At 43.6% G+C, this 57,671-nt stretch carries 55 protein-coding genes and 2 pseudogenes (1 of these 57 running past the window's edge); 36 read left to right on the top strand and 21 right to left on the bottom strand.

All coding sequences use genetic code 11. The annotated features are described in order from the left end of the window. The 7 genes and pseudogenes from L5M29_RS06050 to tnpA form a co-directional block, all read left to right on the top strand. Positions 1–1,404: the 3' portion of a xanthine dehydrogenase family protein molybdopterin-binding subunit gene (locus tag L5M29_RS06050; protein ID WP_263166748.1), read on the top strand. The gene continues 843 nt to the left of window position 1, outside the view; 1,404 of the gene's 2,247 nt are visible here — the last part of the coding sequence; its start codon lies beyond the left edge, outside the window; its stop codon occupies positions 1,402–1,404. A 260-nt stretch (positions 1,405–1,664) separates the two neighbouring features. Next, on the top strand, positions 1,665–2,156 hold the full coding sequence (locus L5M29_RS06055) for a DUF1097 domain-containing protein (RefSeq protein WP_028761013.1): 492 nt from the start codon (positions 1,665–1,667) through the stop codon (positions 2,154–2,156). 104 nt (positions 2,157–2,260) lie between these two features. Continuing rightward, positions 2,261–3,712, top strand: a complete 1,452-nt coding sequence (locus tag L5M29_RS06060) for a methyl-accepting chemotaxis protein (protein WP_105252107.1) — start codon at positions 2,261–2,263, stop codon at positions 3,710–3,712. A gap of 241 nt (positions 3,713–3,953) precedes the next feature. Continuing rightward, a pseudogene (locus tag L5M29_RS23785) lies at positions 3,954–4,086 on the top strand (IS982 family transposase); the annotation flags it as partial. A 162-nt stretch (positions 4,087–4,248) separates the two neighbouring features. Continuing rightward, a complete protein-coding gene (locus tag L5M29_RS06065; protein WP_263166754.1) occupies positions 4,249–6,978 on the top strand; it encodes a TonB-dependent receptor plug domain-containing protein in 2,730 nt (909 codons plus the stop codon). A 74-nt stretch (positions 6,979–7,052) separates the two neighbouring features. Then, entirely contained in the window at positions 7,053–8,837 is a 1,785-nt protein-coding gene (locus L5M29_RS06070) for a 2OG-Fe(II) oxygenase family protein (protein WP_263166759.1), read from the top strand. Positions 8,838–9,694: 857 nt separating this feature from the next. Further along, positions 9,695–10,132 (top strand): IS200/IS605 family transposase, encoded by a 438-nt coding sequence (gene tnpA, locus L5M29_RS06075; protein WP_263166761.1) that lies wholly within the window; start codon positions 9,695–9,697, stop codon positions 10,130–10,132. A 126-nt stretch (positions 10,133–10,258) separates the two neighbouring features. Here the strand turns inward: tnpA and L5M29_RS06080 are convergent. Then, positions 10,259–10,442 (bottom strand): annotated as a pseudogene (locus L5M29_RS06080) (IS66 family transposase); the annotation flags it as partial. A 233-nt stretch (positions 10,443–10,675) separates the two neighbouring features. Then, positions 10,676–10,810: an IS66 family insertion sequence element accessory protein TnpB gene (gene tnpB / locus L5M29_RS23790; RefSeq protein WP_411569036.1), complete on the bottom strand. Its 135-nt coding sequence runs from the start codon at positions 10,808–10,810 to the stop codon at positions 10,676–10,678. Between the two features lie 649 nt (positions 10,811–11,459). Between tnpB and L5M29_RS06085 the strand changes: the two genes are divergently transcribed. From L5M29_RS06085 to L5M29_RS06110, 6 genes are read left to right on the top strand one after another with little or no spacing between them, the layout of a single operon-like run. Beyond that, the gene (locus L5M29_RS06085; RefSeq protein WP_113938838.1) at positions 11,460–12,242 is read left to right on the top strand and encodes a DUF3450 domain-containing protein; all 783 of its coding nucleotides are present in this window, start codon (positions 11,460–11,462) and stop codon (positions 12,240–12,242) included. Then, positions 12,242–13,597, top strand: coding sequence for a MotA/TolQ/ExbB proton channel family protein (locus tag L5M29_RS06090; protein ID WP_263166763.1), 1,356 nt, complete (start codon positions 12,242–12,244; stop codon positions 13,595–13,597). The genes L5M29_RS06085 and L5M29_RS06090 overlap by 1 nt, the downstream gene beginning before the upstream one ends. Next, entirely contained in the window at positions 13,597–14,124 is a 528-nt protein-coding gene (locus L5M29_RS06095; RefSeq protein WP_113938836.1) for a MotA/TolQ/ExbB proton channel family protein, read from the top strand. Before L5M29_RS06090 ends, L5M29_RS06095 begins: the two co-directional genes overlap by 1 nt. A 13-nt stretch (positions 14,125–14,137) precedes the next feature. Next, a complete protein-coding gene (locus L5M29_RS06100) occupies positions 14,138–14,542 on the top strand; it encodes an ExbD/TolR family protein (protein ID WP_037428129.1) in 405 nt (134 codons plus the stop codon). A 1-nt stretch (position 14,543) separates the two neighbouring features. Then, positions 14,544–15,167 carry an energy transducer TonB gene (locus L5M29_RS06105; RefSeq protein WP_131524316.1) on the top strand — a complete coding sequence of 208 codons (624 nt, stop codon included), beginning with the start codon at positions 14,544–14,546 and terminating at the stop codon, positions 15,165–15,167. Further along, positions 15,167–16,414, top strand: coding sequence for a tetratricopeptide repeat protein (locus L5M29_RS06110; RefSeq protein ID WP_131524317.1), 1,248 nt, complete (start codon positions 15,167–15,169; stop codon positions 16,412–16,414). The genes L5M29_RS06105 and L5M29_RS06110 overlap by 1 nt, the downstream gene beginning before the upstream one ends. Before the next feature lie 71 nt (positions 16,415–16,485). Here the strand turns inward: L5M29_RS06110 and L5M29_RS06115 are convergent, their stop codons facing one another. Next, positions 16,486–16,995, bottom strand: coding sequence for a diguanylate cyclase domain-containing protein (locus L5M29_RS06115; RefSeq protein WP_263166765.1), 510 nt, complete (start codon positions 16,993–16,995; stop codon positions 16,486–16,488). Between the two features lie 79 nt (positions 16,996–17,074). Here L5M29_RS06115 and L5M29_RS06120 point away from each other — a divergent pair, with 79 nt between their 5' ends. The 5 genes from L5M29_RS06120 to L5M29_RS06140 all read left to right on the top strand — a co-directional run bounded on the left by L5M29_RS06120 (position 17,075) and on the right by L5M29_RS06140 (position 20,691). Next, positions 17,075–18,904 carry a DUF885 domain-containing protein gene (locus tag L5M29_RS06120; protein ID WP_263166767.1) on the top strand — a complete coding sequence of 610 codons (1,830 nt, stop codon included), beginning with the start codon at positions 17,075–17,077 and terminating at the stop codon, positions 18,902–18,904. Between the two features lie 171 nt (positions 18,905–19,075). Beyond that, positions 19,076–19,354, top strand: coding sequence for a peptidylprolyl isomerase (locus tag L5M29_RS06125; protein ID WP_028760433.1), 279 nt, complete (start codon positions 19,076–19,078; stop codon positions 19,352–19,354). An 83-nt stretch (positions 19,355–19,437) separates the two neighbouring features. After that, entirely contained in the window at positions 19,438–19,974 is a 537-nt protein-coding gene (locus tag L5M29_RS06130; protein WP_028760432.1) for a GNAT family N-acetyltransferase, read from the top strand. Between the two features lie 74 nt (positions 19,975–20,048). Then, the gene (locus L5M29_RS06135) at positions 20,049–20,279 is read left to right on the top strand and encodes an RNA-binding S4 domain-containing protein (RefSeq protein WP_028760431.1); all 231 of its coding nucleotides are present in this window, start codon (positions 20,049–20,051) and stop codon (positions 20,277–20,279) included. Positions 20,280–20,301: 22 nt separating this feature from the next. Then, on the top strand, positions 20,302–20,691 hold the full coding sequence (locus L5M29_RS06140; protein WP_113938831.1) for a ribonuclease E inhibitor RraB: 390 nt from the start codon (positions 20,302–20,304) through the stop codon (positions 20,689–20,691). Between the two features lie 153 nt (positions 20,692–20,844). Here L5M29_RS06140 and L5M29_RS06145 read toward each other — a convergent pair whose 3' ends face one another. Continuing rightward, positions 20,845–21,732 (bottom strand): LysR family transcriptional regulator, encoded by an 888-nt coding sequence (locus L5M29_RS06145; RefSeq protein WP_263166768.1) that lies wholly within the window; start codon positions 21,730–21,732, stop codon positions 20,845–20,847. 156 nt (positions 21,733–21,888) lie between these two features. On the opposite strand from L5M29_RS06145, the gene L5M29_RS06150 reads away from it, so the two are divergent. The 4 genes from L5M29_RS06150 (at position 21,889) to L5M29_RS06165 (ending at position 28,809) form a co-directional block, all read left to right on the top strand. Next, positions 21,889–22,662, top strand: coding sequence for a TSUP family transporter (locus L5M29_RS06150; RefSeq protein ID WP_028760428.1), 774 nt, complete (start codon positions 21,889–21,891; stop codon positions 22,660–22,662). A gap of 382 nt (positions 22,663–23,044) precedes the next feature. Next, positions 23,045–24,190 carry an exonuclease SbcCD subunit D gene (locus tag L5M29_RS06155; protein ID WP_263166769.1) on the top strand — a complete coding sequence of 382 codons (1,146 nt, stop codon included), beginning with the start codon at positions 23,045–23,047 and terminating at the stop codon, positions 24,188–24,190. Then, entirely contained in the window at positions 24,187–27,243 is a 3,057-nt protein-coding gene (locus L5M29_RS06160; RefSeq protein ID WP_263166770.1) for an AAA family ATPase, read from the top strand. Before L5M29_RS06155 ends, L5M29_RS06160 begins: the two co-directional genes overlap by 4 nt. 264 nt (positions 27,244–27,507) lie before the next feature. Beyond that, positions 27,508–28,809 (top strand): peptidoglycan DD-metalloendopeptidase family protein, encoded by a 1,302-nt coding sequence (locus L5M29_RS06165; protein WP_263166771.1) that lies wholly within the window; start codon positions 27,508–27,510, stop codon positions 28,807–28,809. A 371-nt stretch (positions 28,810–29,180) separates the two neighbouring features. Here L5M29_RS06165 and L5M29_RS06170 read toward each other — a convergent pair whose 3' ends face one another. From L5M29_RS06170 to L5M29_RS06185, 4 genes are all read right to left on the bottom strand, one after another. Continuing rightward, a complete protein-coding gene (locus L5M29_RS06170) occupies positions 29,181–29,636 on the bottom strand; it encodes a hypothetical protein (protein ID WP_168824106.1) in 456 nt (151 codons plus the stop codon). Between the two features lie 90 nt (positions 29,637–29,726). Beyond that, a complete protein-coding gene (locus L5M29_RS06175) occupies positions 29,727–30,251 on the bottom strand; it encodes a M48 family metallopeptidase (RefSeq protein WP_263166774.1) in 525 nt (174 codons plus the stop codon). Between the two features lie 48 nt (positions 30,252–30,299). Continuing rightward, positions 30,300–30,737, bottom strand: coding sequence for a DUF3010 family protein (locus tag L5M29_RS06180; protein ID WP_028760422.1), 438 nt, complete (start codon positions 30,735–30,737; stop codon positions 30,300–30,302). Between the two features lie 203 nt (positions 30,738–30,940). Then, positions 30,941–32,296, bottom strand: coding sequence for a DEAD/DEAH box helicase (locus tag L5M29_RS06185; protein ID WP_263166775.1), 1,356 nt, complete (start codon positions 32,294–32,296; stop codon positions 30,941–30,943). 250 nt (positions 32,297–32,546) lie between these two features. Here L5M29_RS06185 and rssA point away from each other — a divergent pair, with 250 nt between their 5' ends. Beyond that, positions 32,547–33,494, top strand: coding sequence for a patatin-like phospholipase RssA (gene rssA, locus L5M29_RS06190; protein ID WP_105252908.1), 948 nt, complete (start codon positions 32,547–32,549; stop codon positions 33,492–33,494). 134 nt (positions 33,495–33,628) lie between these two features. Here rssA and L5M29_RS06195 read toward each other — a convergent pair whose 3' ends face one another. After that, positions 33,629–34,639, bottom strand: coding sequence for an NADP-dependent oxidoreductase (locus L5M29_RS06195; protein ID WP_263166777.1), 1,011 nt, complete (start codon positions 34,637–34,639; stop codon positions 33,629–33,631). Positions 34,640–34,785: 146 nt separating this feature from the next. Here L5M29_RS06195 and L5M29_RS06200 point away from each other — a divergent pair, with 146 nt between their 5' ends. The 7 genes from L5M29_RS06200 to L5M29_RS06230 all read left to right on the top strand — a co-directional run bounded on the left by L5M29_RS06200 (position 34,786) and on the right by L5M29_RS06230 (position 41,403). Beyond that, positions 34,786–35,274, top strand: a complete 489-nt coding sequence (locus L5M29_RS06200; RefSeq protein ID WP_105252906.1) for a MarR family winged helix-turn-helix transcriptional regulator — start codon at positions 34,786–34,788, stop codon at positions 35,272–35,274. Positions 35,275–35,393: 119 nt separating this feature from the next. Further along, positions 35,394–36,083: a hypothetical protein gene (locus L5M29_RS06205; RefSeq protein WP_263166780.1), complete on the top strand. Its 690-nt coding sequence runs from the start codon at positions 35,394–35,396 to the stop codon at positions 36,081–36,083. A 261-nt stretch (positions 36,084–36,344) separates the two neighbouring features. Continuing rightward, positions 36,345–38,462 carry an anaerobic ribonucleoside-triphosphate reductase gene (gene nrdD, locus L5M29_RS06210; RefSeq protein WP_263166782.1) on the top strand — a complete coding sequence of 706 codons (2,118 nt, stop codon included), beginning with the start codon at positions 36,345–36,347 and terminating at the stop codon, positions 38,460–38,462. Positions 38,463–38,580: 118 nt separating this feature from the next. Continuing rightward, complete coding sequence (nrdG, locus tag L5M29_RS06215; protein WP_263166784.1) at positions 38,581–39,042, top strand: anaerobic ribonucleoside-triphosphate reductase-activating protein; 462 nt, start codon at positions 38,581–38,583, stop codon at positions 39,040–39,042. Positions 39,043–39,156: 114 nt separating this feature from the next. Then, positions 39,157–39,513 (top strand): YibL family ribosome-associated protein, encoded by a 357-nt coding sequence (locus L5M29_RS06220; protein ID WP_028760414.1) that lies wholly within the window; start codon positions 39,157–39,159, stop codon positions 39,511–39,513. A gap of 273 nt (positions 39,514–39,786) precedes the next feature. After that, positions 39,787–40,401 (top strand): GTP cyclohydrolase II, encoded by a 615-nt coding sequence (gene ribA / locus L5M29_RS06225; protein ID WP_006087423.1) that lies wholly within the window; start codon positions 39,787–39,789, stop codon positions 40,399–40,401. Positions 40,402–40,458: 57 nt separating this feature from the next. Continuing rightward, positions 40,459–41,403: a hypothetical protein gene (locus L5M29_RS06230; RefSeq protein ID WP_263166786.1), complete on the top strand. Its 945-nt coding sequence runs from the start codon at positions 40,459–40,461 to the stop codon at positions 41,401–41,403. Between the two features lie 51 nt (positions 41,404–41,454). Here the strand turns inward: L5M29_RS06230 and L5M29_RS06235 are convergent, their stop codons facing one another. From L5M29_RS06235 to L5M29_RS06255, 5 genes are all read right to left on the bottom strand, one after another. Then, positions 41,455–41,910 (bottom strand): FlxA-like family protein, encoded by a 456-nt coding sequence (locus tag L5M29_RS06235; protein ID WP_263166788.1) that lies wholly within the window; start codon positions 41,908–41,910, stop codon positions 41,455–41,457. Positions 41,911–42,079: 169 nt separating this feature from the next. Then, a complete protein-coding gene (locus L5M29_RS06240) occupies positions 42,080–42,463 on the bottom strand; it encodes a VF530 family DNA-binding protein (RefSeq protein WP_219252843.1) in 384 nt (127 codons plus the stop codon). A 182-nt stretch (positions 42,464–42,645) separates the two neighbouring features. Next, positions 42,646–44,106, bottom strand: a complete 1,461-nt coding sequence (locus L5M29_RS06245; protein WP_219252841.1) for a carbon starvation protein A — start codon at positions 44,104–44,106, stop codon at positions 42,646–42,648. A 199-nt stretch (positions 44,107–44,305) separates the two neighbouring features. Continuing rightward, a complete protein-coding gene (gene btsR, locus L5M29_RS06250; RefSeq protein WP_263166789.1) occupies positions 44,306–45,016 on the bottom strand; it encodes a two-component system response regulator BtsR in 711 nt (236 codons plus the stop codon). After that, the gene (locus L5M29_RS06255; RefSeq protein WP_263166790.1) at positions 45,013–46,710 is read right to left on the bottom strand and encodes a sensor histidine kinase; all 1,698 of its coding nucleotides are present in this window, start codon (positions 46,708–46,710) and stop codon (positions 45,013–45,015) included. The genes btsR and L5M29_RS06255 overlap by 4 nt, the downstream gene beginning before the upstream one ends. Positions 46,711–46,838: 128 nt before the next feature. Here L5M29_RS06255 and L5M29_RS06260 point away from each other — a divergent pair, with 128 nt between their 5' ends. After that, positions 46,839–47,081 carry a YecH family metal-binding protein gene (locus L5M29_RS06260; protein ID WP_131524333.1) on the top strand — a complete coding sequence of 81 codons (243 nt, stop codon included), beginning with the start codon at positions 46,839–46,841 and terminating at the stop codon, positions 47,079–47,081. A gap of 342 nt (positions 47,082–47,423) precedes the next feature. Here the strand turns inward: L5M29_RS06260 and L5M29_RS06265 are convergent, their stop codons facing one another. The 5 genes from L5M29_RS06265 to L5M29_RS06285 all read right to left on the bottom strand — a co-directional run bounded on the left by L5M29_RS06265 (position 47,424) and on the right by L5M29_RS06285 (position 50,132). Further along, on the bottom strand, positions 47,424–47,768 hold the full coding sequence (locus tag L5M29_RS06265) for a replication protein RepA (RefSeq protein WP_263166791.1): 345 nt from the start codon (positions 47,766–47,768) through the stop codon (positions 47,424–47,426). Next, positions 47,755–48,423 carry an AAA family ATPase gene (locus L5M29_RS06270; RefSeq protein WP_028760405.1) on the bottom strand — a complete coding sequence of 223 codons (669 nt, stop codon included), beginning with the start codon at positions 48,421–48,423 and terminating at the stop codon, positions 47,755–47,757. The genes L5M29_RS06265 and L5M29_RS06270 overlap by 14 nt, the downstream gene beginning before the upstream one ends. A 76-nt stretch (positions 48,424–48,499) precedes the next feature. Continuing rightward, the gene (locus L5M29_RS06275) at positions 48,500–48,802 is read right to left on the bottom strand and encodes a PilZ domain-containing protein (protein ID WP_212599906.1); all 303 of its coding nucleotides are present in this window, start codon (positions 48,800–48,802) and stop codon (positions 48,500–48,502) included. A gap of 158 nt (positions 48,803–48,960) precedes the next feature. Then, the gene (locus tag L5M29_RS06280) at positions 48,961–49,365 is read right to left on the bottom strand and encodes a phosphate-starvation-inducible protein PsiE (RefSeq protein WP_263166792.1); all 405 of its coding nucleotides are present in this window, start codon (positions 49,363–49,365) and stop codon (positions 48,961–48,963) included. A 257-nt stretch (positions 49,366–49,622) separates the two neighbouring features. After that, positions 49,623–50,132 carry a DUF2062 domain-containing protein gene (locus L5M29_RS06285; RefSeq protein WP_028760402.1) on the bottom strand — a complete coding sequence of 170 codons (510 nt, stop codon included), beginning with the start codon at positions 50,130–50,132 and terminating at the stop codon, positions 49,623–49,625. 32 nt (positions 50,133–50,164) lie between these two features. Here L5M29_RS06285 and L5M29_RS06290 point away from each other — a divergent pair, with 32 nt between their 5' ends. Genes L5M29_RS06290 through L5M29_RS06305 form a run of 4 tightly spaced genes read left to right on the top strand, consistent with a single transcriptional unit; the run spans position 50,165 to position 55,510 of the window. Further along, positions 50,165–52,483, top strand: coding sequence for a DNA internalization-related competence protein ComEC/Rec2 (locus tag L5M29_RS06290; RefSeq protein WP_263166793.1), 2,319 nt, complete (start codon positions 50,165–50,167; stop codon positions 52,481–52,483). A gap of 32 nt (positions 52,484–52,515) precedes the next feature. After that, positions 52,516–54,324 (top strand): lipid A export permease/ATP-binding protein MsbA, encoded by a 1,809-nt coding sequence (gene msbA / locus L5M29_RS06295; protein WP_105252892.1) that lies wholly within the window; start codon positions 52,516–52,518, stop codon positions 54,322–54,324. Next, positions 54,325–55,320 carry a tetraacyldisaccharide 4'-kinase gene (gene lpxK, locus L5M29_RS06300; protein ID WP_263166794.1) on the top strand — a complete coding sequence of 332 codons (996 nt, stop codon included), beginning with the start codon at positions 54,325–54,327 and terminating at the stop codon, positions 55,318–55,320. A gap of 10 nt (positions 55,321–55,330) precedes the next feature. Next, on the top strand, positions 55,331–55,510 hold the full coding sequence (locus tag L5M29_RS06305; RefSeq protein WP_006081200.1) for a Trm112 family protein: 180 nt from the start codon (positions 55,331–55,333) through the stop codon (positions 55,508–55,510). A gap of 137 nt (positions 55,511–55,647) precedes the next feature. Here the strand turns inward: L5M29_RS06305 and L5M29_RS06310 are convergent, their stop codons facing one another. Next, entirely contained in the window at positions 55,648–56,109 is a 462-nt protein-coding gene (locus L5M29_RS06310) for a hypothetical protein (RefSeq protein WP_028760398.1), read from the bottom strand. A gap of 131 nt (positions 56,110–56,240) precedes the next feature. Here L5M29_RS06310 and L5M29_RS06315 point away from each other — a divergent pair, with 131 nt between their 5' ends. Continuing rightward, complete coding sequence (locus tag L5M29_RS06315) at positions 56,241–56,930, top strand: energy-coupling factor ABC transporter permease (protein ID WP_263166796.1); 690 nt, start codon at positions 56,241–56,243, stop codon at positions 56,928–56,930. A gap of 148 nt (positions 56,931–57,078) precedes the next feature. Here the strand turns inward: L5M29_RS06315 and L5M29_RS06320 are convergent, their stop codons facing one another. Then, positions 57,079–57,435 carry a glutathione S-transferase N-terminal domain-containing protein gene (locus L5M29_RS06320; protein WP_263166798.1) on the bottom strand — a complete coding sequence of 119 codons (357 nt, stop codon included), beginning with the start codon at positions 57,433–57,435 and terminating at the stop codon, positions 57,079–57,081. Positions 57,436–57,671 lie beyond the last annotated feature (236 nt).

Below are 57,671 nucleotides of genomic sequence, written 5' to 3' on the forward strand. Positions count from 1 at the left end.
GCCCTTGAAGGGCGCAAAGCATTAAAAGTCACTTGGACTCAAGCCGACAACAGTCAGCATGATTCAAGCCTTTATTTGAAAGAGTTGGTCGAGCGGGTACAGCAAAGCGGTAATGTTGTGCGCCAAGTTGGTGATGAAATCAAAAACTGGCCCGAAGCGAATACGTTAAAGGCGGTTTATACCGTGCCTTATTTAATCCATTCCTCTATTGAGCCGCCCGTTGCTACTGCCCATGTGACTGAAAAGGGCTGTGAAATCTGGGCATCGACCCAAACGCCGCAAAGTACACAGCAAAATGTGGCCGCTGCGCTGGGTATGGAAGAAGATGCGATTAAAGTGAATGTCACCCTATTGGGTGGTGGTTTTGGGCGTAAATCTAAACCTGATTTTAGCGTTGAAGCCGCGCTGTTATCGAAGCAATTCAAGCGTCCAATTAAGGTGAGTTGGAGCCGCGAAGATGAAATTCAAAACGGTTATTACCATGCTATCAGCGCCCAGTCCTATCAGGCACTGTTTGATGCCAGCAACAAACCGACCGCGCTTTTAGCCCGTACGGGATTCCCATCGATCAGTTCAACCTTTGCCGAAGGGGTGGAATATCCCTCTGGCGGTGAGTTGGATTTAGGCTTTGTGGATGTGCCCTTTGCTTTGCCGAATTTAAGATACGAAGCGGTAAAAGCGCAGGCGCATAGCCGTATTGGTTGGATGCGTTCTGTGTGTAACATTCAGCACGGTTTTAGTGTCGGCAGTTTTGTCGATGAAATGGCTCATCGTTCTCAGGTTTCTTGCCCTGCAATGTGGCGTAGCCTGTTAGGTGAAGCAAGGCGTGAGACCTTTACCGACCAACAGTTTAAATATGGCAACTATGGCGAAGATCTTGATCGTCATCCCGTGGACGTCAGTCGCTATTTTGGGGTAATCGACGCGGTCGAAAAAGCCCAAGCTAAAGCGCCCAAGGCGGGTAAAAATCAGGGCTGGGGTTTTGCTGTACACCGCAGTTTTGTGAGTTATGTCGCTGTGGCTATGTTGGTGGAAGTGAGTGAGGATAAACAGCTTAAAGTGCTTAATGCCATCGCAGCCATAGATGCGGGCACGATAGTTAACCCTGATAGGGTAAAAGCACAGACAGAAGGTGCGATTGTATTTGGCCTGAGTTTAGCCTTGATGGGTGAAATCACTTACAAAGAGGGTAAAGTGCAGCAATCGAATTTCCACGATTATCCTTTGCTGCGACTTCCCCAAACCCCTGATATGGAGATCATCATTATTGCATCCGATGCGCCGCCCGCAGGCGTGGGTGAGCCGGGTGTGCCGCCCGTTGCCCCGAGTTTAACCAATGCGATTTTTGCGGCGACGGGGCAGAGGATCCGCGATCTTCCCGTGAATAAACTATTGCGAGTGTAGGGCACTGCAGAAGGGTTAACTGAAAGCTGTTTGAACAAAAAAGCGCCTAATAAGCGCTTTTTTCGTTTTTTTACCACAAAAAATTTGCTTGTTAGCGATTTTACGGGCATTAATGCCGAAAATTAGCAATAGATCAGGTTTTTGTTACCAAAATAGAGGTAATTTAACCAATATGTTTACCCAAGCTACCTCAAAATACACATTTTAGAGCGCCCAAGGGTATTAAACTTCCGTGAATAGAATTACTAAAGGGGTCATCCATGGAAAATCGTTGGCAAGTCGCTATTTCTGCCGGCCTATTGGCGGCTATTTGGTGTGGCGTCGCAGATGCTTTTCATCTGGTCACTTGGATCGGCTTTTTAGGTTGTAGCACTTTTTTTGCTCAACCTAAGGCTGGCTTTCAGGGCGTGATGATGGCGTGGTGCACAAACCTGTCCGGTGTATTTTGGGCTTGGCTCATTATCTCGGGTAGCAGCTTTTTTATTTCGCCCGTATTTGGGTATATTTTTACCGGCATAGCCACTTCGGCCATGTGTTTACAGGCAAGTTATCAAAAGCTTAGCTTTATTCCCGGCGCATTTATTGGCTGTTGCACTACCTTTGCTATGGCGGGTGATGTGGCCAATGTCGTGCCGTCGTTGATCATTGGTGGCTTATTAGGTTTTAGCATGAGCTTGTTAACGGGGCAGTTGGTTACTCTGACACAAAAGTGGTCTGCCGCCACACGTAACCAAGTTGCTAGCGCGGATTAGCATAATACCTGCTCAGATCTTATGACTGACATAGTTGTCGTGGCGATCTGAGCTATACTGCTGATTTAGTGCCAAATAGCATTTTGTTCTTAGGAATTATCAAGATGAAACAAATCCAGTTTCGTACCATTGATGCCATATTGATCAAGTTCAGTCTCAACGGAAAGTTTTGGGTAGTGTGTTCTATGGTGGCGCTGATCACGGCCGCCGTGGCGCTTGTCAACTATCAACATGCGCACCGTAACCTTGAGCAGGCCTCTATCGCTCGGGTTCAAGCTAGCGTCGATACCCTAGCGCAAGTTGCAACGGCGCAAAAGCTAGAAGCTGACGCCTTATCTCAATTTGCTAGTCAATACGGGTTAACTGTAACTTCAAGGCAAAGTGATGCGCAGCGTCAAGGGGATAAAGTGACGGCCAGCGCCAGTGTGTCAGGCCAAGCCTTACAACTGACGCAGAATGTCCATGAGTGGGAAGCCGATGCGCGTAGCGATGCTAACTTTATGTTCTGGTTAGCATTAGTGGGCTTGTTGCCTTTATTCCAACTGAGTTACTGGATTTCGACTTCACTCGGTGGTGGATTATGGGACATGTACTTAGCCATCAAACGCTTAGCCGATGGTGATTTGAGCTTTAGATTAAACTTCTTTGGTACTGACGATTTCAGTTTGATTGCCCGCGAAATCGATCGCTGCGCCGACAATATGAGTGAAATGGTGTCAGCCATTGGCAAAAATGCACAGACCTTATCATTGGCATCCGATGAATTTAATCAACAGGCGGCCACCAGTGATAAACTGATTGGGTTCCAACATCAATTCCTCGATTCCGTTGCCGTGGCGATGGCGCAGATGACCTCCGCGATTGAAGAAGTCTCTGTTAATGCGAGTAATACTTCGTTGCAAACCAAGGAAAATTCAACCCAAATGTTGGCCAGTCGTGGGCGTATTAGCCATACAGTGGAAAGCATTGGTTTACTCTCAACTAAGATTGGCGCGGCGTTTTCATCGGTGGAACAATTGTCTAAGGATGCGGCGAGTATCGATGCTGTAGTCACAACCATTAACAGTATTTCCCAGCAAACTAATTTATTAGCCTTAAATGCGGCCATTGAAGCGGCCCGTGCCGGTGAGCAAGGTCGTGGCTTTGCTGTGGTAGCCGATGAAGTGCGTACCTTAGCGGGTCGAACTCAACAGGCCACGGTAGAAATTCAGGCCATGATTGAAGGCTTACAATCTGGCACGAGTCGTTTATCTAGCATTACCATGGAGATAGTCGATCAGGCCGATGAAGGTCGCAGTGCGATTATCGCCGTCGGTGATGATGTTCAAGGCATGGCGCAATCGGTCAATGCGGTATTTGATATGAGCAGCCAAATTGCCGCCTCGGCGGAAGAGCAGAGTGTCGCCGCTCGCGACATTGCCGGACAATTGAATGAAATCCGCCATCAGTCGGAAACTATCAAACAAACGGCCCAGCGCAGTGTGACCTTAGCCAATGATCTGCACCATGCATCGGTCGAGTTAGATGGTATTTTAAAGCAGTACCGCACGAGCTAATGTGTTACCTTCAAAGTGGAACGTTCGTATTGGTCGCAGAGGCATAAAGTCCGATACTGAGTCTCACATTGAGTATTAACCTATCATCTGAAAATGGCGGAAATCTTAGATTTCCGCCATTTCATTCTCGATATACCTCAAAAGCTAGATATATATTGCCAGTTGCGCAGCATTAATTGCCATTTTTCTCAGTGACTCACTATCAATTTTTTAAAGAAGTATTCTTGAGCTCATTAGGTGTAGTGTACATGGTTTTATGCTCAATACGATTGCGGGACTCATCGCCTATCAATTGAAAGATAATAAGCCACAATTGAACATCACTAACACGAAGTTTAACGGAGTTTAATGCTATTGCAGTTATGGCTTGTTAAACCGATCTCAGGTTAATTAGGATTTTCGATGTTACATTGTAATCATTGTTGTTAATATTTGTTGATATTTAACGAATCATGTGCTTTCATTGTTATCGAGTTGTTTGCTTTTGGTGAGGGCAACTCGAAAATAAGAATAACTAGCACATCGGGAGATTGACAATGCATAAAAACAGCTTTCTAGCTAACTCTATACGCTTAGCTTTTTTGGGTAGTGCCGCATCTATTGCGGCATTTTCCGTTCCAGTCGTTAATGCAGCAGACCAACAGGTTGCTGAAAAAGTTGAAAGAATTGAGGTAACAGGTTCACGTATTAAGCGCACTGACTTGGAAACAGCTAGCCCTATTTCAGTCTTTTCTTCTGAAGATATTGCTGCTTCAGGGGCCGTGACATTAGAAGATTTTGTACAAAATATTCCAGCTATAAACGGAGGTGCTGAAGGTTCTTCTGTTAACAACGGTAGTCGTGGTTATGCTACGGCTTCATTACGTGGTCTGGGTTCTGGTCGTACATTAGTATTGATCAACGGACGCAGATTCGCATCTGGTGACTTGAACTCAATTCCAACCGCGTATGTTGAACGAATCGAAGTTCTCAGAGATGGTGCTTCAACCGTTTATGGTTCTGATGCCATTGCTGGCGTAATTAACTTTATTACAAAGAAAAGTTTTGAAGGCGTTGAGTTTAATGCCCAGTATGATGTTACTGGTGAAGGCGATGGTGATAAGACATTATTTTCAGTAACAACTGGTACCTCTTCTGAACGTGGTAACGTCGTGCTATCACTTCAGTATACAGATCGTCAAGCTATTGGGCAGGGCGACCGCGATTTTTCAGCATGTCCAATTTCAGAAAATGCTAATGGTAAATATTGTGGTGGCTCAGGAACGATTCCGCAAGGTCAGTTTTATTATGCCGATGGCACGCCAAGTAGTAGCGGATATGTGAAAGATAAAACTACTGGTCAGGTTCGTTTGTTTGATCCTACAAAAGATGCGTATAACTTTGCACCTGCAAGTTATATGGTTACCCCTCAAGAAGTATTTAGCATTAACAGCGCTGGTCGTTACGATATTACAGATACTTTATCGACGTTTATTGAAGGAGGCTTTACTAATCGCCAATCTGACCAGTTAATGGCTCCTGAAGGTACATTCTGGGGGCCATTAATGCCCGCATCGAACCCTTATAACGTAGCTGGTGAAGATATTTATGTAGTACGCCGCTTATCTGAAACAGGTGGTCGTGGTTTCTCTCAAGATTTTTCAGACTACCGTATGGTATTTGGATTTGAAGGTTCATTAGGTAATTATGACTGGGATTTATCTTACAACTTCGCACGTTATATCGATACACGTTTAGATACTGGACGTGTAAACCCTACTCGTGTCGATACTATGCTTGATCCTGCATTGTGTGCCGCTGATTCTGATTGTCCAGGTGTTTGGAATATTTTAGAAGAAAATACCCTAACAAGTGAAATGTTGTCCTATATGTTAGTTCCTAATTCGCCTGTAGTTCGAGGTGAGACACGTCAGTTACAAGGTAACGTGTCCGGTGGTTTAGGATTTGACTTACCAGGCGGTGAAGTAATGTTTGCTGCTGGCTTTGAAAGACGTTGGGAAGAATACTCAAATACTCCAGACGGTGCTGCGTCTATTGGACAAATCTACTCCGTTACAGGGGAACCTACTTCGGGTCAATACTCTGTTGATGAGTTATACACAGAACTTGATTTACCTTTATTAGAAGGCCTTCCATTTGTAGAGTCTTTACGGGCAACAGCTGCAGTACGTTACTCCGATTTTGATTTCTTAAATGATAGTTCAACTAATACCAAATTTGGACTAGAGTGGGTTCCTATTGATGGGCTGTTACTTCGTACCACAGTCGCTTCAGGTTTCCGAGCTCCTGGGATAGGCGAGCTTTTTGCTCCTCAGAGCGAGACTAATCTGGCATATACAGAGCCTTGTAAGCAATATGCAACTGGTGCTCAATCGGCTACAGTGAAAGCTAACTGTGCTGCTGAGGGGTTACCTGGTAACTTTACTCTTTCTTCAAATCAGTCTAGTACAGTTGTTGGTGGTAATCCTGATTTAAAACCTGAAGAGTCTGATAGCTTTACCGCAGGTTTTGTATATAGTCATGATATCGGTATAACGATGAGCCTTGATTATTTCGATATTGAGATCACCAATGGTATCGGAACAGCAGGTACTGATAACGTTATTAACGCATGTTGGAATTCAGAGAACTTTTCCAGCCCTTTATGTCAATTTGTTGAAGGTCCCAGTTTAACTGGTGATGCACCACACGCAACTTCACCATATCGCTCTGCGCTAGGAACAGTTGCTGGTGTCTTATTAACTAATGCAAACTTATCGGCATTTGAAACTGCTGGTTATGATTTCGATTTAACATATAAGACAGATATAATGGGAGGAGATTTTGCAGCAACTTTAAATGGTACATACCTTGAAAAGTATGATTATACTCCATTTGATGGTGCTGATAAAATTGAAGCAGCAGGTAAAGTTGCTGCAGACCAGTGGGAAACTACACTAGCTGTATTTTCTAAATTACGTACAAACTTAAACTTAACTTACTCAATGGATAATTGGTCTGTTGGTTGGCAAACTCGCTATCAATCAGAGGGTGAAGATTTGTATGCGAGTGCTAGTAACTTAGATAACATTGCTGATGCTGTATGGTATCATGATCTTCAAGGTACTTATTTTGTCTTTGAAAATACCGCACTAACAATTGGTGTTCGTAATCTGTTTGATGAAAAGGTGCCTTATATCACTAATAACCAAGATATGAACACTATTCCAGTTTCATATGATACAGCTGGTCAGTACTTGTATGCTAAAGTAAACGTAAAATTCTAATTTCTAGTCTGTTTTATGTAAAAATAAAGCCAGCCGTAAGGTTGGCTTTATTTTCGATATAAGGAGAGTTGCTAGTGAATGTTGTGCTACATAAAAAAAAATTAGAACAAGGGATTACTTATTATAGAGAAAAGCGATATGACCAAGCTATTCAGTTGTTATTTCCTTATGTTAATTTCAGTTCGAATGCGAACCTACTTTATGTCGTTGCTCAATCATTTCGTCAGATAAAAAAATTCCCCCAAAGTCTAGAAGTTTATGGTCGACTAATTTCATTGCATAGGCATCCTGCTTTTTATTGCGGTTATGCAGGCTTGTTGGTTGATATTGGGGAAGTAGAAAAGTCATTTTTTTTCTTTGATTTAGCAATTAAAATTGATAGGCGTTACTTCGATGCGCACTACAATAAGGCAATTGCACTTTATAAAAATAATCGAATAGAGGATGCTCTTGTTAATTACTTGCAATCACATCGAATAATTAAGGAGCACGAGGGGGCAATTTTAGGTGTAGGTCAATGTTATGCTGAGCTAGGGCAACTAGATAAAACGATAGCAACTTTTGAAGACTTTATAAAGAATAATAATCAATGTATAAAAATAAAGTATCAGTTGGGTAAATTTTACTTAGATATTCATTCTTTTGAAAAGGCAGAGTTGCTTTTGAAAGAATGTTCAATACTAAATCCTGACAATCGTATTTATACACTTACTTATGTGTCGGTTCTTGAATCACTGTCTTTGCAAGAGGAAGCGTTGAAACAAACTTTAAAGCTATTGAAGTATTATCCTTTTGATTGTGAAATTCATAATAGAGTATTTGAATTTTTGTGGAATAGTAACTCAGTTGACTATTTTGTCGAATATAGAAAAGCATATCAAGCTAACTCCAGTGATCCACTTATGATTGATTATGCCCGAAAGCTTATTAAGCTAAATGATTTGGTAATGGCAAAAAAAGTGTTAAAGGATTATATTGGCCATGCCAATGACGATGAGATACCTTTTATAATGTTAGCGCATGTTCTGCGAGAAAGTGGGGAGTTTAAACAGGCGTTGTTGGTTCTTGATAAAGTTCCTATTGGCTGCAATATTAATGAATATACTGTATTTGAGCGTGTGGTTACATTACTGTGTCTTGGCGAATATCAAAAAGCGTTACTTTATGCAGAAATGATATATTTTAAATCTAATCCGACACAAGGGACTATTGCGCTATACTCTAGTGTTTTACGTATATGCAATCGCCAGTCTGAATATAGTAAAATTTTTAACTTTAATGAGTTAATTAGAGTTTACGATTTTTTGGATGAAGTAGGTGAGGGTTTACATAATGAATTAATCAGAGATGTATTAGCCATGCATGGTTCTGACAGACATCCAGTAGAACAATCTTTACGCTCAGGGTCTCAAACCAAAGGGGAATTGTTTAATCAGAATATTCCTAGTATTTCAAAGCTGAAAGGAAAAATAACTTCCATTATTGAAGCGCATATAAAATCAAGTTCTTCTGAATTAAGAGAGTTTTTTTGCTTATCTAATACAGATTTTTTTAAATTTAGTGGTTCTTGGTCTATAAACTTAAGGGATAATGGATTTCATGTTAATCATTATCACAATGCTGGAATTTTTAGTGGTTGTTATTACCTTGTCACCTCAGGTGTCTCTAACGGAGGAGAGGGGTGGTTGAAATTTGGCCAGCCAGAATTAAGTCGTTGGTTGGAATTTGATGCTGAATACTTAGTAAGGCCAGAAGTTGGTCGGTTAGTAATTTTTCCATCATACATGTGGCATGGTACTACACCTATGTCCGTTTCTGGTCAGAGACTGACTATTGCATTTGATATAGTGCCAATTTGATTATTAGAAGTAATCTTGGATGTTTTTTAAAATTTTACTCTTTAATTTAGTTGTTGTAAAGTGGTTTTATAAAATAATTCTATGCAGCCTCGTTTGAACTTAGGTTTTTATATGTGCTCTATTATTTTATCAGGTAATTATTTGGGTTTTACATACTGTCGAATTGTTTTGGTGTTTATTTTTTATGCTGGTTTTTAATTAAAGTTGTTAATTGTCACTGTTATCAGCAGATAAATGGGTATTTTATTAACTATATGCGTACTACTTAGCTTATATCTTGGTTTCTACAAGGACTTCATGAAGTTTACTAAGTATTTGTAAGGTTTTTCAGACAGTGCGGTAAGAAGTTTTTAATCGTATCCAATAAAAATAATAGCAACAATATCTAACCATGAATTTTTTGTTAACCATGCTCGCATTGAAAGAGTATTTCCTTTAATAAAGCTATGAGTCGTATTTACAAAAAACTTCAGGTCTAATTCTGTCATACAAGCCGCAAAGGTGATGATCGTGGGGAAATCAATCATGGATAAATGGGTGGGCAACTAAAGCTTGAACGCCAGAGTGGCTCTCCCAAAGTCTCGCCCACTACCCTGAAAAAATTGAAATCCGTGTGAAATTTAAATGCAAATTGCCTATTTTTAGGAGCACTACTTGTCCTAAAAAAGGCAATAGCTCTTTGATGTAAGACTCTATGGGCAATGTACGCTAATCAGCGAACTAAAGCAGGGTTATTTTATTGTCATCCCAAAACCACCGCCTCTGGCGGTGGTGATTGTTCCTTGAGGCTATAGCCTGAATTACGCCCATGCTAAAAGAGACTTCTTATTCACCACAAGTAAGAGGAAACGAAAAGCATGGGCGATTATAGAAGTTCATCACATGTTTATTGGCGTTGCAAATATCATATTGTTTGGACTCCGAAGTACCGTTTTAAAATATTAAAAGGAAACCTTGGTAAGGAGTTATACAGGTCAATTTATATCCTTTGCAATATGAAGGGTTGTGAGGTTTTAGAATTAAACGTTCAGATAGACCACGTTCACTTGGTAGTCATAATCCCGCCGAAGCTGTCAGTATCAACGCTGATGGGAGTATTGAAAGGAAGAAGTGCGATAAGGCTATTCAATAAATTCCCTCATGTACGTAAAAAGCTATGGGGCAATAGCTTTTGGACCAGAGGTTATTTTGTAGATACAGTAGGTGTTAATGAAGAAATCATTAGACGATATGTGCGCCATCAAGATAAACAAGATCAGGAAGATGAGGCTCAATTGTCGTTGCAGATGATGTAGGTTCTTGGAATAGCCCCTTCCAGGGGCAAGTCAAAGTCGCCTTCTAAGAAGGCGGATTCTTTACTATCTAATCGGCCATGGTTTTGCGACTCAACTTGATACACTATTGCGGAACATGTACTTTTATCGATACAGCGGCAAGCCATATTGATACTTGCTGGTGATGATTTGGCTGAGCCGTGACGCGGTCGCAATGCCATTGGTAATAGGGCTTGCCGGCACTGGAGCTATTTTTATTTTTGACTTCAGTGCTTTACTTGTCGCAGTTACGACAGCTGTATTTTAACCTAACGTGTTCGATGACTTTAATGGGTGTTCAATAAATCCTGCTTGTGATACTAGGTGATAAGTCATGAGAGTGATAGCAGAGTGCTGGATGTGCATGGGGTTGTGTTAGTGGAAGACTAGCGATGTACAAGTCGAGTTGCTGAGGTGTAATACGCAAGCTCAGCTGCTTGTCATCGATACCTAGCCATTTAAAGATGTTCTGTTCGAGTCGATTGTAATGTAGTTAGAATCCATTGCTGGCCCACTGCTATATCTTCAACTTATTACGATGGCGGTGCAGAAGACAAACAGGTGTTCATTAAAAGGCTCTTGACGCAGGCTATAAGTAACAATGTTGCTCAAAATCTTTATCGACTTGCGTATATCAGTGATGCCACAAATTAAAGTGATATCGAGTAGGGTGCTGCTACCAAATAAATTGTTTTCCTATAAATCAAAAGAACGATCATCGTGGTTGATGGCTAATTTATGAAGGTGTGGTTTAGAGGACGCTTACGTTTAAAGAGATGTTACAGAAATTCGAACTTCGGTTGTATCTATCTTCAAGTTGCTTTGATTAATGAGTCTGCACCCAACGTACTCTTCAAAATTCTCTATGCCAAAGTCTAGATGCAAGTAAAGATTATAAGTTTGAGTTAGTTTCATATTATAAGATGTTAATTGGCAAAACTTTAGAACAAAAAATAATCTAATTTAAATTGTTGATTTATTTGGTTTTTTTTGGTTGTTAATTTGAGTTCCTTAATTGTATTAACTTTTTTGGTGATATTTTGTCTAAAAAAACACCTTTCGTAAAAAATTTCATTATTAACGCTTCTTTACACTAGTTTTTAGTCGTCTGAAATGTTGACACAGGTCAACATTTTGTGAAATGATGCCAGCGGGTCTATGCCTGTAAGGGCGTAGGAAAGGGAAGAAAAAACTAAGAATCACAAGAGAAAGACGAACTTACAGAAATTTTTTCGGCAAGTATTTATCCCTTGTCGTTATGTTGCTGGTAAGTTAAACCTTTTTATTCACTTCAAATTGGTTGGGAACTATGTCCAAGGTAAGCAATAGAACAAAAATCGCTACTGCACTTGTTGGCGTGCTGGCATTAGCGAGCAGCAACTTAGTAGTTGCAGATCCTCTTACCGACGTGCAGAAAGCGGATAGTATGATCCATGCTGATGCTGCTGCGTCGCAAAAGAACGTTGATAAGTATTTCGATCAAGCACAAGACATGCTTTTTGAGTATGGTTCTGTCGCAGATGAGCGTGAATCACTGAAATCATATAACGATTACGTTGCAAGCTTAGTCGCTGATCAACAAAAGACAATGGATTCAGTGCAGGGTGACATCAATGGTGTTGATAAACTTCGCCAAGGTGTTGTGCCATTAATGTTTAAAATGGTTGAGTCATTAGAACAGTTTGTTCAATTAGATTTACCTTTTAATTCTGAAATACGCACTAATCGTGTTAATGAACTGAAAAAACTTCTTAATACTGCCGAAGTCACACTAGCAGAAAAATATCGTCTAATTCTTGATGCTTATAGTATTGAGCGTGAATACGGTAGTGCTGTTGCCGTTAACCAAGGTAAGTTAAACCTAGATGGTAAAGAAGTGTTGGTTGACTTCTTTAACTTAGGTCGTGTTGCTCTTTATGCACAGAGTTTAGATCAAAAGACTGGCTGGATGTACAACCCAGAATCTAAGGGTTGGGATAAGTTAGATGACAGCTATTTGCGTGAACTGACCAAAGGTATCCGCATTGCCCGTAAACAAGGCGCTCTAGATCTATTCGCGTTACCAATTCCTGCTGCGGAGACTGCACAATAATGAAGAAGTTAATTACTACAGCTGTGTTGGCTGCAAGTTTCTCTTTAACTGCTGGTATGGCGAGCGCTGCTGATGCGCCTAAGTCAATTGACCAATTATTGCAACAAGTTAAAGTTGAACGCGCTGCAGAAGGTAAAGTCAACAGCAAGCGTGAGCAAGAGTTCCAAGCAGAGCGTGGCGATAAGGCCGCTTTACTGCAAAAAGAAAAAAATGCGTTAGCTGCTGAAAAGCAACGTGGTAAAGATTTAAACCAAGCGTTCTTAGATAACGAGCGTAAAATTGCTCAGTTAGAAGAAGATCTAAAAACGGCTCAAGGTGACTTGGGTGAAATGTTTGGTGTAGTTAAAGGTGAAGCCGGTGATTTCGCTGGTAAACTGGCAAGCTCAAACATCAGTGCTCAATTCCCAAATCGCGATAAGTTTATCGCTGATTTAGGTGCCCGTAAGCAATTGCCAAAAATTGAAGAGTTAGAACAATTTTGGCAAGAGCAGCTATTTGAAATGGCGCAATCTGGCAAAGTGGTTAAATTTGAAGGTTCTGTTACCGAAATTGATGGTAACGTGAAAACGACGACTATTCATCGTGTTGGTGCCTATAACTTAACGGCTGACGGTAAATACGTTGTATATAACCCTGAATTAGGTTTAATTCAGCAGTTATCTCAACAACCTGAAGGCTATCAAGTTAGCGCTGTTGCTAAATGGGAAGAAACGGCCTCTGGTACAGCACCTTTCTATATTGACCCTGCACGTGGCGTACTGTTAAACATCTTTACGAACAAAGCTAGCATGGAAGATCGTATCGAGTCAGGCGGTACCATTGGTTATATTATTCTAATATTACTTGCTATTGGTTTATTAATTGCGGTTGAGCGTTTCATTGTGCTGGCAGCTATCGGTGCAAAAGTTAAACGCCAAGCTAAGAATGTTGATAACCCAGGTAACAATGCCCTTGGTCGTATCCTGAAGGTTTACCATGAAAACAAAGATGTTGATGTTGAAACATTAGAGTTGAAGCTGGATGAAGCTATTCTGAAAGAAACGCCTGCATTAGAAGCTCGAATTTCAATTTTGAAAGTCATTGCAGCTATCGGCCCAATGTTAGGTCTGCTAGGTACAGTAACTGGTATGATTGCGACCTTCCAAAGTATCCAACTGTTCGGTACTGGCGATCCTAAACTGATGGCGGGTGGTATCTCTATGGCTCTGGTTACTACAGTACAAGGTCTGGTTGCAGCTCTGCCACTGATGTTACTACATGCAATACTCGTTGCGCGTAGCAAATCAATCACCCAAATTTTGGAAGAGCAAAGTGCGGGCATTATCGCAGCACATGCTGAGAAGAGGGCTAACTAATGATGCTATACCTGATGGACATATGGGATTCCGTCAGGGGCTTCATGGCCGCTGGAGGAAACGTCCTTTGGTTGGTTGCGTTTGTATTGTTCTTCATGTGGGTATTGATGCTTGAGCGTTATTGGTATCTTAATTGGATATCACCAAAGCAACATAAAGCTATCATATCTGCGTGGGATGCTAGAGAGGAAACAACCTCTTGGTACGCACACCGTATCCGTGAAGCTTGGCTGTCCCAAGCGAAGCAAGATTTGAATGCACGTATGCTGATGATTAAAACCTTAGTAGCAATTTGTCCTATGATAGGTTTGTTAGGTACCGTAACCGGTATGATTTCAGTGTTTGATGTGATGGCAGTTCAGGGGACGAGTAATGCTCGTTTAATGGCGGCTGGTATTTCAATGGCGACTATGCCCACGATGGCGGGGATGGTTGCAGCATTATCGGGAGTATTCTTTAGTACTCGTCTGGATGTAAAAATGAAAATCAGTTTAGAAAAGCTAAAAGACAGCATGCCGCACCACTAGAGAGAGATTGAACATGGCACGTAAAAAGCATTCCAGTGTAGACGAGGAAGCGCAAATTGATATGACACCGATGCTCGACATCGTGTTTATCATGTTGATCTTCTTCATTGTAACAACGTCATTTGTGAAACCTTCTGGTTTGGATTATAACAAACCAAAAGCTTCGCAAGCGACTTCAAAGCCTTCGGCTAACATCTTTATCGGCGTCAGTAAAACAGGCGTGATCATGATGGAAAACCGTCAGGTTGATATCGAACGTGTAACGGCAAACGTTGAGCGCATGCTGGCTGAAGCTCCTGAAGCTGCGGTATTGATTCAGGCTGATAAAGACGCAATGCACGGCTTAGTTGTTAAAGTTCTAGACCAAGTCAAAGCGGCTGGTATAGATAAAATTTCGGTATCTGCGGGGAACGATTAATATGCTAAGAGCACTAGTATCGATCATTATTGGTGCTGCTGTGACTTTTGGTCTGTTCGCTTTTATGGCGTTCTTGGTCGGTGGCGGCGCACAGCGCGGCGAAACATCGGCCGAGACCCCTGTAATTGAAATCACTATGGATAGACAGGATTCAAAAGCACAGAATAAGCCAAGGGTAGTGCCTAAGCCGCCACCACCGCCAGAACAGCCACAGAAGCCTGAGGCAACGCCGCCAGAATCTTCGAGCAATATTGACACAGCAATGTCGTTCAATATGGGTGGTGTAGAAGCTGGAGGTCCAAGTACCGGTTTTAAATTAGGCAATATGATGACTCGCGATGGTGATGCTACACCTATCGTTCGTATCGAACCTCAGTATCCAATTGCTGCGGCGCGTGATGGTAAAGAAGGTTGGGTACAACTTCGTTTTACCATTAACGAACTCGGTGGTATCGACGACGTTGAAGTTATTCAAGCAGAACCAAAACGCTTATTTGATAAAGAAGCTATTCGTGCACTGAAGAAGTGGAAGTACAAGCCTAAGATTGTTGATGGCAAGCCATTGAAACAACCTGGTATGACAGTACAACTAGACTTCACCTTAGATAAAGGAGGCAACCAATAATGCGTAATGTTAATAAAATCGCAGTTCTATTATTGCTTTCTGTTTGTGGAGGTTCATTAACTCTTTCATCTGCAGTCGCAGAAGAAAAGTGTGCTATCGACAAACGTCAATCTAAAGCCGTGGGCGAAGGTGCGGCGAAGAAAGTTCAGAAGTCATTTGAAGCTTATACCAATGGTCAGGTCGATGAAGCTATTGCTATTTTGCTAGAGGCAAATGCCAAGAACGACTTCGATAAAGCCTATGTTGCACGTATGTTGGGTAACTTTTATGCCGAGAAAGGCAAAATGGATACCGCGATCAAGTACCTAAAACAAGCTGTTGAAGCTGATATTTTAGGTGGTACAGATCATGCTGCAACTATGCGTCTTTATGCTGATTTGCTATTACAAGAGAAAAAGTTTAAGGAAGCGATTCCTTATTATTACAAGTGGATGGAATTTACTTGTAAATCCGATTCTCAAATGTATCGCCGTATTGGTATTGCGCATTCAGAACTTAAGCAGTGGGATAAAGTGATTGAAGTGGCCGACAAAGGTCTTTCATTAGCTGAAGCTCCTGACAAAGGTCTGTATCAAATGAAACTGACTGCTTACTTCAATCAGAAGAAGTACAAGAAAGCTGTTGGTGTGTTAGAAGTCATGGTGCCTTTATTCCCGGATGATGGCAGATTGTGGGTTCAATTAGCACAGTTTTATTTGATGGTTGAAGACTATGACAAGTCTCTTGCAACTTACGATCTGGCTTATAGAAATGGTTTCTTAGATAGCGCGGGCAACATTACGCGTTTAGCGCAGTTAATGGCACAAAAAGGTGCTCCTTATCAAGCCGCTAAAATTTATCAGAAACATATGAAATCAGGCATGATCGCTGAGGACGCTAAGTCTTTAGAGATTTTGGCGGGTTTCTATCAAAATGCGAAAGAGTTTAAGCAAGCTGCTGAGTATTACGGTAAAGCTGCAGCCATCACCAATGATGGCAAGACTTACTTAAAACAAGGTCGCTTATTAAACTTGAATGAACAATATACAGCTGCGATCCCTGTGCTTGAAAAAGCCATATCAATGGGTATTGATCATCCTGGTGAAGCAAACTTTGAATTAGCTTTGGCTCATTTAAGTTTGAAACAGTATAAGTCGGCTTATAACCGTGCAGTGTTAGCTGCTAATGATAAGAAGACACAGAAGAGTGCAAATAGCTATATCTCTTATATTAAAGAGAAAGCACGTATGCATAATGTCACGCTGTAATTACTTCGCAGTTTAGTGTTTGAATCGAAAAGCCCCGCAAGGGGCTTTTTCTTTGGTATCAATAAACCTATTTACTGTAAGCGGATTAAAGCTTTGGATTGATCATGATTTTTTTCAAGCTGTTGTGAAAGTTGGCTGACATTACTGAAGAGTGACTCTATTTTACTTTCCTGTGTAGGTAGGCAAATACAGGCAGCCAGTTTATAGTCGATTGTCAGTTTATGATGTTTACCAAAATCTTGGTTAAAGTCAGATATTTGCTGTTCTATTCGCTTTAACACTACTTCCGTTCCCACCTCATCTATATTGAACAAACCCAACGCAAAGTGATTGTGATCTAACCTAGCAATCATATCTGTTGCTCTTAATAGCGCTTCTTGCACTTGTTTAGTAAAGAATTCGAGTAAATGGGGTTGTTTGACGGTTTCATGAATGTGAGGGCACAGATACAATAGTGCCAAGCTTTGGTGGTCTCTCATGTGACGATGCCATTCTCGGTTGAATACTTCCATGAAATAGGTTTGGTTATAGACTCCAGTTTCAGGATCCCTGAAACCTGAGTTGCGGAACGAGTAGATCATAGATTAACTCCGATAGCAGACCTTGAACTAAGTATAGAAACAGTTCTGCAATAGCGGGCCAAAAAGGAGAAATATTAAAATGAAATTGGGTTTATTGGCAGGTTCGATAGCGTTAATCTTCACCCTTCAAGGTTGTTCTAAGCCTGAAGCCACTGCAGTTCAACAAAATAGCTCGGCTAATATGACAGCAGTGCAGGGCGAAACTCAAACGGCAGAGCAGCGTTACTTAGCGCTTGTGGATGCGTATTTTAAAGATTACCTAAAGCTTGAGCCCATCTACGCTACTTTTGTCGGCGTAAATGACTATAACGCCGATTTCGGTGGGGATTTAACTGAGGATTACCTTAAGGCCCGTCATGATCTTAACACTCACTATTTAGCTCAGGTGCGTGCGATAGATCCAAAGCAACTGCCTGCGGATCTACAGTTAAGTTATGACCTGTTCGTCTATGACCGTGATATGGCGTTAGTGGACGAAACTTTCCCTTCACGCTTTATGCCGATAAGCCAGTTCTATAGCACTGTCATTACTATGGTGCAGCTGGGAAGTGGCGAAAGTGCACAACCTTTTAAGACTGTCCAAGATTATCGTAATTGGGAACAGAGAGTCGATGGTTTCATCAAGTGGGTCGCACTTGCTGAAAATCGTATGAATCAAGGCATAGAAAGTAAAGTGGTACTACCTCGAGTGTTGGTAGAGCGCATTATTCCTCAGTTAGATACTATGTTAACGACGGATGCAACTCAGAGCATTTTCTACTCGCCAATCCAGCATTTCCCCGAGAGTTTTTCAGAGCAAGATAAAGCGGAATTGACCACCCGTTATCAAGCCATGATAGCCGAGCGTATCGTGCCAGCGTTAACGAACTTACGCGATTACTTTAAGCAAACCTATTTACCTAAATCGCGGGCGACTGATGGTTGGGCAGGGTTGCCTAACGGTAAAGCTTGGTATCAGCATCTGGCGAACTTACATACGACCACCACTATGTCTGTGGATGAAATTCATCAAATTGGTTTAAGTGAAGTGACGCGAATTTTATCTGAGATGGATAAGGTGCGTGAGCAGGTTGGTTTTAAGGGTGATTTGAAGGCGTTTTTTGCGTCTTTATCTTCAGAGCCGCAGTATTTCTATAGCGATCGCCAAGGCTTGATTGATGGCTATATGGTATTAAAAGATAAAATCAATCATGTATTGCCTAACTACTTTAATGTGATGCCAAAGGCTGATTACGTGGTTAAGCCGGTTGAAAGTTTTAGAGAACAATCGGCAGCGGGTGCCTCTTATGAAGCGCCTGCGGTGGATGGCAGCCGTCCAGGGGTGTTTTATATCAACACTTATAACCTCAAGGCGCAGCCAAAGTGGGGAATGACGACCTTATCTTTACACGAGGCCGCTCCTGGGCATCACTTCCAAATCGCGATCAAACAAGAGCTGACTGGTGTGCCAGAGTTCCAGCGTTTTAGCGGTTATACCGCTTTCGAGGAAGGTTGGGCACTTTATGCTGAATACTTAGGTATTGAGATGGGGCTATTTACCGATCCTTACCAGTATTTTGGTAAGCTTTCCGATGAAATGCTGCGTGCAATGCGCTTAGTGGTTGATACAGGCCTTCATTCTAAAGGTTGGAGTCGTGAACAGGCGATTCAGTACATGAAAGACAACTCGCCTATGGCTGAGAGTGACATAGTCGCTGAAGTGGAGCGCTATATGGCGATCCCTGGTCAAGCTTTGTCTTACAAGGTCGGTCAGTTGAAGATTTTGGCACTGCGTGCCCGCGCAGAAAAAGCCTTGGGTGATAAATTTGATCTTAAAGCGTTCCACGATCAAATCCTCACCTCAGGTTCATTACCCATGGCGGTCATGGAAAACAAGATCGATCGTTGGATTGCGTCGAAACAAGCTTAGGCGTGTAAGATGCCGTTAATTGACTTTGTTGTCAGTGACGGCATTTTAAGACTTTTTTATTCAACAGAAAGTTTTTATACTGTTGATTCAAAACCTGTTAAAACGAATGTTTTAGTGGGAACTCAATGATATTTGGGGCAAATGTCTCATGATCCTTACAGGAGTTTTACTATGGTCCAGGCAACAGCAAGACATTTGTTAGTCAGCAGTGAAGAGCAGTGTCAAGCGCTGAAACAGCAAATAATGGAAGGCGCAGATTTTGCTCAAATTGCTCGCGCGCACTCTTCTTGCCCATCAGGTGCCCAAGGCGGCGAATTGGGGTCATTTGGTCCTGGCATGATGGTCAGAGAGTTTGATGAAGTGGTTTTTAGTGCACCATTAAACGAAGTACAAGGCCCCGTGAAAACGCAATTTGGCTTTCATTTACTTGAAGTGACCAGCCGCGCGTAAGTTTTACCGCTTATCTAATACAGCTTGTTTGATACGGCAGCGTTTGCTGCCGTTTTGTTTTATATGCTCATCACGGAGTCACTATGCTGGAACTCTACACTGATAGATTGAAACTCAGGAGCTTACAAGATAGTGATTGGGAACATTTTTATGCACTGCATAACGATCCTGAGATTAATCGTTTTGTACGCGTTCCAGAGTCGCAAGAGGTGATCCGCAGTAAGTTTCAGCAGCGTTCTGATACTTGGTTCTACGGTTCTGGCGATTGGCTGACCTTAGTGATTGAGACCGTTGATACTGGGCAGTTTATCGGTTTAACGGGCCTTTATTGTCAAAGTTTCGAGGAACAGCGTGCCGAAGTGGGTTATTTACTGGCGGCCGAAGGGCACGGTAAAGGTTATGCGACTGAGAGCTTAATGGCGGTCATTGATTGGGCCTGTTTAAGTTTTAATGTACATAAATTTGTTGGGCATTGTGCTAAAGATAATCACGCATCGGCACGAGTACTCGAAAAGTGTGGTTTTCGGCTTGAAGGTTTACTCAGGCAGCAATTCAAAATAGGTGAAAACTGGCTCGATGAATCAGCCTTTGGCCTACTCGCCGATGAAAGACGTCTCTAGCCAAATTATCTTCAGCGAATTTTGTACTGTGCTGGTATAATGCCGCAGGTTTATTTTTAGAAGGCGTGTATTAAGTGGCGCAAATTAATCAATTGGCTTTGCATTCTGGCGAAGATTTCATTGAATTGTACAAAGTATTAAAAGTGCAAGGCATGAGCAATGCGGGTGGTGAAGCCAAACATTTTATCGACGAAGGTCAAGTCACTGTGAATGGTGAAGTTGAAACTCGTAAACGTAAAAAAATTATCGCGGGCGACATCGTCAGCTTTAATGGTGAATCAGTTCAAATCATTGCGGCAGAATAAGCCTGAAACAGTGGAGCAAGAAATGCAATTTCCAGATGATGACAATGGTAAAATGCTGGCCGCAATGGCTGAAGCGGGAATCGATTTAACTAAAGAGTTAGATGTTGATTTCTTTTTGGTTTTTGATGACCAACGCGATGCCGAAACTGCGTTAGAAGAATTAACAAATTCTGACTTGGAAGGCGAGCTTGAGCTGAATCTGAATGATGAGCTTGGTAAGTGGGAAATCATTGTTTGTCTCAATATGGTGCCTGAGTACGATACATTGGTTGAACAAGAAGTCATGCTAAATGATTTTGCTGCCGAATTCGGCGGCATGACCGACGGTTGGGGCGTAATGCAACATCAAGACGGTGACGATGAGTTTATGGACGATGATGACCATGTTCACGGTGAGCATTGCAATCACTAATTCTGATGCGCTTTAAGTCTTGAATCTAATAAACCACCTTTTGGGTGGTTTTTTATTGATGTTTTTCTGCGCTCCGTTAGTGTTCTCAATAGCCTCGTTTGGCACTTATAGCGTTATTGTGCCTCGCTTGAACTGAGATACGCTTAATCCAGATTAATGACGATAGGGCGCAAAAATCTCTAATAACCATTCGATAAAAGCTTGAGCTTTTAACGGCAGGCTTGGGGATTTTGGGGTGAGTAAATAATATCGATAGGGACTGGTAAAGGGGGCGTCGAAGGGGATGACTAAGCTGCCATTTGCCAGTTGTTCTTCGATGAAGAATCGCGGAATAAGTGCTGCGCCCATGCCACTCGCAGCCGCTTGACTCAACATATAAAAATGCTCGACACCAAAGGTTTGTGCTTGGGTGAGTGTTAAACCCACCTTTTCCGCCCAATACTCCCAAAGTTCTGGTCTGGTGGTGTGTTTCAGTAACGTGACGTGATTAATGTCCTCGATATTTTGCAGCTTAGGCGCTAGCGAAGGCGCGCAAACTAAGCATAAATCCTCATCCATCAGCTTGATATAATTCGCGCCCTTAGGGATAACTGTGCTACTACGGATCGCAATATCATAACGACCTTGGCTAAAATCCACGGCAAAGTCGCCAATGGATAAGTCGACATACAAGTGTGGATGGCGGGATTTAAACTGCTCCATTCTTGGAATGAGCCAATTGATGGTTAAGCTTGGAAGCACATTAATAGCTAAGGTTTGCGGCTTAGTGGGCTGACGGCGCAAGTCACTGGTAGCACTAGATAGTGTTTGCAGAGCGGCTTGAACATGGGGTAAATAGCGTTTGGCTTCATCGGTTAAACCGACTTTTTTGTGTAAGCGTACAAAGAGCGCAAAACCTAAATAATCCTCCAATACTCTGATTTGTTTGCTGACTGCGCCATGGGTGACATGCAACTCCTTGCTGGCTAATGTCATGCTCTGTAAACGTGCTGCGGCTTCGAAGGCACGGAGAGAATTGAGGGGTGGTAGTTCGGCAAACATTTTATTTCCTACTGCTGGAAAATCAGAACAGGACTCGGGATTTTGTGTGAGTTTATCTCACGCTGTGCCGACAATAACTCCTTTGCGTTTATTTGGCAAACGCAGTCTAATGTTCGGCAATCACTCTCTTTTTTATCAGAAGAATAATAAATCATCATGGAATTTGAACTGACTCTACAAATCGCAGCGATACTTTTTGCCGTCGCTATGGTGGCTGGTTTTATTGACTCAATCGCCGGTGGCGGAGGCTTGCTGACCATTCCTGCACTTATGTGGGCAGGCTTGCCGCCTGCGGTTGCCTTAGGGACAAATAAGCTGCAGGCCTGTGGCGGCAGTTTTTTTGCGAGTTTGTACTTTGTCCGTAAAGGGCTGGTTGATCTTAAATCCGTTAAGTTAGCCTTGATTTGTGCATTTATCGGTGCGGCATTGGGTACAATTCTAGTTCAACTTGTCGATACTGAAGTGCTGGAGTTGATGTTACCTTTTTTGATTTTGGCTATTGGTTGTTACTTTTTATTTTCGAAAAAGATTTCAGAAGATGATAAACATCAAGTGCTGACACCTACCGCATTTGCCTTTACTGCAGCATTGGGCGTGGGATTATACGATGGCTTTTTTGGCCCTGGTACTGGGAGCTTTTTTGCGCTGGCCTTTGTATCGCTAGCGGGGTTTGGTTTGGCGAAGGCAACTGCCCACGCAAAACTACTTAATTTCTCCACTAACATTGCTTCGCTGATCTTCTTTGCCTTGGGCGGAAAAGTGATTTGGTTATTAGGATTAGTCATGCTGGCAGGGCAAGCGATTGGTGCAACCTTGGGTTCTCGTCTCGTGGTCACTAAAGGTACAAAGATTATCAAGCCATTGGTGGTGACTATGTCCCTTGCTATGAGTTTTAAACTTTTGGCCAGCCAATATAATTTATTTTCGTAAACTCTTTGATATTAAGCATTTTATAAAACTCACTCATCAATAGAAGCTCTTTAAGCTGCGCATGAGTGTATCTTCGCGGCGTCCATCTTGGCTCAAAAGTTAAGCTGAGGTGGATATCACCCAAAAGATCCGCCAAATGACGACTTAAAACGTCTCATCCTACTTTGAGTTAGGTGTACTCTTTCAAGTTTTTTGAATAGTATTACCTGTCATTTTTAATACACTTTTTAGGCTTCCTATTGTTTTGGCGTGTATTTTAAATATTGTGTACATATTTAATCCGATTGATATAAGTGCAGTATCTATCTTGCTAGTCTTATCTGCATCGACGGGCGGCATGTGCGCTCGGGTTTAGCGCCACCACTTCTTTAAAAGAGCGATTATGAAATTTATCCACACCTCGGACTGGCACATAGGTCGTCAATTACACAACCAATCACTACTGGATGATCAAGCCTTTGTGCTCGAGCAAATTATTGCTCTAGCGGATGAACACAAGGTGGATGCCGTGATTGTGGCGGGGGATATTTATGACAGATCGATTCCGCCTGCGAATGCGGTCGCGCTGTTAGATGATGTGCTTAACCGCTTAGTACATGATTTAGGCCTGCAAGTCATTATGATTGCGGGTAACCACGATGGTCACGAGCGCTTAGGTTTTGCAGCAAAACAAATGGCGGCAAGTGGGTTACATATTATTGGGCCTTTGAGTGCTGACATTCATCCCATTACTTTATTGAGTTCAAGCGGTGATGTGGTGTTTTATCCCTTGCCCTATGCCGAACCTGCCACAGTGCGCCAAGTTTTTGAGTGTGAGGCTACAAGCCATGAGGCCGCAATGACGCTATTGCTTGAACAAGTACGCCAGCATGATAGCCAAGGTTTGCCGAAAGTGGTGATAAGCCATTGTTTTTTGGATGGTGGCAGTGAGTCAGAATCTGAGCGACCACTGAGCATTGGTGGCGCCGATAAAATATCGCCAACGCTATTTACTGAGTTTGATTATGTCGCTCTTGGGCATTTGCACGGACCGCAATACAAAGGTGCAGAGCATGTGCGCTACTCAGGATCGATTTTGAAGTATTCCTTTAGCGAACAACATCAACATAAGTCGGTGACCTTAGTCGAACTTAGCGCGCAAACGCCGATTAAAATTAGTTTATTGCCATTAACGTCGATACGCGATGTCCGTATCTTAGAAGGGGAGTTAGCCACATTACTCGCCCAAGGTAAAACGGATATCAAGCGTGAGGACTACCTTATGGTCAGACTCCTTGATAAACATGCCATTTTAGATGCTATGGGAAAATTGAGAGCAGTTTACCCTAATGTGCTGCATTTAGAGCGGACTGGTCTGATGGCGGGGCAGCAACAAGTCACCTTGAGCCGAGATCATATCAAAAAAGGCGAGATGGACATGTTCCGTGACTTTTTCTCTCAAGTGTCCGGCGAGTCATTAACACAAGCACAGCAAGCTGTGATGGATGAACTCCTGACTAAGCTACACAATGAGGAGCGCCAAGCATGAGACCACTTAGCCTTTCCATGTCAGCCTTTGGCCCCTTTGCATCGACGCAACAACTTGATTTTACGGCCTTAGGGACTAATCCGTTATTTTTGATTAATGGACCCACTGGTGCGGGTAAGACGACCTTGCTCGATGGTATTTGCTTTGCCCTCTATGGCAAAACCACAGGTAATGAGCGTGAAGGCAGCCAGATGCGCTGCGATATGGCCGATGATAGTCTGCTAACAGAAGTCACTTTTAGTTTTCAGTTGGGTAATAGCAGTTATCGTATTCGCCGTGTGCCAGAGCAAGACAGGGTTAAAAAAAGCGGTGACGGCTCAACGGTGCAGAAGCCCGAAGCTCAGTTATATAAGATAGACGCCGCGGGTAATGAAAGTTTGCTTGTAGTGAGCAAAGTCTCTGAGGCAACTGCTGAGATTGAAGCCTTAACTGGCCTCGATGTGGAGCAGTTTCGCCAAGTGATGGTGTTGCCACAGGGAAAATTTCGCGAATTGTTAATGGCAGACTCTAAAGCCAGAGAACTGATATTTAGTCAGCTATTTCAAACGCATATATACCGACGTATTGAAGATTCCTTAAAAAGTAAGGCTGCAGATATCCGCGCCTTAGTGAAAGATCAACGCAGTCGCCGTGATGGCATTTTACAAAGTGCGGGTTTGGCATCCGATGACGAGCTTAGCTGTGAATTAGCCAAGCTCACGCCAGAACTTGAAACTGCCCAAAGTGCGAAAGAACAAGCATTACAGCAGCAACAATGGGTGATAAAAACCAGCGATGCCGCCCAGCATTTATTGGCCGAATTTGCGCAGTTTGATGCCTTAACTCAAACGGTTGCTGCGCTTGATGCACAGCAAGAAAACATGGCTGCGCAAACCTATAAACTGAATTTGGCTAAACAGGCGCAGCACTTGGCACCCATGCTTGAGGTGTTTGTGGCCCGTGAGCAGGAAGCCAAGGCGGCAAGTCTTGCCCTTGAACATGCGAAAACAGCATTAATCCATGCTAAAAAAGCCTTCGATAACGCAGAGCTTAAGGCCGCTGATTTACCCGTGTTGGAAGCGTCGTTACTCGAACAGGAACAGGTTAAACAGCAACTGAATGCCTTAGGGCCGCAGCTCAGGGAATTGGATAGGCTTAATAAAACCCTTGAACAAGAGCAAACGCAACTCATTAGCGCGAAAACACAACTTCAGAACAGCAAACATGAGTTAGCCACTGTAGTCCAAAAACGCCGTGAATTGGAATCCGCTCTGCCGCAACTACAGGCCAATAGCGAAACTCGCCTCTCATTGCAACAAGCGCACCAGCAGCAACAGCAGTTATTGTCTACCTATCAGCAATGGCAACAAGTGGCGGCAAGGGTATCGTCCACACAGGCAAAACTTGTTGAGGCTAAAGTCAAAGGGCGACAACTCAGTGCTCAGCATCAGCAAGCACAGGTTACATATAAAGCCTTATTGTTGACTTGGCATCAAGGACAGGCCGCTATTTTAGCGCGGCAATTACAGCAAGATGAACCTTGCCCTGTTTGTGGAAGCCAAACACATCCACAGCCAGCACAAAGCCAAGAGCCACTCCCAAGTGATGAAGCGCTGCAATTAGCACTTGAGGCTGAAACGAATGCTCAAGAAATCCTGAGCAAAGCCAGAGCGGAATATCGTGGGCTACAAACGCAGTTAGAAACCTTGCAACAGCAAGCACAAGATCTCGCGGTCCAATTGGGCACTACGGTTGATATTCCTTTAGACGAACATACACATACCTTGTCGCAATACGCTTTTTCACTCACTCAAGCGGAGCAAGCCCATCAGCAGTTACAGCTGTTACAGCAAGAGATTGCATTGTTGCACGCACAGGAAACGCATCTACAACAAAAGCTAGAGCAAGGACAAATACACGACAGTGCACTGCAATCTAAAGTGGATATATTGCAGGGGCAGTTAGCGCAAATGCAGCAAAGTGTTCCATCTGCGCTTGCAACGCTTGAGGCCTTAACTGCAGCAATCGCGCAAAATCAGCAAAGTATCAGCCAAATTAAGCAACAGATTGCTAGTGTTAGGGATCTCCAACAACAGACTGGCCAATCTTTTGTTGCGGCTAAAGCGGCACTTAATGGTGCTGAAAATGCTGCTGAGGCGGCATTAGCCCAGCAAACGCGTGCACAGCAGCAACTCAATCAGCAATTAGTCGCAGCAGGTTTTGCCGATCAACAGGCCTTATTTGAGGCCATGATCGATGAAGAACAACAGCGTGCATTAGCCAGCGAGATTGAGGCTTACCAGCAGCGCAGTGCTTTGACTAAGGCACAGTGCGAGCAGTTAGCGCTTAGGCTTAAGGATAAAGTGCCACCTGATAGCATTAAGCTGGCTGCTGAGCTTGAGTTCGCGCAGCAAGCATTACACGCTGCCGAGCATGCATGGCAGTTGCTTCACACTCGCACAGTATTACTGATGCAAACTCAAACCCAGCTGAGTATTGCCGATGCAAAAGCTAAGGTTTTGGAAGATGAATATGCGGTTATCGGCACCCTTGCAGATGTCGCTAATGGAAATACAGGTAATAAGATCAGTCTGCAACGGTTTGTGTTAAGCGTACTGCTTGACGATGTGTTGTTAGAGGCAAGCCACAGGCTACACCTAATGAGCAAAGGGCGTTATCGTTTACTACGTAAGGAAGATAGGGCAAAGGGTAACAAAGCTTCTGGGCTCGAATTGGAAGTAGAAGATGCTTATACCTCCAAAGTGCGTCCTGTGGCCACCTTAAGCGGTGGTGAAAGTTTTATGGCAGCATTATCTATGGCGCTAGGCCTATCTGATGTAGTGCAAGCCTATGCAGGTGGTATTAAACTCGATACTTTATTTATCGATGAAGGCTTTGGCAGTTTAGATCAAGATTCTTTAGAACTGGCCATTCGGACCCTGATGGATTTGCAATCCTCTGGCCGCATGATAGGGGTGATCTCGCACGTGTCGGAAATGAAAGAGCAGATAAATACCCGCATCGACATCAATAAAACCTCACATGGGAGCGAAATGACGATAGTTTTGCCTTAGTTGCTCATTCTCACAGAGTGCGATAAATAACAAATTGTTTTATAAGTGTTATTTATTGTATCTCCTGTGTGTTTAACATTCGGATAATACACACAAAGTGAGTTGGAAATGCCAACTAGCGCATGTTTTTCATTAATGGTACAACAAAAGAGTGAAATAGCGTTTGTCATAATCGGTTTTTTGATATAAGTTGGAAAAAATTCGGGCTTCCCTCAAAGGGACTGGTCAAAAATAGAACGCAAAGTTAACGAAAGGTGAAAAGCGTTGCAAACAGGCAAACCCAACTTTATCAACTTATCGCAAACCCGTTTGCAGAACTTATCATCGACCCAAAAGAACATTCTATTAATGGGTAGTTTGTTGATGGGTGCTGCGATGTTGATGCCGAATAATAACCATGTTACGCCAACTGCTCAGCGTATCCCTGTTGTTCTCGATATTGAAAATATTCTCCCTCAAGTTTCTGAACTTGAAGTCCTAGATCAAGCTGCACTCATTAATAATGCTCCCCAGTTTGAGCGAATTATCGTTTCCGGTGATACCTTAAGTGGTTTATTTTCCAAGGCGGGTGTTGATCAGCAAACTATGTATAAGGTTTTAGAAGCTGATTTAAACATTTTGGCACTTGATACCCTGTTACCTGGTAACAGAATGCAATTTTGGCTTGATAGTGAAGGCCAGTTACAAAAATTAGAACTTTATTTTAACGCTGCCCGCCAAGTGGTTTTTACACGTTATGAAGACGGTAGTTTTAATGTTGAAGAAGTGAACGTTGAAGGTGTTTGGCAAAATCGAATTTTGACTGGTGATATTAAAGGTTCTTTCTACGTTTCAGCCCAAAAAATGGGTTTAGCCGCTGCAGATATTCAGCGAATTGAAGATTTACTCAAAGAAAAATTGAATTTTGCCCGTGATTTACGAGCTGGCGACAAATTCTCAGTTTTGGTAAATGATCAATATGTTGAAGGTGAACCGACGGGAAGTAGCCAAATTTTAGGCGTCAGTATTAAAAGTGGCCGTTCTGAAATTAGTGCATATCAATATTCTGATGGCAGTTATTATGATGCTAAAGGTCAGAGTTTAGTTCGGGCATTCCAACGTTATCCGTTAGCTAAACAACCGCGTATGAGTTCACGTTTTAACAGCCATCGCAAACACCCAATCACTGGGCGTATTTCTCCCCATAATGGAACAGACTTTTCTGTGCCGATCGGGACTAAAGTTATTGCACCTGGTGATGGAATTGTCAGTTTAGTTACGGACCATCAGTTTGCTGGTAAGTATATTGTGATTGAACATGGTGGTAAGTACCGTACCCGTTACCTACATTTGTCTAAGGCGTTAGTGCGTAAAGGCCAACGTGTAACTCGCGGTCAAGTGATTGCTTTATCTGGTAATACAGGTCGTTCGACTGGTCCACATTTGCATTATGAATTCCATATCAATGGTAAACCTGTTGATCCGTTGAAAGCCGATATTCCTATGTCGAGCAAGTTAGCGAATCAAGATTTACGCACATTCACTAATATGGTGAAGAGTCGTGAAGCTATAATGAACTTAGGTTAGCTAAACCTAAGCTAATAGAATTTATAGTATCAAAGTTTGAATAAACAATAGCACTGACTTTCTAGAAGAATTTATCAATGCCGATGGAATGAAAATTTCATCGGCATTTTTGTTTCCACAATACTTATTATGGTAGACATTTTCCTGCTATCACGAGTACTGTTCAAGTTGTATAAAAGCTTAAAATTTGTTCGATTCGAAGTCGTGGCGATAAAACATAAGGGATAAAATAGGTAGGATCTTCAGTTATAAGTGTTATAGCGAGTCATTCAAAAGGTTGTGAAGAGGAAAATTGTGCGGCTGAAGAGCTTATAACGTTTTTTATTAAGGACTGAACAGAGAACCAAATATGCAGTGCTAAATAGTGCCTATCAGCTTGCGTGGCGCCTTTGCATCACTTTTAATGCGCACTTGCACAATTTACCTTTTAATGCGGGACAGCCACCGCAGGGGGATTTTTTAAAGGGGCGTAATGCAAAGCTGTGTTCTGTGGGTAAAGGAGAAAGTCGAGTAATAATAGTCGATGAAAATGTCGCATCATTTGCGGCAATAAACTTAGCTTTTGCGAGTTTTAATTGTTTTTTGAGTGTTGATTTATTGCTAAGGGCAAATTCTTGCTGAGCAATATGCTTAGAGAGTAATTGGGTGAGGTGCTTTCGTTGAGCCTTTTTATTCTTCAAAGATTTATCAGTCTGCGCGCGTAGATGTGATGAGGATGTAATAGTGTTCCCTGTGTTTGAAACAGATTTAACCTGTGTTTTGAGTAGCTTTTTAGCTTGCTTTTTACACCACTTGCTTAAGAGTTTGTCGATATTCTGTTTCGTCATTGTCATTACAGTATTCTGCAGCGCTAGATACTATGACATTCTAAATGAAAACTATTATCAGTCAAGTTTTGGGTGAAAAATATACGAAGGTTAGGTGTCGATTTTATCTGTAGAATAAGGGGATATGTTAGCGTCGATGCAAGTCAATAATAAGCGCAAATCAAATTCAAACTGGTGATAATCCGGCTCCATATGAGTACACAAATTGTAGAAAGCTTTGTTGTGATCTTTTTCTTTTAAATGGGCTAATTCGTGTACGACAACCATACGCAACAAAGGTTCTGGCACACGCTTTAAACGCGAAGAAATGCGAATTTCGTTCTTCGCTTTGATTTTATTGCCTTGAACTCGTGCTACATAGGAATGCAAGCCAAGTGCATGATGACTAATATTAATTTTGTCATCAAATATCACTTTTGAGAGTGGTGAGGACTGGCGTAAAAATTGATTTTTAATCGTCTGAGTATAGTCGTACAGCGCTTTATCGCTACGAACGCTATGTATGACAGGATGACGTTTCAGCAATAGCTTGGGTAATGTGCCAGCATCGAGATGTTGCTGTACCTGCTGTTGAATATCAAGGCTGTAACCGTTTAAGTACTTTAATGGATTCATAGAGGATTTAGCTCCGAATGACTTCGGAGCCTGAGTTCATCACATTACTTAGACTTTGCCAAAAATTCGGCGATTTTGATGGGCATAAGCGGCTTCGAAAGCTAACTGCTGTACTTTTTTAAGATCTAAACTATCGAAATCAACTTGGGGGGGATTGCGCTTGTTTTGCTCTTTGATAGTGACAGGAGACAATAGACTGACAGGTAATTCCCCTAATTGAATTGCTGCTTCAAGTTTAAAGCTTGTCGCTGAACCCGCGAGTTTACCTTTTTGCTCACGTTCTATGATGACAACTTCATCAACGCGATAATCTTGCATAAGCTTATGAAAAGCGAAGTGAAACTCACGAATAGCTTCTGTGGTAGCAGATTGGGAAACGGTGAAAGACACCTTACGGCATTCTGGCACATTGAAGGTTTCACCTTCATAACTCAATAAACTGATAATGGCTTCGCCACCTTTTAATTCAACACCACAAACTCTCATGTTACACCTTCAAAATATCGATAATAGCGCTATTGTAGCTGGAAATGACCTCAGGATCAGCGTTTACCATGCGCTTTTGATTCGCTTGGCGACAGACTGATAATTTTAGTATATCAATTTCCAGTATTAGATCATGCCTATGTGATTTGTATCAGAGATAATATCTGATGTTAAATCCATCGGCATTTATGCATAAATTAGTTTTAAACTTCTTCAGTATCACTGTCTTGCAGTAATTGCGCCGCAGCAGGTTTTCTACGCATAGGAGCATCGCCGACATCCACGCCCGTGATGAAACGCTTATCCCGCGACGGTGCTGGTGTGGTTGCTTTGGTTCTTTTGCTCTTACCTTTAGCAAGCTCCGCTTTAGCAACACGTTTTACTGGCGTTTGTTTAGCTTTGCTTTTTAGACCACTAAATTTAGCTTCTAGGCCTGGAATTGTGCTGATCTCAAAGGTTTTTCTGAGGAAGACTTGGACTTTCTTAAAGTTGTCCCAATCTTTTGGCCCGACGAGCGATATCGCATCACCTTTTGCGCCTGCACGACCAGTACGGCCGATACGATGCACGTATTCTTCGGCAAATTTAGGCATGTCGAAGTTAACGACCAAAGACACATTGAGCAAATCCAGACCACGAGAGGCGACATCGGTCGTCACTAGGACTTGTTGTTGGCCACGGGCAAATTGGTCCATGATTTGGTTTCGTGCGGCCTGCTTTAAATCACCGCTTAGTGCGGCGGTTGCAAAACCTTGCGCGGTTAATTTAGCTGCTAAGCGCTCAGTATCTGGACGCGTCGCAGTAAAGATGATCACTTGTTTATGGGTTTCATCTTTGAGCAAACGGGCTAATAACGCTTCTTTATGGTCTAAGTGGTCACATAAAAAGATACGTTGATGAATATCGTTATGCTCAGAGTGAGCCGCGCCAATCGCCACATGTGCTGGATTTTTTAGTAATGTTGCTGCGATATCATTGATTTCGTCGTGATCTAACGTGGCAGAAAACATCAGCGTTTGACGGCGTTTATGATCTGCTGCATCGTTGATCGCTTTTAGTTGCGGTGCAAAGCCTAAATCTAACATGCGGTCGGCTTCATCGAGGACTAATAACTCTAAGCCATTGAGAAAAAGATGCTTCTGTTCTAAATGATCGGCGATACGGCCTGGAGTCGCGACAATAAAATGCGGTTCTTTCGCTAAGGCTTTGGCTTGGTCATTAAAGTTTTCACCGCCCAGTACGCTGATGGCCTTGTATTGGGTGTTGGCGACAAGCAGGCGAAGCTGACTATAAACCTGATGTGCTAGTTCGCGAGTCGGTAATAAAATCAAGACTCTAGGATCACGTTTCGACAGTGAGCGGGTAGAAATGACTCTTTGCAATGCGGGTAACAAAAACGCTAAGGTTTTACCTGAGCCCGTTTTTGATGACGCCATTAAATCTTTACCTGCCAATGCGATAGGCAGTGCTTGTTCCTGGATGGCGGTGGGTTCTGTGATCCCCATATGTTTTATGCTTTGAAGCAGACGCTGGTCCAGAGAAAAATCGGTAAATTGCAAAGGTATATCCCCTAAATCTTAGTAAGGGCAGATTATAGCCTTAATCGCCCTTGCTCAGCTATCCACATCGGTGATTATCTCTGCTTCATGCACGGATTGATGTAGAAAGTGTGCCATTTATGCTCTGTTGATTGTATTTATTTACATTGGTATTACAACCTCTTAATTGTGTCGTTTTTACCGATTGACAGTGGATATGGCAGGATTTTACGTTATCGTGTACTGCATTGAGTTACAGGAGAAATGATTTATGGCTAACGGAACAACCCCTTCGGTAGGTATTGCCTTGGGTAGTGGGGCGGCGAAAGGTTGGGCACATATAGGTGTATTGAATGGTTTAGCTGCCATGGGTATTAAGCCCGATAAAGTGGCTGGATGTTCGGTAGGGGCTTTAGTGGGTGCCGCTTACGCCCATGATCATTTACCCGAGTTAGAAAAATGGGTGCGCGGTTTTTCTAGTTGGGACGTGCTTGGCTTGATGGATATTCGATGGCGTAAGGGCGGGCTTATCGGCGGAGACAAGGTGTTCGATGTGCTGCATGCACGTATAGGAGATGTGAATATTGAGAATCTCAATCGTCCCTTTGCAGCCGTCGCGACTGACTTATACTCTGGTCAGGAAATTTGGTTTACTGAAGGGGATTTACGGCAAGCGGTACGGGCCTCTTGCTCCATGCCGGGGATTTTAGCTCCTGTCAGACAAGGAGAACGCTGGTTAGTCGATGGTGCTGTAGTGAATCCTGTTCCTGTTTCGGTCAGCCGCGCCATGGGCGTTGATGTGGTGATTGCAGTGGATTTATATGGCTATCATTCTGGGCGTATCCAAGTGTTACCCGTGAATATGACCAGCCAAAGGACTGTCCAAGCTGAAATGGATATGCCAGCGCGACAAGAAACGGGCTTTATGGATTTATTTGCCCGTGGCCGAGATTATGTCAGTAACCTAACCGATAAGTTTTCGCTCGGCACTAAATCGAATCCGGGGATGATTGCTGTGATGTCGCAATCTATGGGTATTTTAGAGCAAAGGCATAAACGGGCGCGGTTGATGGGCGATCCACCAGATATTTGTATTGTGCCAGAGGTGGGAAATATCGGCACTATGGAGTTTCATCGTGCTGATGAGGCGATTGCCGCCGGCGAAGCGGCGGTGGAGAAAGTCGCCCACTTGATTGAAGCAGCGCTCTGGAAGGGCTGATGAGGCAAAATGTAGAGTCAAAAGTTTTATATAGATAGCGTTTGATTGCCAGATAAACAAAAGTCGGTATCACTTTTGCGATACCGACTATTTGCTATCTCATATTGAGATGTTTATACCGCTTTGTTGGTGACTTAGGCTAGTTTTACCAACATTTTACCGCGATTCTTACCTTCAAATAGACCGATAAAAGCATCAGGTGCTTGTTCAAGCCCTTGATAAATTGTTTGTTCTGCTTTGACTTTACCTTCCGCTAACCATTGAGCCATTTTTGCGGTGAACTCAGGATAATGCGCCCAATGTTCGGATACGATAAAACCTTCTAACTTGAGTTTTCGCATTACAATTAGTGCTAAGTTGTCAGGGCCAGGTGTTGGAGTTGTGTTGTTATATTGCGAAATCATACCGCAAACAGCGATACGTCCATGATCTTTCATATTGCTCAGCGCTGCGGCTAAATGCTCGCCACCGACGTTCTCAAAATACACGTCAACCCCTTCTGGGGCTGCTTTTGTCAACGCTTGGGTGAGATTGCCACAAGTTTTGTAATTGATGACCGCATCAACACCATAACTTTTTAATAATTCAGCTTTTTCATCTGAACCGACAGAGGCTATTACACGAGCACCTATTAGTTTACCAATTTGGCAGGCTACGCTACCTACTGCGCCAGAGGCTGCGGAAACGAACAGTGTCTCACCCGCTTTTAAATCTGTAATGCGAGTCAGTCCTGTCCAAGCTGTCATGCCTGGCATTCCGAGTACGCCGAGGAAATGTGAATTATCAAGCGTAGTTCGTGGTAAAGCTGTCAGTCCTGCGGTATCTGTGACTGCGTGTTCACGCCAACCTAGCATGCTGCTGACTTTAGTACCAACCGGGAACTCGGTGTTTTTTGACGCTATAACTTCACCAATCGCACCGCCTTCTAAGACTTGATTTAAGGCGAAGGGCGGAACATAACTCTTGCGATCAACCATGCGCCCGCGCATGTAAGGGTCAACCGACATCCATAGATTTTTAATCAGCACTTGTCCATCAGCGAGCGGTGCTAATGCTTTATTTACTAAAGTAAAGTTCTGTGCCGTAGGCATGCCTTCTGGGCGACTAGCTAGATGGATTTCACGGGTTTCAGTCATACTCTTCATAAAAACTCACCTTTTGTTTGTGCGCAAACGAATGATGTTAACTCTACGTGGCTTTAAGATTGAATGCAAATAGTTTGCGCGCAAACTAGATGCGGTGGGACAGATCGGATAAGATAGCGTTATGTTTAAATGACAGGCGCTTAAACGTGCAGAATTGCTTACCTCAACCTGAGCTAGACGCTACAAAACAGACTCATAGCCAAGCTTCTAGCGATCCACTCTGTTTATCCGATAATGTTTGTTTCGCGTTATATTCTGCGAGCAATGCATTAGTGCGTGCTTATCGGCCTCTACTCGAGGCATACGAGTTAACTTTCCCTCAATATTTAGTGATGCAAACCCTGTGGCGTCAAAACGGCTGCAGCCAAACCCAGCTATCAATGGCGACTAAACTCGATATGGGAACCCTAACGCCAATCGTCAAGCGGTTAGAGTTGAAGGGGTTGATTACGCGATTAGCCTGCGTTGAAGATGAGCGGAAAAAGCTGATCACTCTGACAAGTCAAGGAGAGGGTATCAGGCACGAAGCTCTTGCCTTGAAGCAAACCTTACTAGATAAAGTGCAGATGGACGCTGAGGCACTCGATTTACTAAGGCGGCAATGTCTTGCCTTGATCGAAGATATACAGTCCTAGATATAAGTTGGTTTATGCATAGTGATGCTATTAACTCAGCGGTTGCACTGATTAATACTTGATTGGCTTAGTTTTTGCTTTAAAACCGTCATTGAGTCTTAGACGCCGAATTTTTGACGATGAATTCTATTTTAAATGCCTTTAATCTTAATCGCAGCAGTGCCAGTATCGCCGATGCCTATGGTGCCAATAGCCAAAAGACGAGCACGGCTAAAACCGATACTACGATAGAAACAAATAAAACGCAGACGGATGCTACCAAACCCGATAACGGTAAAACCGATGAGATAGCGCTGTCGCCAAGGGCGCAACGCGCACAGAAAATTCAATCGATGGCGAAGGATTTTTTTGCCGATGGTCAATTTGGCGTCGCCGATATTCCCGCATTGGTGTCGCGCTTACAAAAAGATGGCATTTTATCGGATGTGCAACTCGAGCGTTTATCGAAAAACGGTATTACAGTGCCGAGCACAACGACGCCGACTAAACAATCGTTGCAAGATTTTTTAGATGATGAAATCAAATCATTAGCTAAAAAATCACCCAATAATCCTCTTATCAATACCTTAGTTGATGCTAAGAGCGTCTTAACCAATATGGATGATGCTCAGTCGCCGGTGCTAGCCCAGAAGGCCACGAAAGTCCTTAGCCAATTGACGGATTATTTGAATTCTGAACCTCCGCTTACGGATGCTGAAAAGCAGCAGTGGCAGGGGCTAAAATCTATGATGCAACTCGCTTCATCTATGGGGGCACATCAATCTGCATCGGGCCAACTCAGTAGTTATCTTGCGCTTGCTAAACGTTAATTCACATCCATAGTGCGTGATAAACACAAATTGTCACGCATTCAACTAGCTGGGTTTAATCAGCAGGTCAAGGCGCAATTTTCAGATAATTGGGCCTAGCTGCAGTTCTTGTTTGTTCTTTTATTTCATCCTAAAAACTATGATCTGGATCATGGACTCCTTACCGTCATTGTAGCCTAATGCTCTACATATTGTGTTTTATGCTTTTAAAATCACTAGATGTAGTGTTAATTTTTAGGCGAGATGGAGAGGAACTGAACAATGCCAGTCGTAATTAAGCGTGATGGTTGCCGCACACCTTTTGATGAAACAAGGATAAGGGATGCAGTGAATGCCGCTGCAAACTCAGTTGGAATAGAGGATGGCGACTATGCAGCGACAGTGGCAGCGTGTATCAGTCAGAGCGTCGCGCCATTAGCTGAAGTCGATATCCACCATCTACAAGATGCGGTTGAGAATTTACTGATGGAAGGGCCGTACAAGTCCCTAGCGCGGGTGTATATCGAATACCGTCACGACAGAGATGTGTGCCGTGAAGCGACCAGTAAACTCAACCTCGAAATCCGTGGTTTAGTTGAGCAAAGTAATGCGGCTTTACTCAATGAAAATGCTAATAAAGATTCAAAAGTCATTCCTACTCAGCGGGATTTACTCGCGGGCATAGTCGCCAAACATTACGCCAAAAGTCATATTTTGCCAAAGGATGTAGTCGCTGCCCATGAAGCGGGCGAGATCCATTACCACGACCTAGATTACTCTCCGTTTTTCCCGATGTTTAACTGCATGTTGATTGATTTAGCTGGCATGTTGACCCACGGCTTTAAAATGGGTAATGCCGAAATTGAAACCCCTAAGTCTATTTCAACAGCGACAGCGGTGACCGCGCAGATTATTGCCCAAGTGGCGAGTCATATCTATGGCGGAACTACTATCAACCGTATCGATGAAGTGTTAGCGCCATTTGTTGCTAAGAGCTACGACAAGCATTACCAAATTGCCCTTAATTGGAAGATTACCGATGCCAAAGCCTTTGCCACGGCGCAAACTGAAAAAGAATGTCACGATGCATTCCAGTCTTTGGAATATGAGGTCAATACCTTACACACTGCCAATGGCCAAACACCGTTCGTGACCTTTGGGTTTGGTTTAGGCACGTCATGGGAATCACGCTTAATTCAGCAATCAATGCTCAAAGTGCGGATGGCGGGATTGGGTAAAAATCGCAAGACTGCAGTATTCCCTAAGCTAGTGTTTGCGATTCGTGATGGCATTAATCACAAAGCGGGCGATTGCAATTACGATGTAAAACAGATGGCGCTCAAATGCGCAACAATGCGCATGTATCCCGACATCCTCAACTACGAGCAAGTCGAGAAAGTGACCGGTTCATTTAAAACTCCAATGGGCTGCCGTAGCTTTTTAGGCACCTATGAAGAAAATGGCGGGCTTGTGCATGAAGGGCGCAATAATTTGGGAGTGGTCAGTTTAAACCTGCCGCGGATTGCCTTAGAAGCCAATGGCGATGAGACTGAGTTTTATCGCATTTTAGATGACAGATTAGTATTAGCCCGTAAAGCGCTGGATACCCGTATTGAGCGACTGAACGGTGTTAAAGCCCGCGTGGCACCTATCCTCTATATGGAAGGCGCCTGTGGTGTACGTTTACGGGCAGATGATGATGTGGCGCAAATCTTTAAAAATGGCCGCGCGTCGATTTCACTCGGTTACATTGGCCTGCATGAAACCATGAATGCACTCTATGGCACCCAAACCCATGTATTTGATGATGCACAATTAAGGGAAAAAGCCGTTGCTATTGTAGCTTATCTTAAAGCTGCTACCGATGCGTGGAAGGCCGAAACAGGTTATGGCTTTAGTCTGTATAGCACGCCAAGTGAGAGTCTCTGCAGCCGTTTTTGTAAACTGGATGCGAAGCAATTTGGCTTAGTCACAGGGGTGACGGACAAGGGCTATTACACTAATAGTTTCCACCTCGATGTGGAAAAAAGCGTAAATCCTTACGATAAAATTGATTTTGAACAGCCATATCCCGCTATCGCGAACGGCGGCTTTATTTGTTATGGCGAATATCCCAATATGCAGCATAACCTCGAAGCGCTGGAAAACGTCTGGGATTATAGCTACAGCCGCGTGCCTTACTATGGCACTAACACGCCAATTGATGAATGCTACGACTGTGGCTTTACCGGTGAATTTAGTTGTACCAGTAAAGGGTTCACTTGCCCTAAGTGTGGCAATCATGAGCCTAGTCGGGTTTCTGTGACGCGCCGTGTGTGCGGTTACTTAGGCAGTCCTGATGCGCGGCCTTTTAATTATGGCAAGCAAGAAGAAGTAAAACGCAGGATCAAACACTTGTAACACTATTACCTTATTTTGCCTGTTAGACTTATTCCGTGGCATCAAATAGTGCCACGGGATGAGTGTCAGTGTTAAAAGATGAAATGCACTGTGAGTGACCATCAATGAATTACCATCAATGAATTACCATCAATATTTCCCTATCGATGTGGTCAATGGCCCAGGTACCCGTGCGACCTTGTTTGTCTCTGGCTGTGAGCACCAGTGCCGCGGTTGTTATAATCAAAGCACTTGGGATCCCCGTTCTGGGCATGTGTTTGATAAAACGATGGAAGATAGGATTATTGCCGATCTTAATGATAAGCGGATTGTGCGTCGTGGTTTATCGCTTTCGGGCGGCGATCCTTTATTGCCTGTCAATCTCAGTGCCATTTTGACGCTCGTCAAACGAGTCAAGGTTGAGTGTAAGGGGAAGGATATTTGGCTGTGGACAGGTTATGTGCTCGATGAGTTGAGTGATGAACAGCGCGCCGTGTTGGCCTATATTGATGTGCTGGTGGATGGAAAATTTGAACAAAGTCTTGCCGATCCGAGTCTCGTGTTTCGCGGTAGCAGCAATCAGATCATTCGTTTGTTATAAAAGCGGTAACGAGGATCTGTAACTTGCTGCTATAATCTCAGGCCTTGACACAGACGCTAGCATAATCAGGCTAAGATTTTACTGTGGCTAACTTAGGTAATTTAAGGTAACAGAATGAATTTAAAGCAAGAACTGCAGCAGCTTAACGATAAATTAGATAAATTTCGTCGTAAACTTGCTGCGGCTGAACAAAGAGGCGATGACGTCATTATTGCCCAGTTCAAACGCGAAATCGCTGCGGTCACTAAGCAAATCGGCAGTGTGAAAGGGCAACAAACCCGCTTATTGAATAAGCAAGGGTCAGATATTAAAGGTTTGCCTTTCCATCGTGCTTTGACAAAAGCGGAACAAGCAGACATGGGCAAACTGAAAAAGTCTGTCAAAGGGCTTGTGGTAATCCACCCTATGACGGCTATCGGCCGTGAAATGGGGCTAACGGAAGTTACTGGATACGCTCCCGCAAAATTTTAATGTGGGATTGGATGTCACTGGCACGGGATCGAGTGTCGATCGCGTGTTTGTGCTCCTTGTATTTAATGCACTGCTTCGTTTTAATCCATTCCTTCGTGCTGCCCATCGAAAAGACATTCATGTTTGGTTTAGTTGATTAAAACACTAAAGTATTTCTGGATTGTTCGAAAACACTTTAGAATAGTGCGCTTAGTTGGCTAAGTGCCTAATCCTCGTTTTGTTTCTAGGGATCTTATTCGTCTCATGGAATGAGAGTTGTCGTTAAGGTTAAGTATGTCGATAAAATATGTCGCGACGTCAAAGTTACCCACTCCTTGGGGCGTGTTTGCCATGCATGGTTTTGAAGATACCGAATCAGGTAAAGAGCATGTTGCGCTCACATTCGGTACGCTCAGTGCGGATGAACCTGTGTTGGGCCGTATTCATTCCGAGTGTTTAACCGGCGATGCTTTATTTAGCTTGCGTTGTGACTGTGGTTTTCAGTTACAAGCTGCCATGCAAAATATTGCGGAAACGGGCAGTGGCTTTATCCTCTATTTACGCCAAGAAGGCCGTGGCATTGGTTTGCTGAATAAAATTCGCGCCTATGAGCTGCAAGATAAAGGCGCCAACACGGTTGAAGCCAACGAGCAACTCGGTTTCGAAGCGGATATGCGTAAATACGACATGATCAAGCCTATGCTGGAACAGATAGGGGTGAAGCATGTGCGTTTGATGACCAATAATCCGCGTAAAGTGAAAGCGATGAAGGAGTTTGGCATCGAAGTGGTTGAGCGCGTACCACTGCAAGTTGGTAAAAATCGTTATAACGAAGCGTACTTAAAAACTAAATCCACTGAGCTTGGACACATGATGTCTGAATATCATTTTATGGATGAAAATAAGTAGTTTTGTCATCATAAAGAGTCGACCGATTGAGTTAAAAATGAGGAAGGTTTAAGTCAATTGAGCCATTGTTTCAGTCGGTTGCTATTAAGCTTGTCGCTAATGTGCTTGGCATTACTGAGCGTTATTCCTACCACCTTTGCCGATAGTGTCTCTGCTACAAATACATTCGTATCTGCATCTCAAGCGGATTATTCCGACTTTTCTATCAATCATGCACCTAATAATGCTAATGGTAGTAATCCGATAGAAACTAGCACTAATCCAAATTCTGTTTACGCCTTTGGTAGTTATCTTGGCACTGGCGTTTACCGCGCTGCAAACCAAAATGCCACCGTCGTTAGCATTCCGTTAAGCTTTGATTTGAAGAAAGATAGCGGTAGCCAAACTTGGTTACGGTTACCTATCTCCTTTGGCTTTTTTGATTATTTAGCCAAAGATATCACTGAAGGTGAGTTGCCGTCGTCGATAGGTACTATGACAGTTACCCCAGGTTTTGAGCATCATTGGCAGGCGAGCGAAAATACTCGAATGGAAGGGTATTTAGATATCGGTTTTGGCACTAATTTCGATAAAAACGATAACGTTGCTATTATCGCCTCAGGGATTAGTAGCTTGTATGACTTTACCTTAGCAGGGCAGGATGCTGTGTGGGTATCGAGATTACGCTTTGCTGGGTACAGCGAGCACTATGGTAAGTTTTCGGATCAATTTGCAGTACTACAAACAGGTGTTGATTTAGGGTTAGCACCACGCTGGCAATGGTGGGATCTGCAGGTGCAACCAAGGATCTTTGCCGTGGGTTATTGGTATTTCAATGAACTCAGATTTATCAGCGAGATAGAGCAAGATACCATAGTTTCAGGCAGCTATGAGGCAGGTTTTTCCCTTGCCTTTTCTAAGCCGTTAGGCGGTGAATTATTGAGTGTTGATCGCATCGGATTCAGTTATCGTCGTGGCGATGGGCTCAATGTTTGGCGTTTAATGTTTAGCTTTCCTATCTAGGTATCATCCATTACGGGATGTATTACAAAGACTATTGGTCAGTTATCTTGTCTAAGCTGACTTTTGCGCGTCGCGCATCTTCTTATCAGTCAAGGTCGCTATTTGACTACTTAGCTGCATTATTTGTTCTTGGATTAACTTACGCTGTTGCTCCGCAACCTCAGAGTCATCTCCTTTAAGTTTGGCCAGCATTTTTTGTAGTGTTTTGATCTGCTCTTTTATTTTCTGGATCTGTTGGTCGATTAACGTCATGGGCTCTTCTGACGCATCATTTTCTGTTCCATCTTTTTTTGCTGCAGCATTGTCTCTTAAAGGGGCACCTACATCTGCGGACAATGCGGCGCGGCCGGCTGAAGAAATGGAGACTGTGTCTTGAGTATCCTGCGCATCTGCTGTCGATTCATTAGTCGCCGTTTTTGTTGTGGCAGGAGTTGCTGCGATATATGCGCTCGATACCGGAGTGAAAGTTGAGCCGATTGTGGCACTGTTTATTCCATTAATGCTCATTCCATACTCCATTAGATGCAAACTGTGTTGATACTCAAATCGCTATCGGCCATTAATTGGAAAACTGAAGCTAATTTTTGGCTTATTTGGCAAAAAGCGCGATATTGCTGATGACAATACAGCCCTCAAGTGAGGGCTGTTCACGTTTTATGGCTGCAGAGGGCGAAGATTAACTGTTACCCCAAATATGGCTATTTACTTTGTCATCTGTGCTAGGTTTATCGCTTTTAACAGACTTGTCAGGGGGAGTTTGATTGGTTTTCTTCGTCGCAATTTTTGCCGCAGGCTTCTTAGCCGCTTGACTAGAGTCTGCTTTGGGTGGCGGCAAGGGTAATTTATTGGCTCTTAAATAAAGATATTCGACTTTATCCCGCGCCCACTCTGTTTTTCTCAAAAAACGTAAACTGGATTTGATGCTGGGATCGTGGGTAAAACAGCGGATATTAATTCTTTCACCTAATTCTTCCCAGCCGTATTTCTCGACTAAATAAGTGATGATCGTTTCCAGTTTAATGCCGTGGAGCGGGTTATTCGATTGATTCATATTATGCATGTTGCAGTGTGCTATGGCGGGAGTATAGCAGTTTTGTATGCCTGATACAGTGTGCAATGGTATCGAGTCAAGCTTGAATACCTTGCTAGCTCAAACCTGTGATAGCTGTTATTGGTGCAGCAGTATGATCAAAACAGGCGCAATAAAGCGCCTGTTTTAGGTTGGTCATTTGGACTGTTTGACTAGTCTTTGACTGGCTCTTTAAGCTCAGTTTCAACCGGTAAATCAATTTCGCCTTTACCTTTGGTTTTCACAATCAAGAGTGCTGTAATCACTAAGGTTGTGACTATGCCCGCTATGGTTGATACCGTCATAGGTAAACCTGCGCCTAAGGTTGACGAGTTCAGTAGGAAGGTGATAACCACAGTGGTCATAAACATCGCTGGAATTGTCGCAATCCAATGTAGTTTGTTATGTCGTAGCAGGTAAGCCGAAGCCGTCCACAGCATTAATACTGCAGTGGCTTGATTTGCTACACCGAAGTAGCGCCAAATCACACCAAAGTCCACTTGGGTCAATATGCCGCCGATAACAAACAGTGGGAGAGCTAACACTAAGCGCTTTGGTAGTGAGATTTGTGGCATATTGAAAAATTCAGCCAGAATCAAACGCGCAGAGCGGAAAGCCGTATCGCCTGAGGTAATCGGCAGAATAATCACTCCTAGGATAGCCATAAAGCCACCGATAGCGCCTAACAGACCGGTAGAGGCCTCATAGACGACGTTGGCAGGGTTACCTGACATACCCGCACTCAACCCTTCTACTCCGCCAAAGTAAGACAACGCGATGGCACACCAAAGCAATGCGATTATGCCTTCGCCAATCATGGCACCAAAGAAGACGAAGCGACCATTAGTCTCATTTTCAACGCAGCGGGCCATTAACGGTGATTGAGTAGCATGGAAACCCGATACCGCGCCACAGGCAATAGTGATGAATAGGGCAGGCCAAAGTGGCATGTCGTTCGGATTTAAGTTTTGGAAGAAATCGCCCGCTTGTACGTTAGGCAGTAAGGTATGCTCGCTTGATAGCATAATTGCGAAAGCTAAACCAAACGACATGAAGAACAATAAAGCGCCAAAGAAGGGGTACAGACGACCGATAATTTTATCGACAGGTACCACAGTTGCAATCAGGTAATAGACGAAGATTATACCAACGAAGATACTGACATCCCAACCAGTAAGCTTGCCAAGTAAGCCTGCAGGCGCAGAGATAAAGACCACACCGACTAGCAGTAACAGCACAATAGCAAACACGTTCATGAAGTGTTTGGCGCTCTTACCTAAATACTTACCCGCAAGGTTTGGCACGGATTGACCGCCATTGCGCACTGACAACATACCGGAGAAGTAGTCATGCACTGCACCTGCAAAGATACAGCCAACCACAATCCACAACATAGCTGCAGGACCATAGAGTGCACCTAAGATAGGACCAAAGATTGGGCCTACACCTGCAATGTTTAATAATTGAATTAGATAGACTTTACCTTTAGACATAGGCACAAAGTCGACGCCATCAGTTTGACTGAAAGCGGGTGTTTGACGATTAGCGTTAATGCCGAAGACTTTCTCGACAAAGGCGCCGTAGATAAAGTAGCCGCCGATCAGTAGACCGACACAGAGTAGGAACCACATCATTTTTGTTATCTCCCCATTTGAGTTCTGGCGAGTGTAAACAAGTTGTTGATATAAAACTTTGTAATTTCAATGAGTGGTCGAAAATGCAGTGTGAGCGGCAATTGGTGAGCTTAAGTGGTTACCATTGTATGTTAACGGTGAGTGTTGTTGGCCATCTTATGGCTAAAAATACGTCGCTAAGATAACTTTGGTATTGTGTTTATTGAAAGCCAAATAGCTGTTTAAGGCTTTTAAGATAGCGGCGTGATACGGGGACTTTATCGCCTAAATGAGTGGTGACTTCAGCCCCCGTATCTAACAGCTCAATTTCAGCAATCGCCTTAGGTGAAATTAAATACTGCCGATGGCAGCGCACCAGTGGGGTTTTTTCTTCGAACACTTTCAAGGTCAACTGGGTATGGACTTTGCCTTTCGTGCTGGCCACATGGATGCCGCTTAAGTCACTGAACACATATTCCACATCTTGGATTGCAATGACTTTGAGTTTATTGCCGCTGTAGCAGGGAATATGTTCAAGACTCTTTGGGGTAATGGAGTCCATAGCCTGAGGCGTTAGATTTTTACGCACGCGAGTGAGGGTTTTACTGAGTCTGTCGGCATCTATGGGTTTGAGTAAATAATCGAAGGCATGATTGTCGAAGGCTTTGACGGCAAACTCGTCGTAGGCGGTGACAAACACGATTTTCGGCATGTCATCGGGGTCGAGCATTGCAATAAGTTCCATGCCCGAAATGCGTGGCATTTGGATATCAAGAAAGATTAACTGAGGTTTTTCTTTGGTTATGCTCTGTAATGCCTCAATAGCATTGGCACATTGACCGACGATTTGGATGTCGTGTTCTTGCCCCAAAAGGTCAGCTAATTCTTCACGACCAAACAGCTCATCATCGACAATTAAACAAGTGATCACGTGCGATTATCCATATTTGATGTTTCAGGGCTTTCTATGGGCAATCTTATGGTGACACGAGTCAATTGATCGGGCTCGCACTCCACTGTCACGCCGTATTGTTCGCCAAAAATATTTTGAATTCGCTTATGCACTAAGTTCATCCCTAGACCTTCTGAGCCCTCAATGGGCTGATACAACCCGGCATTGTCTGTGACTTCTAGCTCCAGCACATCATTTTCGAGCTTGCCAGTCACTTTAATCTGCCCTTGCTCAATCATGTGCGAAGTGCCGTGCTTTACGGCATTCTCAATAATTGGCTGCAGGGTAAAGGCGGGGACTTTACAGTGGTAGAGTGATTCAGGTATCGCGATACTGACTTGTAATTTATCAATAAAACGCGCTTTTTCAATGGTGAGATAGGACGCTATGTGATCTAGCTCATCCCCAAGCGTCACTAAGCCTGTCGTTCGCTTTAAATTGATCCGTAAAAATTGCGATAACTGCTGCAGTAGCTGTTTAGACATATCAGGATCACGTTTGATAATCGCGCTAATGGTATTCAGTGCATTAAATAAAAAGTGCGGATTGACCTGAGCCTGCAGCAATTTAAGTTCGGCTTGAGTCAGTAGATTTTGCTGTTGCTCAAACCGGCCATAAAGAATTTGGTTTGATAATAGGCGGGCAATACCTTCACCTAAAGTACGGTTGATATTCAAAAAAAGTTTATTCTTAGGCTCATAGAGTTTAATCGTGCCAATGACTTCAGTATCACTGCGCAGCGGGATCACTAGACTTGACCCTAGACGGCAATGAGAAGAAATAGAGCATGCATAGGGCGTTTCAACGCCATCGGCGAACATGACCTTATTTTGATTGATGGCTTCTAAGGTGATTTTGGACGAAATCGGTGTACCAGGGAGATGGTGATCGGCGCCTATGCCAATAAAGGCTAACAGTTTTTCCCTGTCCGTGATGGCCACTGCACCCACATTGGTTTCTTCGATGACGATTTGGGCGACATGACTACTGCTTTCTTCGTTAAATCCTTTGGATAGTAATCCGACACTGCGTTCGGCAATTTTTAATGCCTTAGTCGAAAAGCTCGATGAGAGTTTATCAAACATGGTTTTTTGGTCACGGATCATGCTCATAAAGAGTGCCGCTCCCACGGAATTGACTAATAACATGGGCGGCGCGATTTGACGTACTAATTCCCATGCATCATCGAAGGGGCGTGCAACCAAAAGTATGATGCTCATTTGCATCATTTCAGCATAAAAAGTCACTAGGCAAACGAGTAATGGATTGTAGATGAGCTCACTTTTATCTGCGCGTCTTAAGTAGAAGCTTATCATCCCTGCGGATAAGCCTTCTAAGGTGGTGGAGATGGCGCAGGCTATATCAGTAAAGCCGCCCATACAGTAGCGGTGTAGCCCACCAGTCAGCCCCACCAGAAAACCAGTAACCGGTCCTCCTAATAATCCGCCCAAAACTGCGCCCATAGCACGAGTGTTGGCAATCGCTCCCGAGGTTTGCTCACCAAAATAAGTGGCCATGATGCAGAAACTCGAAAAAATCAGATACATAAAAATCTTATGTGGCAGACGAGGAGACGTTTCGGCAAAAAGTTTAAACAGTGGCGTTTTACTGACTAAGTAAACGATCACTAAGTACAGCGACATCTGTTGGGTCAGTAATAGGATCAAAGACATAATGGCTCACATTATCGTCACAGATGTCGGCGCAGTCGTCCCCATTTGAAAGTTTGTGCGCGAGATCAGGGTTCGAATTTAACCGTTAGGATATAAAGAACAATAATATTGCATCTTTAGGAGGGCATATGTCCAATTCTGTTCACGGTCATGATGTTATGGCGCTGATGGTAGCTCAAGGGGCCGCTATTATAAAGCCTGAATTAATTTCCATGATGGAGCAAAAGTTTGGCTCGGCGGCTCGATACCATACTTGTAGTTCAACTGATTTGAGTGCCGAAGCGTTAATTCAGTTACTCATAGCTAAAGGTAAGTTTCACGAAACGTCCCAAGGTATTCAACTTGTGGCTGGGCGAAGGTGTGAGCATTAATACCATATCTGTTCATTCAGCGGGAGCTCAAAGCGCTTTAGACAAGGCAAAGGCTTGAAGGCATAGTGGTGCTCTGTCAAAAGCCTTAAACGCAGTATAAAGCGCGATGCCATTAACATCAGCCGCCCTTCGGGAGCCACAGGCATTCCACTCCGGTGTTGCATTACTTAAAAGGGAATGACCATTTCTGCATCAATGCGCCTTGGATTGAGATGCCAGTGAGGCTCTGAACTGACTAACTATTTAATATGATTGGTATAATACACAGTGACTATAGTGTGTACTCATTTTATTTCGTTGATTAGTTTTAGTCACATAGACGTGTAATCGTTTTGTTGAAGCTCAGGTTTCATCGTGGCGCTTATTTGCAATTTGCTCCTGCTGTGCGGGGGGGAGTTGGGTAAATTCATTGATCAAAATACGCAGTAATCGAGATTTTGCAATATTGGTGGATTTCGATAGGGCATCAAGCTGAGAAATACTGTTTTCAGTGAGGGTAAAGGTCGCGTGGCGATAAATCTTAGTCGATTTTTTATCTAAGCCCTTAACTATGGTGTGTGTGGTGGGCGCAGCTAATAAACTCGCCTTACCTAAGGCGTAGTTATTGGCATCTTCAATGAAATCATCGACAGAAACCGGCTTGATGATTTGCTTAGGTTTCTTACGTTTAAGATCAGTTAAGCTCATAGCTATTTTCTGGTGGCATTGCGAATAACTCATCCGCTATGGCGCGGATCTCATCAGCTGCTTTCCCATCGGGTTCTATTTCGACGACTGAAGAGCCTCTTTCTTCACTGTCATCATAAATATTTCGACAAAATGTAACTGAATTTAGCACCCTTAGTCCAAAGGATTGCACCACATCTTTGGCTTCTAAAATGCGTTTAAACTGTGTGGGAAGCGCTGGACATTGGGTGAGCACTATAGTCGCGATCATTTTAGGATTCACCATCTTACACGTACTTAGCATGTCTTCCATGTGGGGTAATGTTTTGAGATCTCGTCTTTTGGGTCTGAGGGGGATCACAACATAAGTCGCTACCGACATAGCTGCGCGCATGGCTAAGTTATCTTGGCCACCACAATCTACAATTACGTAGTCAAAACGCTCATTGAGGCTGAGTAAATCATTACGAATCTTGCCGTAAAGTTGGATGCAATTAATGCTTGGGAGGCTTGGATCATTATTTCTTGCTTGGATCCAATCTGAAGTCGTGCGTTGGGGATCACAATCGACCATGAGGACGTTTGCCTGAAATTTTTGCTTAATATAAACGGCAAGATTTTGAGCGAGACAACTTTTTCCGCTACCACCTTTTTCACCACCTACCAGCAAGATCATACTGACGCCCCTTAATGAATTGTTCAATTCATTGAGTGTAGAACAGAGCCATTAAAGCTGCGAAATTTAAGTTAAATTAAAGCAGTTGCATGGCAATGTGGTAGCTTTGGTCGTGGCATTTTGCGCAGCGGCAGACTTGTCCTTTAACGGTATTTTGTTGGGTTGAATTGGGATTAAAGGTCACTTCGATGAGTTCGCCCAGTGCAAACGGATTTTTATAATCGAATAAAATGCCGCGTCTTGCTAAGTCGATACACACACCTTCATCTGTTTGCTTCATGCCTTGAGTGTCGATCCAATTCAAGACCACGCGCTCTGCTTCCATGTCGACTCGCAGCGATGTGCGTTTTTCTTCAAAACCAGTAGTATGGTCACCCATAACTCAATTGCCCCGTAAATTATTGATCTCAGTAAAACTAGCATAATTGCTTTTTGGCAGAATACCAATGTGAAAGCTAGGTCTTTGATAATAGTTTTAAAACGAGAACTGCAGGTGCCATTGATTTAGGTTTCAATAGCACCAACTCAGGTATTTGATTAATTGTCGTATTCTTGATTTTTTGGATAAGGCATTTTTAATTGGCCCCAACGAATCACAATCACGGTTGCCGCTAAAATTAGCGTCGATAATGATATTGCTGCGATACGCCAGTCTTCCATGCTCTTCATATCTAAGATTAGGTAACGGGCCAAGGCGACAATCGCAATATAAAGCGGCATACGTACTGGTAACTTACCGGATTCATAGTAGTTAGCCACCATGGCTAATACTTCTAAGAAAATAAATAACAAGAGTAAATCAGCCAGTGCGACCATACGTACAGAGATGATATGCACAATTTCTTGGCCTATTGCAACTATGGTGGCAATGGCAATAATAAATAGGACTAAGTGTTCAACGGCTTTGAGGCTTTTAGAACCATATTGATGATAAAAAGGCATGGATATTCCCTACTTGATGTTTTTATAAATAGTAACAGCAAAAATCTGTTTTTAGGGAAAAGCTAGGCGCCGCTGTGTGATTTAATTCACAGATATGTATGATCTTAAATTCGGCGCAAAGTGGAGTTAACGTGGTTGTATGCAGAAGGTGATTTACATGATGAACAAAAGGGAAGCGAGAGCGAATGTGTTAATCCGCTTATGCTGTTACCTTGACTCAATCGTTGTACCAACATAAGCGGTTTGAATATAAGAGATTATTTATTCTTGCGTTTCTGCCACTTAAACATAATTGAATATTTCCACAGATTATTAATCAGCAAATAACCGACAGCGGAAAAAACCACTCCTAGCACGAGACACCCGAGTAAGAATGCCGGACCTATGGTCGCAAGCGATGCTTCAATCCATTGCCAGCTTGCTTCGAAGGCAAAATCTTGCGGAGCATGGCCGAGTATTTTAGCACCGAGCAAATACGCCCCATAAAACATCACTGGCATAGTTAAGGGATTGGTTATCCATACTAATGCAACTGAAACAGGAATATTAACGTTAAATAGAATGGCAAAAGCCGCTGCAACAACCATCTGAAATGGCATTGGGATCCAAGCGACAAATAACCCTACGGCAAATGCGCCTGGGGCGGATTTTCGATTAAGTGCCCATAGATTGGGATTATGTAACAAGCGTCCGAACATGCGTAAGTGTTTATGCTCACGCAAGGTTTCAGGCTTAGGCATAAATCTTTTAATTAATTTTTTTGGCATATGCTGAAATTGCTGTCTTAACTTAATTCACTATGAATCGATTCATGTTTGGCTTTAGTGCCATCTTATTATCAGCGATGTTATGGCCTTCGCTGCCGCCAGTCAGTTACATACCCTACCTTGTTGTTGGGGCGTTAATCTTACACCGAAAAATCCCTGTCTGTGCAGGTGGGCTCTTTGCGGTAGCATGGCTAACTGGTTTTTGCTTAGGATTATCTAGGCAGGATTTGCCAGTGTTACAACAACCTATACAGGTAAGGGGCGAAATCATATCACTAGTTAGTCGAAACAGCGACTGGCTAAGTTTGGATATATCGCTCATTAAACCAAATTTAATCTTAGGGCCAAACGCAAAATTGCGACTCACGTGGAAAGATCCGCCAGAAGTCGATGTGGGTCAGGTTTGGCTGTTTACGTTGACACCTAAGAGCATTGCTAGCGTGCTAAATCAAGGCGGCTACAACGAACAAAAACAATTAATCAGTCAACATGTTGTCGGTAAAGGACGAGTGATTGAGGCGCAGTTACTTGCGGTTTCGCCTTCATTGCGTAATGACCTCATAAGCGCATTGATACCTGAATTAGCCTCTTTACCTCAAGGTGACATTTTACTCGCCTTGCTTTTGGGGGATAAGCATTTGATCTCGCAAGCCCGTTGGCAAGCACTAAGGCAGACTGGCACTGGCCATTTAGTCGCGATTTCCGGTTTGCACCTCTCCGTCGTCGCGGCATGGGTATACGCTTGCCTTTTGTTTGGATTGAGTCGTTTGGTGTCACATCAGAGTCGACGTAATATGACTTTTGCGTTAGTCGCGGCAGGTATAGGCGCCGCATTTTATGCCTATCTTGCAGGCTTTGGTGTGTCGACTCAGCGTGCACTCGTGATGATTTTACTGTTAATGCTACTGAGTTTATTAAAGCGATTTTCTACTGCGTGGGAGCGCTTGCTGTTTGCATTGTTTGTCGTATTGTTACTCGACCCGCTTGCTTGTTTAAGTGCGGGATTTTGGCTGTCGTTTTGTGCTTTAGGGGTGATTTTATATACCTTAGTCATCCAGCCCAAAGAGTTTACGGCTGTGTCGACTCGAAGGACGCGTGTAGGCGCGGGGCTTTTACAATTTTGGGCCATCCAGTGGCGCTTGAGCCTTGGGCTTGGATTACTGCAAGGAGCACTCTTTGGTGGTGTGAGTTTACACAGCTTGTGGATGAATATTCTAGCTGTGCCATGGTTTAGTTTTGTTGTTATCCCATTAGCTATGGCGGGATTTATATGCTGGTGGGTTGGTACTGCGTTTGGGTTCTCTTGGTTGGGACTGCTTCGCCTAAGTGATTGGAGTTTATCACCCTATGCGCAGTTGCTAGACATAAGCCCGCAATTGCCAGCCCACTGGTTAGCGCTTTCAGATACGATATTAGCCTTGGGGTTATCCGCGCTCATCGGTGGTGTGTTATGGCGCTATGTGCCTAAAAATAAAAATTATACTTCTTGGTTAAGCCTGCTGAGTTTACTGTTTATTCCCACTTTGCTTTTCTGTATTACGCTGTGGTCACCCGTTCAAAATAATCGATGGGCTATGCATTTACTGGATGTGGGCCAAGGTTTAGCTGTGGTTATTGAAAAGAATGATAGAGGGCTGGTTTACGACACTGGTGCCGCTTTTGGTGATGACTTCAGTTATGCGGAGCGGGTGATATTGCCTTTCCTAAAAGCCAAAGGCATTCAAGAGATTGATTATATTGTTATCAGCCATAGCGATAACGATCATGCAGGTGGTGCCCCTGTTTTGATTGAGGCTTACCCTAAGGCTTTAGTGATCACTGACGTGGCAGGCTTTAGCGGCCAAGATTGCCGCCCAAGGCAGATTCAATGGCAAGGGCTGAGCTTGAATTTGCTTTCTCCGCCTCAAGCGTTAGTGGGTAATAATGGTTCCTGTGTTATACGCATTGATGATGACAGGCAGAGTCTACTGCTTACGGGGGATATCGAAAAGCAAATCGAAACTTCGCTATTAAGTCGTGCCTTAAGTGGTGAGTATGAGTTACAAAGTGAAGTGCTCGTTGCGCCCCACCACGGCAGTAAAACCTCGTCAACTGAAGCCTTTATTGATGCTGTTGCACCCAAGTTAGTCTTGTTTCCTGCTGGTTTTGCTAATCGCTGGGGATTTCCAAAATCCACAGTGGTTGAACGGTATCAGCAACGGGAGATTATGGGCCTAACTACAGGTATAGAAGGGCAGATTAGTGTGATTTTTCAGCAGTCTGAGCGAGAGGTTAAGACCTATCGTGGTGATTTAGCGCCATTTTGGTACAACTCTCTGTTTAGATTTGGTGACTTGATTAATCCAGAGTAGAATGCCTACTTTGCCATAATTTAGTGTTATCAATGACAACATCTCCTAAAGACGAAATGTGGACAGTTTTCAAACGATTACTGGGCTATATAAAACAGATGAAAGGCATGTTTATGCTTTCAGTTGCGGGATTAATTATTTATGGTCTCGTCGATGCCGCCTTTATCGCTTTCATCGGCCCCTTTATTGATAAGGGTTTCTCCGGCGGCGCACCTGCTGCGGTGACCAACGGCATCGCATTGCCAACCAGTGAAGGTTTCCACGCAAACAACGACGTGCTTATGATGGCGCCGCTTGTGGTTATCGTTATGTTTTCCCTACGTGGCTTTGCTAACTTTGTTTCGACTTACGGCATTTCATATATGAGTGCACGTTTGATCATGGACATGCGTCAGCAAGTGTTTGAGCATTATCTGAGTCTGCCTGTCAGTTATATGGATAAGGAAAATACCGGTAACTTGATCTCAAAAGTGACTTTTGATACTGAGCAAATCGCTCGAGCATCGGGAAGTGCTTTGATTTCCATCGTCCGCGATAGTGTGACTGTGTTTGGTATGCTGGTGCTGATGTTCTATAACTCTTGGAAGCTATCCCTCTGTATTCTTGTGATTGGTCCTATCATGGGCATGGTCATTGCGGTGGTTAGTCGTCGTTTCCGTAAGGTTTCTAAGCAAATTCAAACCGCCATGGGCGGCGTGAGTGCCACAACTGAGCAAATGATTAAGGGCCATAAAAACGTATTGGCCTTTGGTGGACAGGAAACAGAAGCAACCCGTTTTGCTAAAGTAAACGATCAAAACCGCCATCAAAATATGAAGTTAGCTGTGGCACAAGCCATTAGTCAGCCTTTGATCATGATTATTGGCTCATTCGCCTTAGCCTTTGTACTTTATGCGGCAAGCTTAGACAGCATGAAAGCCGATCTTACCGCGGGTACCTTCGCGACGATTCTTGGCGCCATGATGGCCATGTTACAACCCATCAAAAACTTAACCCGAGTGAATGCCGAATTTCAACGGGGTATTGCGGCTTGTACCACAGTGTTTGAATTACTGGATACGCTGCCAGAGTCCGATACGGGAACTTATACTGTCGAGCGTGCTAAGGGTCATCTACGTTTTGATAATGTGTGTTTTACCTATGACAGCCAAGATCGTCGTGCACTTGAGAATGTCGATTTTGAAGTCAAACCCGGGCAAACCTTAGCCTTAGTTGGACGTTCTGGCTCAGGTAAGTCGACTATTGCGAGTTTAGTGACCCGTTTTTATACGGGCCTTGAATCCGGCGATATTCTGCTTGATGACGTCAGTATCTACGATTACTCGCTAAAATCGCTGCGCAATCAAGTGGCACTGGTATCGCAACAGGTGACCTTATTCAACGATACGATTGCCAACAACATCGCCTACGCCTATCCCGGTGAGGCGACTCGTGAGCAGATCATTGAAGCTGCGACCTTGGCCTATGCGATGGAGTTTATTGATCAGCTGCCCCAAGGCCTTGATACCCAAGTGGGTGAGAATGGTGTGTTATTGTCCGGTGGTCAAAGGCAGCGGATTGCGATTGCGCGCGCTATGTTGCGTGATGCGCCTGTGTTGATCCTCGATGAAGCGACCTCTGCACTGGATACTGAGTCAGAAAAAGCCATTCAAAAAGGGTTAGATAACCTCAGACAAAACCGCACATCTGTAGTGATCGCCCACAGGTTGTCGACCATCGAGAGTGCCGATCAGATTTTAGTAGTCGATCAGGGGCGGATTGTCGAGCGCGGGACGCACCAATCACTATTGGAATTAGATGGCATGTACGCCAAATTATACCAAATGCAATTTGGTAGTTAGATGCAGGCCTTAGTGAATAAAATCTGGTATCAGGGCCATCCACTGCGATGGCTCTTGTTACCGTTATCTGGCTTATTCGCGGTTATCACTTATGTGCGCCGCGCTTTGTTTCACCTAGGGATGAAATCACAAACTGTAATGCCTGTACCTGTCATCGTCGTCGGTAATATTACCGTCGGTGGCAGCGGTAAGACGCCAACTGTGATTTATCTGATTGAATTACTGCGCCAACATGGATTTCACCCCGGTGTAATCAGTCGTGGTTACGGTGTTGATATTCAAGGCGTTAAATCGGTTTGCTTAGGTGCAAGTGCGGCAGAGGTGGGTGATGAACCTGCCATGATAGTGGCGCGTACTCAAGTGCCTATGGTGGTTGGTGCTAAACGGGTCGATGCGGCTAATGCGCTTATTGCTGAGTTTGGTGTTGATGTCATCATCTGTGACGATGGCCTACAGCATTATGCTCTGGCACGCGATATTGAGCTGGTGGTGATTGATGGTCAGCGCGGTTTAGGCAATGGCTTGCTATTGCCAGCAGGTCCATTGCGTGAAGGCGCGTGGCGTCTCGATACCGTGGATTTTATTGTCAGTAATGGTGGCTCAGCAGCAAAAGGGCAGTTCGAAATGCAACTGACACCTACGGCAGTGAAGCCTGTTAAATGTGATGCGACGTCTGGTGAATATACTTTCGATAAGTCTTTGCCGCTCGTTGCGATGGCGGGCATAGGTAATCCAGCGCGTTTCTTTGAATCGTTGCGCGCACAAGGCTATCAACTGGCCTTCTGCCATGGTTTTGATGACCATCAGGCCTACGATAAAACCCAGTTAGGTGATTTAGCCCAAGGCTTGCCACTGTTGATGACAGAAAAAGATGCGGTTAAATGTCGCGATTTTGCACAAGAAAACTGGTGGTATTTGGCGGTCGATGCCAAGCTATCCCCACAATTTGATGAACAGCTGCTCGCACGTCTTCGTGAAGTGGCTGCAGCTAAATAAGGAAACTTCCATGGCATTCGATAAAAAATTGTTAGATATAGTGGCTTGCCCTGTGTGTAAGGGAAAACTTGAGTACGATAAAACGACGCAGCAGTTGATTTGTAAGGCAGATAAACTTGCTTATCCGATCACTGAAGGTATCCCTGTGTTATTGGAAAATCGTGCTGTGCCACTGACCGAATCAGTTTAGTGTGACGTGAATGCGCGTATTGTCTCATACGCGCATGCTTGTTTTTTATTCTGCTTATTATCGTTTTAGCTATTTTTAGCCGATTTAAGTTTTTTGTATTGGTAACTGTGCACGTTTCTTCATTACTTTGAGTTTAGTTAATAGCTCATAAATTTTTGTTTATCAGCATTGGTTGCACCCTCTTGGCACTCACCGCGGATTTCTCCTCGACCAGGCTCGATAATTCGGCTTAATTCAATATAACCTTCGCGGCAATAACCCGTCATTTCAAGGGTTTTGATTAAACCCAAATCAACCTGTCTCCCCCAAATTTCTAATGAGTCCTGTAGATCTTGCATCGCGCGACGTTGCTCACGGGGATCTTGCATATTACGTATGCGTGCCTCGTGTGGAAAAGGGCGCTCTGTATCATTCATTGTCGACTTTTCATCGACCAGACGCGCTTTGTAGCTGAAGAGTTTAAGGCCATCGCTTTTAATATCCGTCGTTAACTTATCCCGTAATTTTCCGGCGAGTTCACTCGGGTCAATTGGCGCACTGCTGCAGGCGATGAGCGAGAAACAACTTAAGATGGCAAGGCTGAGATATCGAAACGGCATAATCAAATTTAACTCTTAGTTATTAACTGACAGAAGAATACCTTAATATGGCCCTAAAGTTCATGGATTTATGGCATTCTCATTGGCTGAGTACGCGCCGATAGGTGTAATGGATTAAGGATGGGCGAGTAATGTTGGCGTTTTGGTCGAATAAATGGGCGCAAATCGAATGGGATATGAGCCTGACTCAAGGTATATGCCTTATGTTCTTGGCGTTATGGATCTACGCCATATGGCCAAAAGAAGAGTTAGTGCAGCTCCGGCGGGATAAACATCTCCAATTACGTTTGTTGCTGACGTTGGTGGGGATCAATGCACTGTGGTCGTTAAATGCCAGTATTCAAACTGGGTTGCATCTGCATTTTCTGGGAATTGTCACTTGTATGCTGATGTTCGGCTGGCGTCTTCCGACTCTAGTGTTGCTGTTGCCGAGCGCTTTTTTTAGTCTTTTTGTATTAAAGCAGCCCGCTGATTTTGGTGCTTTTAGTTTGTTCGCTATGGCCGTGCCGCTGTTTCTGTGTTTTATCCTATACAGTCGCAGTTACCATTTATTTCCTAAGCATATTTTTGTATTCATCTTCGTCGGTGGTTTTATCAATGCGGGCCTCTCAACTGTATTTCATCAATTGAGTTGGGCGATGTGGTTGTGGTCTGCAGCGGATTGCGATTGGAATGTGTTAGCGGACGACTACCTGATGCTAATCCCTTTGCTGGCATTCCCAGAGGCATTGCTTAATGGAATGGCGGTGACGCTATTGGTGGTGTATCAGCCCCAGTGGTTATTTGATTATTCTGACCGTGAATATTTGTGGCGTAAGTAAATGCGATAAAACAACGCAATAAATGAACTGCGCCCGAAACCTCGTCATTCCAACGTAAAGCCCTTTGTAAGGAGCCCATTGAACAGACGATTGAAAAGTTTACTGGGCGCACTTATTTGTATATTTGCGCTGACCGTTGCGCCGTGATTTAGGCGAAGCGTTGGTCTAAGTAGTTAATGATTTCTTTTGATTCATATAACCACTGTACTTGACCGTTTTCTTCAATCCGCAGACAAGGCACTTGCTGTTTGCCGCCTTGAGCGATGAGTTCATCTTTATACGGTGCTTTTTTAGCGTCGTGGGTCACGATGTCGAGTCCTTGGCGACGCATTGCACGGCGGACTTTTACACAAAATGGGCATGCAGGATATTGATACAGGGCTAATGCTTGAGTTTGAGCATCAATTTTTTGTTGCTCAGCCAGTGGACGTTGGCGCTTCTTAGGGCTAAATACGAAGTTTAAAAACAGAATAATCCTGCCTAAAATCCAGCGAATGATAAACATGTTATTGACCTTAATGATAATTTTTGTGGAAGAACATTTGTGCGTCATGGCGCCACAGAAAGCGTGCGGCGAGTCTGAGACCCAGTCGTTTAAAAACTGTGATCTCAGTTGTATAAAGGCCGCAGAGTGTAACCTATGGCACCAAGCTCGGCCAACATTTTAGAGTGAATTAACAGATAGATGATTTGATTGTAGAAGAATGGTTTTTTGATTGGTTATGACGCTTAGCCATAAGG

The sequence above is a fragment of the Shewanella sp. SM95 genome (assembly GCF_025653595.1).
Taxonomy (GTDB): Bacteria; Pseudomonadota; Gammaproteobacteria; order Enterobacterales; family Shewanellaceae; genus Shewanella; species Shewanella oncorhynchi.

Bases quoted from the DNA above. Each gene is read 5' to 3' on its own strand.
- L5M29_RS06055 (WP_028761013.1), top strand. From the start codon at position 1,665: ATGGAAAATCGTTGGCAAGTCGCTATTTCTGCCGGCCTATTGGCGGCT.
- L5M29_RS06060 (WP_105252107.1), top strand. From the start codon at position 2,261: ATGAAACAAATCCAGTTTCGTACCATTGATGCCATATTGATCAAGTTC.
- L5M29_RS06065 (WP_263166754.1), top strand. From the start codon at position 4,249: ATGCATAAAAACAGCTTTCTAGCTAACTCTATACGCTTAGCTTTTTTG.
- tnpA (WP_263166761.1), top strand. From the start codon at position 9,695: ATGGGCGATTATAGAAGTTCATCACATGTTTATTGGCGTTGCAAATAT.
- L5M29_RS06085 (WP_113938838.1), top strand. From the start codon at position 11,460: ATGTCCAAGGTAAGCAATAGAACAAAAATCGCTACTGCACTTGTTGGC.
- L5M29_RS06090 (WP_263166763.1), top strand. From the start codon at position 12,242: ATGAAGAAGTTAATTACTACAGCTGTGTTGGCTGCAAGTTTCTCTTTA.
- L5M29_RS06095 (WP_113938836.1), top strand. From the start codon at position 13,597: ATGATGCTATACCTGATGGACATATGGGATTCCGTCAGGGGCTTCATG.
- L5M29_RS06100 (WP_037428129.1), top strand. From the start codon at position 14,138: ATGGCACGTAAAAAGCATTCCAGTGTAGACGAGGAAGCGCAAATTGAT.
- L5M29_RS06105 (WP_131524316.1), top strand. From the start codon at position 14,544: ATGCTAAGAGCACTAGTATCGATCATTATTGGTGCTGCTGTGACTTTT.
- L5M29_RS06110 (WP_131524317.1), top strand. From the start codon at position 15,167: ATGCGTAATGTTAATAAAATCGCAGTTCTATTATTGCTTTCTGTTTGT.
- L5M29_RS06115 (WP_263166765.1), bottom strand. From the start codon at position 16,995: ATGATCTACTCGTTCCGCAACTCAGGTTTCAGGGATCCTGAAACTGGA.
- L5M29_RS06120 (WP_263166767.1), top strand. From the start codon at position 17,075: ATGAAATTGGGTTTATTGGCAGGTTCGATAGCGTTAATCTTCACCCTT.
- L5M29_RS06125 (WP_028760433.1), top strand. From the start codon at position 19,076: ATGGTCCAGGCAACAGCAAGACATTTGTTAGTCAGCAGTGAAGAGCAG.
- L5M29_RS06130 (WP_028760432.1), top strand. From the start codon at position 19,438: ATGCTGGAACTCTACACTGATAGATTGAAACTCAGGAGCTTACAAGAT.
- L5M29_RS06140 (WP_113938831.1), top strand. From the start codon at position 20,302: ATGCAATTTCCAGATGATGACAATGGTAAAATGCTGGCCGCAATGGCT.
- L5M29_RS06145 (WP_263166768.1), bottom strand. From the start codon at position 21,732: ATGTTTGCCGAACTACCACCCCTCAATTCTCTCCGTGCCTTCGAAGCC.
- L5M29_RS06150 (WP_028760428.1), top strand. From the start codon at position 21,889: ATGGAATTTGAACTGACTCTACAAATCGCAGCGATACTTTTTGCCGTC.
- L5M29_RS06155 (WP_263166769.1), top strand. From the start codon at position 23,045: ATGAAATTTATCCACACCTCGGACTGGCACATAGGTCGTCAATTACAC.
- L5M29_RS06160 (WP_263166770.1), top strand. From the start codon at position 24,187: ATGAGACCACTTAGCCTTTCCATGTCAGCCTTTGGCCCCTTTGCATCG.
- L5M29_RS06170 (WP_168824106.1), bottom strand. From the start codon at position 29,636: ATGACGAAACAGAATATCGACAAACTCTTAAGCAAGTGGTGTAAAAAG.
- L5M29_RS06175 (WP_263166774.1), bottom strand. From the start codon at position 30,251: ATGAATCCATTAAAGTACTTAAACGGTTACAGCCTTGATATTCAACAG.
- L5M29_RS06180 (WP_028760422.1), bottom strand. From the start codon at position 30,737: ATGAGAGTTTGTGGTGTTGAATTAAAAGGTGGCGAAGCCATTATCAGT.
- rssA (WP_105252908.1), top strand. From the start codon at position 32,547: ATGGCTAACGGAACAACCCCTTCGGTAGGTATTGCCTTGGGTAGTGGG.
- L5M29_RS06195 (WP_263166777.1), bottom strand. From the start codon at position 34,639: ATGAAGAGTATGACTGAAACCCGTGAAATCCATCTAGCTAGTCGCCCA.
- L5M29_RS06205 (WP_263166780.1), top strand. From the start codon at position 35,394: ATGAATTCTATTTTAAATGCCTTTAATCTTAATCGCAGCAGTGCCAGT.
- nrdD (WP_263166782.1), top strand. From the start codon at position 36,345: ATGCCAGTCGTAATTAAGCGTGATGGTTGCCGCACACCTTTTGATGAA.
- nrdG (WP_263166784.1), top strand. From the start codon at position 38,581: ATGAATTACCATCAATATTTCCCTATCGATGTGGTCAATGGCCCAGGT.
- L5M29_RS06220 (WP_028760414.1), top strand. From the start codon at position 39,157: ATGAATTTAAAGCAAGAACTGCAGCAGCTTAACGATAAATTAGATAAA.
- ribA (WP_006087423.1), top strand. From the start codon at position 39,787: ATGTCGATAAAATATGTCGCGACGTCAAAGTTACCCACTCCTTGGGGC.
- L5M29_RS06235 (WP_263166788.1), bottom strand. From the start codon at position 41,910: ATGAGCATTAATGGAATAAACAGTGCCACAATCGGCTCAACTTTCACT.
- L5M29_RS06240 (WP_219252843.1), bottom strand. From the start codon at position 42,463: ATGCATAATATGAATCAATCGAATAACCCGCTCCACGGCATTAAACTG.
- L5M29_RS06245 (WP_219252841.1), bottom strand. From the start codon at position 44,106: ATGATGTGGTTCCTACTCTGTGTCGGTCTACTGATCGGCGGCTACTTT.
- L5M29_RS06255 (WP_263166790.1), bottom strand. From the start codon at position 46,710: ATGTCTTTGATCCTATTACTGACCCAACAGATGTCGCTGTACTTAGTG.
- L5M29_RS06260 (WP_131524333.1), top strand. From the start codon at position 46,839: ATGTCCAATTCTGTTCACGGTCATGATGTTATGGCGCTGATGGTAGCT.
- L5M29_RS06265 (WP_263166791.1), bottom strand. From the start codon at position 47,768: ATGAGCTTAACTGATCTTAAACGTAAGAAACCTAAGCAAATCATCAAG.
- L5M29_RS06270 (WP_028760405.1), bottom strand. From the start codon at position 48,423: ATGATCTTGCTGGTAGGTGGTGAAAAAGGTGGTAGCGGAAAAAGTTGT.
- L5M29_RS06275 (WP_212599906.1), bottom strand. From the start codon at position 48,802: ATGGGTGACCATACTACTGGTTTTGAAGAAAAACGCACATCGCTGCGA.
- L5M29_RS06280 (WP_263166792.1), bottom strand. From the start codon at position 49,365: ATGCCTTTTTATCATCAATATGGTTCTAAAAGCCTCAAAGCCGTTGAA.
- L5M29_RS06285 (WP_028760402.1), bottom strand. From the start codon at position 50,132: ATGCCAAAAAAATTAATTAAAAGATTTATGCCTAAGCCTGAAACCTTG.
- L5M29_RS06290 (WP_263166793.1), top strand. From the start codon at position 50,165: ATGAATCGATTCATGTTTGGCTTTAGTGCCATCTTATTATCAGCGATG.
- msbA (WP_105252892.1), top strand. From the start codon at position 52,516: ATGACAACATCTCCTAAAGACGAAATGTGGACAGTTTTCAAACGATTA.
- lpxK (WP_263166794.1), top strand. From the start codon at position 54,325: ATGCAGGCCTTAGTGAATAAAATCTGGTATCAGGGCCATCCACTGCGA.
- L5M29_RS06305 (WP_006081200.1), top strand. From the start codon at position 55,331: ATGGCATTCGATAAAAAATTGTTAGATATAGTGGCTTGCCCTGTGTGT.
- L5M29_RS06310 (WP_028760398.1), bottom strand. From the start codon at position 56,109: ATGCCGTTTCGATATCTCAGCCTTGCCATCTTAAGTTGTTTCTCGCTC.
- L5M29_RS06315 (WP_263166796.1), top strand. From the start codon at position 56,241: ATGTTGGCGTTTTGGTCGAATAAATGGGCGCAAATCGAATGGGATATG.
- L5M29_RS06320 (WP_263166798.1), bottom strand. From the start codon at position 57,435: ATGTTTATCATTCGCTGGATTTTAGGCAGGATTATTCTGTTTTTAAAC.